The organism is Micromonospora yasonensis, from assembly GCF_026013475.1.
In the GTDB taxonomy this organism is placed as follows: domain Bacteria; phylum Actinomycetota; class Actinomycetes; order Mycobacteriales; family Micromonosporaceae; genus Micromonospora; species Micromonospora yasonensis.
This window is the reverse complement of record NZ_JAPDPH010000040.1, coordinates 1-42,906: the sequence shown is the minus strand read 5'-3', so window position 1 is coordinate 42,906 and position 42,906 is coordinate 1. Positions and strand designations below refer to the sequence as shown.

Here is a 42,906-nt window from a genome sequence, read left to right as displayed (position 1 = left end):
TGCTGCAGGGCGAGGTCGGCTCGGGCAAGACCGTGGTGGCGCTGCGGGCCATGCTCCAGGTGGTCGACGCCGGTGGGCAGGCCGCCCTGCTCGCCCCCACCGAGGTGCTCGCCGCCCAGCACCACCGGGGCATCCTCGACCTGCTCGGCCCGCTCGCCCAGGCCGGCGAGCTGGGCGCGGCCGACGACGCCACCCGGGTGGAGCTGGTCACCGGCTCGCTCGGCGCGGCGGCCCGGCGGCGGGCCCTCGCCGAGGTGGCCGAGGGGCGGGCCGGCATCGTGCTCGGCACCCACGCCCTGCTCTACGAGGGGGTCGACTTCCGCGACCTGGGCCTGGTGGTCGTCGACGAGCAGCACCGCTTCGGCGTCGAGCAGCGGGACGCGCTGCGCGCCAAGGCCGACCAGCCGCCGCACGTGCTGGTGATGACCGCCACCCCGATCCCGCGCACGGTCGCCATGACCGTCTACGGCGACCTGGAGACCTCCACCCTCTCCCAGCTCCCGCAGGGCCGGTCGCCGATCGCCTCGCACGTGGTGCCGGCCGCCGAGAAGCCGGCCTTCCTCGACCGGGCCTGGCGCCGGCTGCGCGAGGAGGTCGCCAACGGCCATCAGGCGTACGTGGTGTGCCCGCGCATCGGTGAAGGGCCGGTCTCCGAGGAGGAGCCGCCGCGCGAGGACGACAACGGCCGGCGGCCGCCGCTCGCGGTGACCGAGGTGGCCCCGCTGCTCGTTGAGGGGCCGCTGCACGGGCTGCGGATCGGCGTGCTGCACGGGCGTCTGCCGGCCGACGAGAAGGACGCGGTGATGCGCTCCTTCGCCGCCGGTGACCTGGACGTGCTGGTGGCCACCACCGTGGTCGAGGTGGGCGTCAACGTGCCCAACGCCACCGTGATGATCGTGCTGGACGCCGACCGGTTCGGCGTCTCCCAGCTGCACCAGCTGCGCGGCCGGGTGGGCCGGGGCTCGGCCGCCGGCCTCTGCCTGCTGGTCACCGAGGCGGTGGAGGGCTCGTCCGCCCGGGAGCGACTCGACGCGGTGGCGTCCACCACGGACGGTTTCAAGCTCGCCGAACTCGACCTGGAGCAGCGCCGGGAGGGCGACGTGCTGGGCGCCACCCAGTCCGGGCGCCGCTCCCACCTGCGGCTGCTGTCGCTGCTGCGGGACACCGATCTGATCCGGGACGCCCGGGCCGAGGCGATCAGCCTGGTCGAGGAGGACCCGGAGCTGGCCCGGCACCCGGCCCTGGCCGCGTCGGTGGCCGCCCTGGTCGACGAGGAGCGCGCCGAGTACCTGGAGAAGGGCTGACGGGCTGATCCACTCGGGATGCCGTGTTCCGCGCGTCCCGCCGTGTCGACACCCCGATCTGCGGCAAGTGGAGTCGATCAGCGCCGGATGCGCCGAGGGCGCGCCGACCGGGTGGTCAGCGCGCCCTCGGGTCAGGCTGATGGCCCTCAGACGGTGAACCGCAGCTTGCGCCGGCGGGCCACCACGAACAGGACCGCGCCCGCGGCCAGCAGCGCGATCGCGCCGGCCACGATGCCGCCGGTCGCGGCGCCGGTCAGCGGGAGCGTCGGGCCGTCCTCCTTGCCGCCACCGGTGCCGGGGGTGCAGTCGGCCGGCTTCTCCCAGGCGATCGGCTCGGAGTCGTCCAGGCCCTCGGCGGTCGGGGTGACCGTCAGGCCCTCGAACGCCTTGAACTTCACGGTCTTGGTCTCGCCCGGCTGGACGACCAGCTTCTGCGCCTCGCCCTTGTTCGGCGTGAAGGTTACCTCGACGGTCTTGCCGTCCTTCGGGTTCTCGATCTGGAAGATCAGCTCATCGCAGGTGGACATGTAGCTGCCCGACGGCTCGCCCGGCTCCACGCAGTCCTTGGCCTCGGCGGGCTTGTCGTCGAAGAGCGGCTGCTCCAGACCGGCCTCGGTCACCTTGATGTGGGCGGCGTTCTTGGCCGGAACGCGGATCGAGGTGCTCTTGCCCGGTGCGACGTCGGCGGTCTTGGTGAACCCGTCGGTCCCGGTGATGGTGAAGGAGGCGTCCTTGGTGGCCTCGGCGCCGTTCTCCAGCTTCACGGCCACGTCGCCCGTGCAGTCGGAGGTCACCGTGGCCGTGGGGTTGGCCTTGGCCGGGGGCGGAGTGACCACCTTGTCGCAGCTCTCGCTGAACTTGATGGACGCGCTCTTGTCGTCGTTCTCCTGGTACGTGTTGTCCCACTGCGCGCGGACGGTCAGCGACGCCTCGGTGACATCGCCGGCCAGGCGGGCGGTGCCGACCAGCGACTGCGAGACCTCGTGCGGGTACGAGGCGCCCTCGGTGACCTGGATGCCGTCGATGGTGAAGGGGGTGCTGGTCGCGCCGGTCTTGCTGACGGCCTCGACCTTGGTGAGCTTGTACCTGTTCACGCCCTGCGGCGCGTAGGTCCGCACCGTCCAAGTGGTGACCCACTCGCCCTTGGCGGTGTCGCACTCGGCAGTGACCTTGACTTCGCTGTGGTGGGCGCTGGCGGGGGCGGCCACCACAGCGACGCCCGCGAGGCCGATCAGCGCGCCGGCGATGACCGCCACGGAGCGCCGGAGGTTGAGACGGTTCACGTCTACTCCTGATGAGGGGAAAATCGGAGAGTGCGGCGGACGGACCGGAGCCTCACGCCCGCACGACAACCGGGCAGACCATAGCGAGATCGACGCCAAAGGCGTTACATCGATTGGTGCCCGGGAGGGGCTATGTTATGAATCTGAGATCATTGATGAACTGTAAGTGATCAATCGATCCGGATCGCGGTACACGCCGTGTCGTCGGGGCGGCTCGGTCGTCGCGTAGCGTCAGCGGTATGCGCAGGAGCAGACGGTGACCCGGATCGTGGCCGGGACGTTCGGCGGGCGGCGGATCGCCGCGCCGCCCGGCGCCGGCACCCGGCCCACCTCCGACCGGGTCCGGGAGGCGCTGTTCAGCGCGGTGCAGGCCGAACTGGACCTGGACGGGGCGCGCTTCGCCGACCTCTACGCCGGCTCCGGGGCGATCGGGCTGGAGGCGCTGTCCCGGGGTGCCGAGCACGTGCTGCTCGTCGAGTCCGACGCCCGGGCGGCCCGGGTGATCCGGGAGAACATCGCCGCGCTGCGGGCCGCCCCGGCCGCCCGCCTGGTCACCGGCAAGGTGGCCACCGTGCTCGCGGCCGGCCCCGACGGTGACCCGTACGACGTGGTCTTCGCCGACCCGCCGTACGCCGTACCCGACGAGGAGATCACCGCGGTGCTGGCCGCGCTGGTCGACGGTGGGTGGCTGGCCCCGGACGCCCTGGTGATCGTGGAGCGGTCCAGCCGTACCGGCCAGGTCGACTGGGTGGAAGGCATCACGGCCGAGCGCAGTCGCCGCTACGGAGAGACCACCCTTTGGTACGGTCGCCGATCATGAGACGTGCGGTCTGTCCGGGCTCCTTCGACCCGGTCACCAACGGACACCTCGACATCATCGGCCGGGCCAGCCGCCTGTTCGACGAGGTGATCGTCGGCGTGCTGGTCAACCAGTCGAAGCAGGGGCTGTTCACCGTCGAGGAGCGGATCAAGATGCTCCGCGAGGTGACCGCCTCGTACGACAACGTCCGGGTCGAGTCGTTCCGCGGGTTGCTGGTGGACTTCTGCCGGGCCCAGCAGGCGAGCGTGCTGATCAAGGGCCTGCGGGCGGTCAGCGACTTCGACTACGAGCTGCAGATGGCCCAGATGAACATCGGGCTGGCCGGCGTCGAGACGCTCTTCATGCCGACCAACCCGCTCTACTCCTTCCTCTCCTCCAGCCTGGTCAAGGACGTGGCCAAGTGGGGCGGGGACATCTCCGCGCACGTCCCCGACGTGGTCCGCGAGCAGTTGGCGGCCCGCCTCCACCCCGACACCCGCCCCTGACCCTTCCCCACCCCGCCCGTCCCCGGGGCGATCTTGCACTTGCGGTTGGGGATTTGTCCCGGGGCGGGTGGAATGCCGCCACCACAAGTGCAAGATCGGCGGGCTGGGGTGGGCGGGGGGCGGGCGACGCGCCGGGAGGGGTGGATCGGTGCGCGGTGGAGGGGGCGCGACATGATGTGTGCAGCGCCGAAGCCGGGCGCAGGCCGCATCATGAAGGTCGGCCGACGAGGACAGGAGTGAGGTACCGGTGGACCCGCTCGATCGCATCGACGAACTGATCGCCATGGTGGAGCAGGCCCGCTCCGTGCCGATGTCGCGCAACAACTGCATGGTCGACCGGGGCGAGATGATCGCCGCCCTCGACGAGCTGCGCGCGGACCTCCCGGCCGACCTGCGCCGGGCCGCCGCGCTGCTGGAGGAGCGGGACAAGATCATGGAGGCCGGCAAGCGTGAGGCCGACCGGATCATCAGCGAGGGTGAGGCGGAACACGCCCGCCTGGTCTCGGTAAACGAGATCACCGTCTCCGCCGAGCACGAGGGCGCCCGGATCATCGCCGAGGCCCGCGCCGAGGCGCAGCGCCTGCGCGACGAGGTGGACGACTACGTCGACACCGCGCTGGCCAACTTCGAGCAGTTCCTGACCCGGGCGCTGGCCTCGATAGAGCGCGGCCGGGACAAGATGCACGCGCTGCGCGAGATCGGCACGTTCGCTGGGGACGAGGCGGACCGCCCGCTACCCTTCTGAGCGGCACGCGGGCCGGCGGCCGACAGCCGGCAGCCGCCGGGCCAGGGGCGACGCCCCCGGTTCGACGGTCCGCCGGTCATCCAGGTAACCTTTTTTGTCGGCCTCTCACCGGCCGGAGTCTAACTATGCCCAAGCACTCGCCAAGCCCACTCGACCCCAGGTCGCCGCTGGTCCTCGACACGAGGGACCTGCCGCGTCGGCCTGGTGCGTTGCGTACGGTCAAGCGGGTCGTGCCGGCACCGGCGGACCTCGGCGTGGAGTTGATCGGCGTGCCGGAGGGCGCGGACCTCGACCTCGACCTGAGGTTGGAGTCGGTGTCCGAGGGCGTGCTCGTCTCCGGGACCGTCAGCGGTCCCGTCAAGGGCGAGTGCGGCCGCTGCCTGCGCGAGATCGACGACTCGGTGGCCGTGCGGATCCAGGAGCTGTACGCGTACGAGAACAGCACCACGGACGACACGACCGACGAGGACGAGGTGGGCCGGATGCAGGGCGATCTGATCGACCTGGAGCCGGCGCTGCGGGACGCGGTGGTGCTCGCACTGCCGACCAACCCGCTCTGCCGGGAGGACTGCCCAGGCTTGTGCCCCGACTGCGGGGTGCACTGGGACGATCTGCCGGCCGACCACAGCCATCAGCAGATCGACCCGCGTTGGGCGGGCCTGTCGCAACTGACCCGTACAGAGGAGTAAGAACCGTGGCCGTCCCCAAGCGCAAGATGTCGCGCAGCAACACCCGCGCCCGCCGGGCGAACTGGAAGGCGGCCGTGGTGGCGACCGTGGCCTGCCCGCAGTGCAAGTCGGCGAAGCTGCCGCACGCCGCCTGCTCGGTCTGCGGCACCTACAACGGCCGTCAGGTCCTCGAGGTCTGACCTGGACGCCGAGTGACGCCCCCGACCACCGGTCGGGTGGCACGCGCACCATGGCTCTCGCCCGGTGTCCCGGCTCCCTCCGCCGCCGGCCGGCCTTCGGCCGGTGTACCGGTGGAGCCGGGCACCGCGCGGATCGCCGTCGACCTCCTCGGCGGGGACAATGCTCCCGCCGTCGTGGTTGACGGCGCTCTGCGAGCGGTGCGCGCCGACCCTGACCTGCACCTGCTGCTCGTCGGACCGACCGAGGTCGCCGACGGGCTGATCGGTGCGCTCGCCCCGGAGCAGCGTGCCCGGGTCACGGTCCGCCCGGTGCGGACCGTCGTCGGCATGGCCGACCATCCCACCGCCGCACGCGCGGAGAGCACCGTCCGCGCGGCGGTCACCGCCGTCCGCGACGGGCTCGCCGACGCGCTGGTCTCCGCCGGTTCGACCGGCGCGACCGTCACCGCCGCCGCGCTCGGCCTCGGCCGCTGGACCGGGGTACGCCGCCCGGCCCTGGTGGCGACTTTGCCCGCCGTCGCCGGCCCGGTCGTGCTGCTGGATGTCGGCGGCACCCTGGAACCCGGCCCGGCCACGCTCGCCCGGCACGCCGTGCTCGGCGCCGCCTACGCCGCCGTGGCCCACGCCGTCGTCGCGCCCCGGGTCGGGCTGCTCTCCGTCGGCACCGAGACGGGCAAGGGCGACCGGCTGCGCCGCTCCGCCGATCCCGCGCTCGCCGCCGTGCCGCTGCCCTGCAACGCCCGCTACGTCGGCATGGTCGAGGGGTACGACGTCTCCCTCGGCACCCGCGTCGACGTGGTGGTCACCGACGGGTTCACCGGTAACGTGCTGCTCAAGGCGATCGAGGGCGCGTACGCGATGGCCGGCGGGCCCCCGGCGAGCGGCGGCGCCCCCCGCGCGGCGGCCCTGCTCGGGGTGGCCGGGACGGTGGTCGTCTGCCACGGGGCGGCCCAGCCCGACGACGTCGCCTCCGGCATCGCCCTCGCCGCCCACCTGTGGCGGCGCGGTGCCACCGACACCGTCTCGACCCTGCTCGACGCGCACGATCCCGCACCTGACCGTAACGACACCGAGGTAGCACCATGACCAACGACAAGCGGCGGCGTGCTCCCGTAGGCCACCTGGAGGCGGCCTTCGGGGTGTCGCTCGACCCGGAGCTGCTGGAGCGCGCGCTGACCCACCGGTCCTACGCGTACGAGAACGGCGGCCTGCCCACCAACGAGCGGCTGGAGTTCCTGGGTGACTCGGTCCTCGGCGTGGTGATCACCACCGCGCTCTTCCACAACCACCCGGACCTGCCCGAGGGGCAGCTCGCCAAGCTGCGGGCCAGCGTGGTGAACATGCGCGCGCTGGCCGACGTGGCGCGCGGCCTCGGCCCGGCGGGGCTGGGCGCGTACCTGCTGCTGGGCAAGGGCGAGGAGGCCACCGGCGGCCGGGACAAGGCCAGCATCCTGGCCGACACCCTGGAGGCGCTGCTCGGCGCGATCTACCTCCAGTACGGCCTGGACACCGCCGCCATCGTGATCCACCGGCTCTTCGACCCGCTGATGGCCGAGTCGGCCGGCCGGGGTGCCGCCCTGGACTGGAAGACCAGCCTCCAGGAGCTGACCGCCGCGCTCGGGTTGGGCGTGCCGGAGTACCGGATCGAGGGCACCGGCCCGGACCACCTGAAGACCTTCACCGCCTGGGTGGTGGTGGCCGGCAACCGGTACGGCGGCGCCGAGGGGCGCAGCAAGAAGGAGGCCGAGCAGCGGGCCGCCGAGTCGGCCTGGCGGACGCTGACCGAGCAGGCCGAGGCCGAGGCCGCCGCGCAGGCCGCGGCCGAGGGCGCCGAGGCACCGGCCGACGTCGAGGGCACCGGGCCGGCCGCGGACGCCGCCGAAGCGGGCGCCGGCCGTGCCTGAGCTGCCCGAGGTCGAGACGGTCCGGCAGGGCCTGGCCCAGTGGGTCATCGGCCGGACGATCAGCTCGGTGCAGGTGCGCCACCCCCGGGCGATCCGCCGGCACGAGCCCGGCGCGGCGCACTTCGCCGACGTGCTGACCGGCCGGACGATCATCGACGTCCGACGCCGGGGCAAGTACCTGTGGCTGCCGCTGGACAGCGGGGACGCCCTGATCGGGCACCTGGGCATGTCCGGCCAGCTGCTGCTCCAGCCGGTCGGGGCGGCCGACGAGCTGCACCTGCGGGTCCGGCTCCGGTTCGCCGACGACGGTCCGGAGCTGCGCTTCGTCGACCAGCGGACGTTCGGCGGGCTGTCGGTGTCCGAGGGCGGGGCGGAGCTGCCGGCCGAGATCGCCCACATCGCCCGGGACCCGATGGACCCGCAGTTCTCCGACGCCGACTTCCTGGCCGCGCTGCGCCGGAAGCGGACGGAGGTCAAGCGGGCGCTGCTCGACCAGACCCTGATCTCCGGGGTCGGCAACATCTACGCCGACGAGGCGCTGTGGCGGGCCAAGCTGCACGGCGCCCGGCCGACCGACGCGCTCACCGGCCCGGCGGCCGGCCGGCTGCTCGGGCACGTGCGGGACGTGCTCGGCGAGGCGATCAAGCAGGGCGGCACCAGCTTCGACGAGCTGTACGTCAACGTCAACGGCGAGAGCGGCTACTTCGACCGGTCGCTGAACGCGTACGGCCGGGAGGGGGAGCCCTGCCCGCGCTGCGGCGCGCCGATCCGTCGCGAGGCGTTCATGAACCGGTCGTCCTACAGTTGCCCGCGCTGCCAGCCCCGCCCCCGAGGGGCGCTGCGGGGATAACCCCGAGCCGGCTCGGGGTTGCGCCGGTGTGCCTCGCCGGGCGGTTCCGGGCGCGTCCCCCCGTCGTACCCTGAAAATCCCGTTCTGTCCGGTTGGCTGCGCCGGATCGACCCGGCCGGCCCGGTTCGGGCGGATCGGGGACGAGCCGGGGCCGTTCCCCGATGTCCGGGCGTCGCCCGCTGCCTAGCGTCAGACCGTCGGCAGGGGGTCGACGTGTGGAGGGGGAACCCAGGTATGGGCAGGCGACCGGTGACCGTGCGACTGGCACGGTGGAGTGCGGAGCACCCGTGGCGGGCCATCGCGCTGTGGGTCGTGTTCGTGGCGGTGTGCTTCGTCGGCGGCAACGCCGCGGGCCTGAACGAGGCGACCGACGAGGACCAGGCGATCGGCGAGTTCGGACGGGCCCAGCAGATCGTCGACAGTGGCGGCTTCCATGAGCCGGCGCGGGAGAACGTGCTGATCACGCCCCGCAGCGGGGCGCTTGACCCGGCCGCGGCGAAGGCCGCCGCCGACGACGCCGCGGCGCGGCTGCGGCAGGTCGACGGGGTCGCTTCGGTCGGTACGCCGCTGCCGTCCCGGGACGGCAACGCGCTGCTGCTGCCGATCACCATGTCCGGTGACCCGGATACCGCCAAGGACCGGGTGCAGCCGCTGCGGGACACCACCGCGAAGGTGCAGGAGGCGCACCCGGCGCTGCGGGTCGAGGAGGTCGGCGGCCCGTCGATCAGCAAGGCGCTGAACGACACCCTGGGCAAGGACTTCAAGCGGGCCGAACTGCTCAGCCTGCCGGTGACCCTGGCCATCCTGATCATCGCGTTCGGCGCGCTGATCGCGGCCGGCGTGCCGGTGCTGCTCGCGCTCTCCTCGGTGGCGGCGGCGATGGGGCTCTCCACGCTCGCCTCGCACCTGGTGCCGGCGACCGACAGCACGGCCAGCGTGATCCTGCTGATCGGCATGGCGGTCGGCGTCGACTACTCGCTGTTCTACGTGCGGCGGGAACGCGAGGAGCGGGCCAAGGGCCGCGCCGGCCTGGACGCGGTGGAGATCGCGGCGGAGACGTCCGGGCACGCCGTGGTGGTCTCCGGCACCGCCGTGATCATCTCGATGGCCGGGCTGCTGCTCGCCAACGACGCCCTCTTCTCGTCGTTCGCCGTCGGCTCGATCCTGGTGGTCGCGGTCGCGGTGCTCGGCTCGCTGACCGTGCTCCCGGCGCTGCTCGCCAAGCTCGGCCGCTGGGTCGACCGGCCCCGGGTGCCGGTGCTGTGGCGGCTCACCGCGCCGCGTACCGGGCGGCACGGCCAGCCGGCCCAGCCCCGGTTCTGGCCGGCCGTGCTGAAGCCCGCGCTGCGGGCGCCGCTGGCCACCCTGGTCGTCTCGGTCGGGCTGCTGCTCGCCCTGGCCGCCCCGGCGCTGGGCATGAAGCTGAAGTTCCCCGGCATGGAGGACGTGCCCCGCACCACGCCGGTCATGCAGGCGTACGACCGGCTCACCGCCGCCTTCCCGAGCAACGGCACCAGCCACACCGTGGCGGTGCGGGCGCCGATCGAGCAGGCCGACCGGGTCCACGTCGCGCTGACCGACCTGGCCGGGAAGGCCGCCGCCGACCCGCTCTTCGCGCCGGCCGAGGGGGACGGCCCGAAGATCCAGGTGTCGGCCGACCGCCGGGTGTCGGTGCTGGAGGTGGCCACCCCGTACGCCAGCCGGACCGACGAGGCGGCCCGCTCGCTGCACGAACTGCGTCAGGATCTGGTCCCGGCCGCGCTGCGCGGCATCCCCGGCGTCGAGTACGCGGTCGGCGGCGGCGTCGCCGCCAGCGAGGACTACGCCCAGCACATCCGGGACAAGCTGCCGCTCGTGGTGGCCTTCGTGCTGGCGCTGACCTTCCTGGTGATGGCGTGGACCTTCCGCTCGGTGGTGGTCGCGCTCACCTCGATCGTGCTCAACCTGCTCTCCGCGGGGGCCGCGTACGGCCTGCTGGTCCTGGTCTTCCAGGGCGACTGGGCGGCGGGACCGCTCGGCTTCACCTCGATCGACGCGATCGTCACCTGGCTGCCGCTGTTCCTCTTCGTGGTGCTCTTCGGGCTCTCCATGGACTACCACGTCTTCGTGGTCAGCCGGATCCGGGAGGGGATCCGCTCCGGACTGTCCAACCGGGAGGCCGTAGCGTACGGAATCACCTCGTCGGCGGGCGTGGTGAGCAGCGCGGCGATCGTCATGGTGGGCGTCTTCTCGATCTTCGCGACGCTGAGCACCATCGACATGAAGCAGCTCGGCATCGGCCTGGCCGCGGCGATCCTGCTGGACGCCACGATCATCCGGGCGGTGGTGCTGCCGTCGCTGATGACCCTGCTCGGCGACGCGAACTGGTGGGCGCCGCGCTTCCTGCGCGGTCGCGCCGCCACGCCGCCGGCCGAGCCGCCGGCCCCCGCCCCGGAGCTGGTCGGCGTCCGCTGACCCAGCCGACCCCACCGCAGGGCCGGACCGCCACGCGCGGTCCGGCCCTGCGCATTCACGGACGGTCTGCCGCCCAGGGGCGTCACGGACGGTGACGTCGGGTTCAGGGGCGGGGGCAGGTTTCGCGCCAGGCGTCGAGGGTGCGGTCCTTGAGCATCGAGGCGAAGCCGTAGCCGACCGTGGTGACGCAGAAGGCGGCCGGATCGCCGGTGTACTCCACGTGGAAGACCGGCTTGTGCGCGTCGGCGAAGGGCAGCAGCTTGGCGCACTCCCGGCGGCGGACGCACTCCTGGTTGACCGCGAAGTCGAAGTCGGGCGCCAGCGCGGCCACCTGTGGCACGTCGTCGACCAGCCCGGGGGAGAGGTCCAGGGACCGGGCGAGCTTCGCCGCCCGCCGGTTGAACAGCAGTTGGTCGTCGAAGCCCAGCGGGAAACCGGAGTGGTGCAGGTAGGCGTCGGCGTCGTCGAGCGCCACTCCGCCGAAGCCCTTGCCACGGCAGAGCCGGAACCTATCGGCGAGCACCGGCGCGATCGCGTCCCACCGGCGTACGTCGAGCCAGTTGCGGCCCGACCCGACGGTCACCGGTGCGCCCCGCACGTCCGTCGGGAACCGGTCGACGTCCGGGTCGGTGGCCGCGTACGACCCGATGCGCACCTGGCAGATCAGTCGGCGGTCCCGGGACCGCAGCGCGGCGGCCTCGGTGGAGGTGGTGCGGACCGGGTCGAGCAGGAAGACGTCCGCGTCGGCGGTGACGTCCAGCGGGCCGGTCAGCTGCCACTGCCACTGCCACTGCCGGGCCAACGCGGTCGGCCACGGGGTCGGTGCCCCGGGCGGGACGAGCTGCTCCCGGCAACCGGGCAGCGGGCCGAGCAGGAGCACGCTCAGCAGAACCGCCAGGCCCCGGCCCGCCCCACGTCGGCGGGCGTGGGCCGGCCGGGGGAGCGGCACGGCCCACGCCCGCCGGATCCGCATCGGCAACTCCCGGGTCGCGGGCGGCTCCCTGCCGCCCCCTGACCGGTACGCCGAGCGGCCCGGCACGCCGGCCCCGGGCCGGCACCCGCCGGGCGGAGCGGGCGTACCTCACCCGGTGAAACGAGCGCGGGTCCGGTCACGACGCGGGAACTCAGCGCGGGGTGCCGAAGTCCTGGGTCCAGTACGGCCCGTTGCTCCGCGCCACGCCGACGCCGATCTCGGTGAACGAGCAGTTCAGGATGTTCGCCCGGTGGCCCGGGCTGTTCATCCAGGCGTCCATGACGGCGGCCGGTGTCTGCTGGTTCCAGGCCACGTTCTCGCCGTACGCCCGCCAGGCGTAGCCGACCCGGTCGAGGCGGTCGCCGACGTCGCTGCCGTCGCTGCCGTCGTGCGACATGGTCTTGTGGTCGGCCTGGTCCTGGCTGTGCCGCTGGGCGGCCAGCATCAGCTTGTCGTCGACGGTCAGCGCCTTGCAGCCGGCCTTGGCCCGCTCCTTGTTGACCAGGTCGACGACCTGCTGGAGTTCGGCGGTGATCCCGGTCGTCGTGGCGGTCCGGGTGGCGGTGCTGCTCGGCGCGGAGCTGCGCTGCAGTTGCCGGGACGGGGCGGTGGTCCGGCTCGGCTTCGGGGTGGCGGTCCGGGTGGGGCTCGGCCGGAGGCTGCTCGGCGCGGTGCTGGGGGAGGGCGCGGCGAGGGCGTCACCGGGGGCGGCATCGATGCCGCCGGGCACGGCCGGGGCTGCGGCGATCGCGCCGTCGGCCGGGGTCGGCTCGGTCTGCTCGTCGCTGCGGGGCAGCATCAAGGTACCCACTCCGAGACTCACCACGAGGGTCGCCGCGGCGGCGGCCCCACCGATCACCAGGGGACGCCGGAGGCGCCGCTTCTGCCGGTGCCGGCCGGCCGGCTCGGCCGGTCCGTCGGCGGCCGGACGCCAGGCGGCGGGCGGCGACTCCCCGATGCCCCGCTCGTACGGGTCGAACGGCGGGTACGCGGCGGTGTGGTCGATGGCTGGGACGTACCCGGTCCGGTCGTCCATCGGAGTGAGGTACGCGCTCCGGTCGCCCGGCGGGGCGTCGGCCCGCCAGACGCCGGTCGGGGCGTCGGCCCAGTCCGGTCCCGGCTGCTCCGGTTCGTCGCCGAACAGGTAGGACGACCGCGGCTCGGGCCGGTCGGTGAGCCAGGCCGGTCCCTCGTCGGCCGGCGGCCCGGGAGATCGGGGGACGCCATCCGGTTCGCTCGGGTCGGTCCAGCGGTACACGCCTGTCCCCTCCACGGGTCGGTTACGGGCCGGGCTGACGCTACGGGTGCGCCCTGAACTGCGGCAACCCGGCTAAGAGAGAGTTAAGGGGAACCCGACACCGAGGGTGAGGCGTTCACGCATTTCCGGGCGTACAGTTAAGTTGTCCGGACAGAGCGTGTCCGCGCCTCACGGCAGCCCCCCCGGCAAGTGGACAGGCCGACGCAGAGATGATCTACGGCCTGTGTGAACTTGACGAAGGAGGGGGGTTCGGCTCAATATATAGGTGTCGCCAGTCGCGCCCAGTCATGCCCGGATTTCGCCGGGTGGACAGCCGCGAACCAATGGGCGCGCGTTGGCCGGCCTTTCCGGCAGCGCATATCAAGGAGTCAGCATGGCGAAGGCCCTCTACGGCCACGTAGGTGCAGCGCCCGACCGGCGTCTGCTCGACGAGGTCACCCGACTGCGTGCCAGGGTCCAGGCACTGGAGTTCGAGATCACGCGTCTGCGCGCCGACAATGATCGGCTGGCTGCGGCAGCGGCGGAGGCTGACGACCTCCTCCGACTGGCCGAGCCCGCGCTGACCTGATCTCCGGTCCTCGGGAAAACTGAATAGCACCACACGAAAAAGCGCGCCGACACCGCAGTGCCGGCGCGCAGCTTTGTGCGCAGCCATTTTGTTTCGGGTCGCTCTTGCGATCTTGGTGACCGTGGCGGAATTGCACGCCGGCAATTATGATCTTGCGCTTTCCGGCCCGGCGACCGTGCCGGCGGGAAAACCGGACACTCCCGGCGCGGGGTGGGTCGCGTACCAGGGTGTTCCCGACCACGGGTTAGTCTGCGAGTTCACCAGGTCCCCGGAGCCGGCGACGGTACGGCGGCCACCGGACGAGGATCGAGAAGGTGCATCTCAAGAGCCTGACGGTAAAGGGCTTCAAGTCCTTCGCCTCCGCGACGACGCTGAAGCTGGAGCCCGGGATCACCTGCGTGGTCGGCCCGAACGGCTCCGGCAAGTCCAACGTCGTCGACGCCATCGCCTGGGTGCTCGGCGAGCAGGGCGCCAAGGCCCTGCGCGGCGGCAAGATGGAGGACGTCATCTTCGCCGGCACCGCGGGGCGGGCACCGCTCGGCCGGGCCGAGGTCACCCTCACCATCGACAACACCGACGGCGCGCTGCCGATCGAGTACACCGAGGTCTCCATCACCCGCCGGATGTTCCGCTCCGGCGAGAGCGAGTACGAGATCAACGGCGACTCCTGCCGCCTGCTCGACATCCAGGAGCTGCTCTCGGACTCCGGCATCGGGCGGGAGATGCACATCATCGTCGGGCAGGGCCGGCTCGACGGGATGCTGCACGCCAAGCCGGAGGACCGGCGGGCGTTCATCGAGGAGGCCGCCGGCGTCCTCAAGCACCGCAAGCGCAAGGAGAAGGCGCTGCGGAAGCTCGACGCGATGCAGACCAACCTCAACCGGCTCACCGACCTCACCGCCGAGCTGCGCCGCCAGCTCAAGCCGCTGGGCCGGCAGGCCGAGGTGGCCCGGCGCGCCGCCGCCATCCAGGCCAACCTGCGCGACGCCCGGCTACGGCTGCTCGCCGACGACCTGCACACCCTGCGTACCACCCTGGACAGGGAGATCGCCGACGAGACCGCGGTGCGCGAGCGGCGCGAGCAGATCGAGGCGGAACACACCGAGGTGCAGGCCCGCCTCGGCGAGCTGGAAGCGGCCCTCGCCGAGGACGCCCCGCTGCTCGCCGCCGCACAGGACACCTGGTACAAGCTCTCCGCGCTCCAGGAGCGGTTCCGCTCCATCGAGCAGCTCGCCCGGGAGCGGCTGCGCCACCTCAGCGCCACCCCCGACGACGAGCGCCCCGGCCGCGACCCCGACCAGCTCGAGGCGGAATCGCAGCGGGTCCGCGAGCAGGAGGAGGAACTGCGCGCGGCGCTCACCGAGGACCAGATCCGGCTCGCCGAGGCGGTGGAGCACCGGCAGGAGCTGGAACGGCAGCTCGCCGCCGCCGAGCGGGAACTGGTCGCCGCCGCCAAGGCCATCGCCGACCGGCGCGAGGGGCTGGCCCGGCTCACCGGCCAGGTCAACTCCGCCCGGGCCCGGACCACCAGCGCCGGCGAGGAGATCGAACGGCTCGCCGCCGCGCATGCCGACGCGCTCGCCCGCGCCGAGAAGGCCCAGGCGGACCTCGACGCGGTCGCCGAGCAGTCCACCGAGGCGGACCGGGACAACGCCGACCTGGACGCGCGGCACGCCGAGGCCGTCGCCGTCCAGGAGCAGGCACAGGCGGCCGTGCGCAGCCTCTCCGACGCCGAACGCGCCACCGAGAAGGACGCCGCCACCTGGAAGGCCCGCGAGGAGGCGCTCGCCCTCGGTCTGCGCCGCAAGGACGGCGCCGGGGCGCTGCTGGCCCGGGCCGACCAGGTGCCCGGCCTGCTCGGCAGCCTCTCCGGGCTGCTCACCGTCGCGCCCGGCAACGAGGCGGCGCTCGCGGCCGCGCTCGGCGGGCTCGCCGACGCGGTCGCGGTCAGCGGCGTGGACGAGGCCGTCGAGGCGATGCGGTTGCTGAAGATCTCCGACGCGGGCCGAGCCGGCCTGCTCGTCGGCAGCCCCGCCGGGCCCGGCATGGACGGTCCGGCCGACGCGCTGCGCCCGAAGCTGCCCGACGGCGCCCGCTGGGCGCCCGACCTGGTGGAGTGCTCCACCGAGATCCGCCCGGCCGTCTACCGGGCACTGCGCGACGTGGTCCTGGTGGACGATCTCGGGGCCGCGGCCGAGCTGGTCGCCGGCAACCCGGAGCTGCGCGCGGTCACCCCGGACGGCGACGTGGTCGGGGCGTACGCGGCGGCCGGCGGCTCGGCCAAGGCGCCCAGCTTCATCGAGGTGCAGGCGGCCGTCGAGGAGGCCCGGGTCAACCGGACCGCCGCCGAGCGGACCAGCGCGGAACTGCGCGAGCAACTGGTCGAGGCGCGGGCCGAGGTGGCCGCCGCGAAGGAGGCCGTACAGCACGCCGCCGCCGCCAAGCGGGAGGCGGAGAGCCACCGCAACGCCGCCGCCCGGCGGCTGGCCGAGCTGGGCGCGGCCGCCCGCTCGGCCAAGGCGGAGACCGACCGGCTCGGCGAGTCCCGGGCCCGCGCCGAGGCGGCCCGGGAACGTGACCTGCAGGCCCTCGCCGAGCTGGAGGAGCGGCTGCGGCTGGCCGAGGCCACCCCGCTCGACGCCGAACCGTCCACCGAGGAACGCGACCAGCTCGCCGCGATGGTCCCGCCGGCCCGGCAGAACGAGATGGAGGTCCGGCTTGCGGTGCGTACCGCCGAGGAGCGGGTCTCCTCGATCGCCGGCCGGGCCGACTCCCTCGCCCGCCAGGCCAACGCCGAGCGGGCCGCGCGGGAGCGCGCCGCCGCCCGGCGCGCGGCCCGGACCCGTGGCGCGGAGATCGCCCGGGCCGTGGTCGGCGGTGCCCGCGAGGCACTGACCCGGCTCGGCGTCTCGATCGCGCGGGCCGAGGAGCACCGCGACGAGGTCGCCCGCGAGCGCGCCGCCCGCGAGGCCGAGCTGTCCGAGGTACGCGGCGCGGCCAAGCGGCTCGGGGCCGAGCTGGAGCGGTTGACCAGCCAGGTGCACCGGGACGAGGTGGCCCGCGCCGAGCAGCGGCTGCGCATCGAGCAGCTGGAGGCCAAGGCCGCCGAGGACTTCGGCCTGGACGTCGAGACGCTGGTCGCCGAGTACGGCCCGGACCAGCTCGTCCCGCCCACCCAGGCGGACGTCGCGGCCGCCGAGAAGGACGGCCTGCCGGTGCCCGAGCCGGTCCGCTACGAGCGCCCGGTGCAGGAGAAGCGGGCCGCCAAGGCGGAACGGGAACTGGCCCTGCTCGGCAAGGTCAACCCGCTGGCCCTGGAGGAGTTCGCCGCGCTGGAGGAGCGCTACAAGTTCCTCTCCGAGCAGCTGGAGGACCTCAAGGCCACCCGCCGGGACCTGCTCACCGTGGTCAAGGACGTGGACGACCGGATCCTGGAGGTCTTCGCCAGCGCCTTCGAGGACACCGCCCGGGAGTTCGAGCAGGTCTTCACCGTGCTCTTCCCCGGCGGCGAGGGCCGCCTGGTGCTCACCGATCCGGAGGACCTGCTGACCACCGGCGTCGAGGTGGAGGCCCGGCCGCCGGGCAAGAAGATCAAGCGGCTCTCCCTGCTCTCCGGCGGCGAGCGGTCGCTGACCGCGGTGGCCATGCTGGTGGCGATCTTCCGCGCGCGACCCAGCCCGTTCTACATCATGGACGAGGTGGAGGCGGCTCTCGACGACGTCAACCTGGGTCGCCTGATCACGCTGCTGGCGCAGCTCCGGGAGAAGAGCCAGCTCATCGTGATCACCCACCAGAAGCGGACCATGGAGATCGCCGACGCGCTCTACGGCGTGACGATGCGCAGCGGGGTGACCCAGGTGATCAGCCAGCGGCTCAACCGGGCCGACGACGACGGGCAGGAGAAGAACGAGTGAGTCGGGAACGCGCCACGGCGCTCCTGGTGGACTTCGACGGCGTGCTGCGCCGCTGGGACCCGGCGGTGGCCGCCGGCGTGGAGCGGGAGTACGGGCTCACCGAGGGGGTGCTCGGTGAGATCGCCATGTCCTGGGGGCTGCTCCAGCCGGTGCTCACCGGCCAGGTCAGCCACGCCCAGTGGATGACCAGCGTGGCCGACGCGCTCACCCCGTCGGTCGGCGACCCGGCCCGGGCCCGCGCCGCCGTGGACGAGTGGCAGCGCTACCGGGGCGAGGTCGACCCGGACGTGCTCGGGTTCATCCGTGAGGTACGGGCGGCCGGCGTCCGGGTCGGCCTGGGCACCAACGCCACCGACCTGCTCGACGCCGACCTGGCCGCGCTGGGCCTCACCGACGAGCTGGACGTGGTGGTCAACTCCTCGGTCGTCGGGCTGAACAAGCCGGCGAAGGAATACTTCCAGGCGGCCTGCGAGGCGCTGGAGACCCCGCCGGCGCGGGTGCTCTTCGTCGACGACGAGGACCGGGCCGTGGCCGGCGCCCGGGTGGCCGGGCTCTCCGCGCACCGCTGGACCGGCCCGGACGACCTGCGCTACCTGCGCGCCGCGCTGGCGTACTGACGGGGTCAGTCCCCGGTGACGCCGTCGATCCGCTCGCGGATCAGGTCGGCGTGGCCGTTGTGCCGGGCGTACTCCTCGATCATGTGGACGTAGATCCAGCGCAGGCTGATCACCCGCTCGCCGCCGTCGGCCCGGCGCAGGGTGACGGTCTCGGCCAGGGAGCGTCCCACCGTCGCGGCCCGCGCCGCCTCGACCTCGGCCCGGAAGGTGGCGAACGCCTCCTCCGGGTCGGCGTCGGCCAGGCCGTGGAATTCGGCGTCCCGGTCGGTGTCGTAGTCGAACAGGTCGTCCAGGGGCTGGCCGGCGAAGCGCTGGCGGAACCAGGACCGCTCCACGTCGGACATGTGCCGGACCAGGCCGAGCAGGGTCAGCCCGGACGGCTCGACGCTGGCGATCCTCAACTGCTCGGCGGTCAGGCCGGCGCACTTGTGCAGCAGGGTGTCGCGGTGGTAGTCGAGCCAGCCTTCGAGCATGGTGCGCTCGTCGGCGACATAGGGCTCGTGTCGGCGGTCGATCTCGGGTGCTTTCCAGGTCATCCCGAGATGTTAGGAGGGGCCCCCGGTACAACGCGAGGCGTTAACAGGGGGCCCCTCCTTGCATTTCAGGGCACCACGACGACCGGCCAGCGGCCGGTGCGGACCAGCCGGGTGGCGACCGAGCCGACCAGCTTGTGGCCGGCCTGCTCGGACGAGCCCACCACGACCAGGTCCGCGCGGTGCTCGTCGGCCGCCTTGCACAGCTCGGCGTACGCGTCGCCGCGGCGGCACAGGAAGGTCACCGGCAGGCCCAGCTCCTCGGCCCCGCGCCGGCACTCCTGGCGCAGCTCGGCGGCCAGCTCGTCATGGGTCTGCTGGACCGCCCCGGCCACCACGCCGGACATGATCCCCGCGTACGGGGCGGGGGAGCTGACGAAGACCACCACCAGCCCGGAGCCCTGCCGGCGGGCCAGCCCCGCCGCGTACGCGGCGGCCCGCAGCGAGGTACGGCTGCCGTCCACGCCGACCAGCACCACCCGGGGCCCGTCCGTGCCGCGTTCGAACGGCAGCGGACGGTGCTCCGGCCCGTACTTCTCACGCTCGACCGATGCGCTCATCGCTTCAGTCCCGAACTCCGGTCCGTACCACCGAGGCGCCGCCGCCCGCGGCGACGGTCGACTCCCGGTCGACCTCGGCGGCGATCGCGTCGCCGGTGTGCCGGCGCAGCGGCACCTCCTTGATGAAGACCACCGCCAGCAGGGCGATCAGCCCGAACGGGGCGGCGGCCAGGAAGATGTCCCCGGCTCCGTGCCCGTACGCGGACTCGACGACCGCCCGGATCGGGGCGGGCAGGGTGTGCACGTCGGGCAGGGTGCCGTCGCTGCCGGAGCTGGACGCCTTGATGCCCAGCCCGGCCAGCCCCTCGGCGAGGTAGTCCTTGACCTTGTGGCCGAGTACCGCGCCGAGGGCGCTGACGCCGATCGCGCCGCCGAGGCTGCGGAAGAAGGCGACCACCGAGCTGGCCGCGCCGAGCTCGTGGGTGCCGACGCTGTTCTGCACGGCGAGGACCAGGTTCTGCATGGTCATGCCGAGGCCGAGGCCGATCAGCGCCATGAAGATCGCGATCCGCCAGTACGGGGTGTCCGCGCGCAGCGTGCCCATCGTGGCGAAGCCGACGGTGAGCAGGACCGAGCCGGCGACCAGGTACCGCTTCCACCGGCCGGTGTTGGTGATGATCCGGCCGATGACGGTCGAGGCCACCAGCAGGCCGCCGATCATCGGCAGCGTCATCAGGCCGGACATGGTCGGGCTCTCGCCCCGGCTGATCTGGAAGTACTGGCCGAGGAAGACCGAGGCGCCGAACATGCCGACGCCGACCGCGATGCTGGCCACCACGGCGAGGGTGATGGTGCGGCTGCGGAACAGGCGCGGCGGGATCATCGGCTCGCCGGCCCGCTGCTCCACCCGGATGGCGAGCGCGCCGATCACCAGCGCCCCGGCCACCATGACGGCGCTCTGCCAGGAGACCCAGTCGTACTTGTCGCCGGCCAGGGTGATCCAGATCAGCAGCAGCGAGACGGCCGCAGTGATCAGGGTGGCCCCCCACCAGTCGATCTTCACCTGGCGCTTGACCACCGGCAGGTGCAGCGTCTTCTGGAGCACGACCAGGGCGAGGGCGGCGAACGGCACGCCGACGTAGAAGCACCAGCGCCAGCCGAGCCAGTCGGTGTCGACGATGACGCCACCGATCAGCGGACCGCCGATGGTGCCGAGGGCCATCACCGCGCCGAGGTAGCCGCTGTAGCGACCGCGCTCGCGCGGGGCGATCATCGTCGCCATGATCACCTGGGCCAGGGCGGTCAGGCCGCCGGCGCCCACGCCCTGGATCACCCGGCAGGCGATGAGCTGGCCGGTGGACTGGGAGAGCCCGGCCAGCACGGAGCCCAGCACGAAGACCCCGAGGGCGAGCTGGACCAGGACCTTCTTGCTGGTCAGGTCGGCGAGCTTGCCCCAGATCGGGGTGGTCGCGGTGGTCGCCAGCAGCGTCGAGGTGACCACCCAGGTGTACGCGGACTGGCCGCCGTGCAGCTCGGTGATGATTCGCGGCAGCGCGTTCGAGACGACCGTGGAGGAGAGGATCGCGACGAACATGCCCAGCAGCAGGCCGGAGAGCGCCTCCAGGATCTGCCGGTGGGTCATGCCGACGGCGGTCGCCCGGGTGGGCGCTGTCGCCTGGGTCATCGTGGTGTGCCTCCGGAGACGTGTCGGGGGAAGGATTGCCTCGGGCAACCGTATGGCTTGGTTGCCTCAAGCAACAACCGCACGTGGTGCAGGTCTTATTCCTCGGCGAACCGGACGTCAGAAGGTCTCGTTGAACTTGTGCATCAGCCGGGCGAAGTCTTCTACGTCCTGTTTCGGCCAGCTTTCTAGCGTACGCCGGATCTGCCCGAGCCGGGCCGCCCGGGCGGTGTCGAACCGCCGGGTGCCCTCCTCGGTGAGGCTGAGCTGGGCGGCCCGCCGGTCGGTCGGGTCCGGATCCCGCCGCACCAGGCCCAGCGACTCCAGGCCGTTGATCTGCCGGCTCAGCGTGCCCTTGCCGATGCCGAGCTTGACGGCCAGGTCGGTCAGCCGGATCGACCCGGAGCGGCGCAGCCAGAGCAGCAGCCCGTACGCGTTCGGTTCGAGGTTGGGATGCACCTCCCGGGCGATCTCCCAGGACAGCGCGCGCCCCCGGCGCAGCAGCGCGGTCAGCTCGTGTTCCACGGCGCGCAGCGTCTCCGGCAGGTGATCGTCCACGGAGGAAAGCGTACTCAGGATTCCTCGCTGAGCCGCTGCCGCGCCACGGTGCGCAGGTGGCCGTCGCCCGTGGTGCCCTCGATCACCACCTCCGCCGCCCGGCCCCGGTGGGTCAGCGTGCCGACCGCGTTGCCGAAGTACGGCCCGGCCAGTTTCCGCCACCGCACGAACGGCCGGCGTACCCCGGCGGAGCGGGCCAGGGCCCGGGTGGCCGCGGCCGGCCCCGGGTTCCAGCCGAGCGTCATCAGCGGACGCATCGCGGCCGGCACCTGGTTGTGGATCGGCGAGCAGGTGAGCTGGTGTACCGGGGTACGGACGCTGCGGTCGGCGAACCGGGCCCGGGCCACGTACGAGTGGTGCACGTCCCCGGAGAGCACGCTGATCGACGCCGGCGCCGGGTACGCCGGTCCCGCGCCCACCCGTGCCCCCGCCTCGGCGGCGCGGCCGCTGCCCAGCCGTGCGAAGAGTTCGCCGAGCGCGTCGAACGAGCGCCGGAACGAGGCCCAGTGCTCCAGGTCCAGCGCGCGGCGCAGCCGCTCGGAGACCTTCGCCACCCAGGGCCGGCGGGAGTCGGCCAGCTTCTCGTTCCACGCCTCCACGTGGTGGATGCCGGGCGGCAGCAGCCAGGGCAGCGAGGCGCCCACCACGAGATGGTCGTAGACGCCGTGCGCCCGGTCCAGGAACCAGGACCACTCGCCCGGCGGCAGCATCGCCCGGTTGCCCGACTCCAGCACCCGGCTCGACCGGTTGTCCAGCATCACCAGGCGGGTCCGGCCCAGGTCGAGGGCGTAGCTCCACTGGTAACTGCGGGCCCGCGCGGGCGCGTGCGAGGAGTGAGCGGAGTGAGCCCCGCAGTCGCGCGCCGAAGACTGGCTCGGCTCGGTGTCGTGCGACGGCTCCAGGTCGCAGCGCGGCGTCAGACGCGCCGAGCTGGAGTCGTCGTAGAGGTCGGCCTCCTTGTCGACCCGCTCGCCGAACTCGTGCAGCACACCGGTGGCGTCCTCGGCGGCCATCACCTTGGCGTACACCGGGTCGGCGGCGATCTCCTCCGGGGCGAGGTTGCCCAGGTGCTGGTAGACCCAGTAGGAGGCGAGGCCGCTGCGGATCCGCTCCGCCCACCACGGCTGCGCGCGCATGTCCGCCCGCCAGGACGCCGAGGTGTTCCAGTCGTCGATGACCTCGTGGTCGTCGAAGATCATCACGCTCGGCACGGTGGAGAGCAGCCAGCGGATCTCCGGGTCCCGCCAGGACTCCAGGTAGAGCTTCGTGTACTCGTCGAAGCTGACCACCTGGGTCGCCGGGGCGCCCCTGGGCCGCAGCCGGCGCCGCCTGAGCAGCTTGCGCACCGTCGGCGAGGTCACGTCGGCATAGACCTGGTCGCCGAGGAGCACCAGCAGGTCGGGCCAGGCGGCCGGGTCCGGATCGGCCATCAGCCGCCGGGCGTACGCGTCGAGCGCGTCCGGGGGCAGCTTGCGGGCGGTCGCGTGCTGGGTGGTCTCCCGGCAGGAGCCGAAGATCAGTCGGACGGGCTGGTCCCGGGCGTCGGCCGCCCGGGTCCGGATCAGGCTGGCCGGGAAGCCGCTCTCCGGCACCGGCCAGGCGACCTCGTCGTCGATCAGCACCTCGTACGCGGTGCTGCTGTCCGGGGCCAGCCCCGTCACCACCACGATCGCGTAGTGGTGGTCGTACGCCGAGAAGGTCGGCGCGCTGCCCTGGGCGCCGTCGGCCGTGCGGATGGTGACCACGGCGGGGCCGCTGGTCTCCACCCAGACGGTCGCCCGCGTGCCGACGACCCGCCGCAGCAGCGGGCCGATGAGCAGGCGGGAACTGGGCACGGGGCACCTCCGAGGCGAATGGGGTTCACCTTGTCTACCCAGCCGGCGGGTTCGGCACGCCTGGCTGCGGCGAGCGTACCGGCAGCTCGCTCGCGTCCGGCGGCGGTGAGTGGGACGTCGTCGCCGGCATCTGACAGGATTTCGGGCATGAAGGAATACCTCCTCGTCGTACTCGCCCTGCTCGGCGTGCTGATCATCGGCGGCCTCAGCCTCGTGGTGCCCCGGCTGCGCCGGCGCCCCGAGCCGCCGCTGCCGAAGACGGAGGTCGAGACCCGGGCCGAGGAGGAGTTGGCCGGCCCGCCGGTCGCGGCCCCGGAGGCGGAACTCTCCACCGGCATCCTGGTCGAGCCGCCGGTGGTCGAGGCGCCGCCGCTGCCCACCATCGAGGTCCCCGAGCCCACCGCCGGCCGGCTGGTCCGGCTGCGCTCCCGGCTGTCCCGCTCGCAGAACGTCTTCGGCAAGGGCCTGCTCGGCCTGCTCAGCCGGGAACACCTGGACGAGGACGCCTGGGAGGAGATCGAGGACAGCCTGATCACCGCCGACGTCGGCATCGACGCCACCCGGGAGATCGTCGACCGGCTCCGCGAGCGGACCCGGGTGCTTGGCACCCGCACCGCCGGGGAGCTGCGCGAGCTGCTCGCCGCGGAGCTGGTCAACGCCCTCGACCCGGCCCTGGACCGGTCGCTGAAGACCGCGCCGAAGGTGGACGTGCCGGCCGTGCTGCTGGTCGTCGGGGTCAACGGCGCCGGCAAGACCACCACCTGCGGCAAGATCGCCCGGGTGCTGATCGCCGACGGGCGGACCGTGCTGCTCGGCGCGGCCGACACCTTCCGGGCCGCCGCCGCCGACCAGCTGGAGACCTGGGGCAGCCGGGTCGGCGCGGAGACCGTCCGCGGGCCGGAGGCCGCCGACCCGGCCAGCGTCGCCTTCGACGCGGTCAAGCGGGGCATCGACACCAGGGTCGACACCGTGCTGGTCGACACCGCCGGCCGGCTGCAGAACAAGGTCGGCCTGATGGACGAGCTGGGCAAGGTCAAGCGGGTGGTGGAGAAGCACGGCCCGATCGACGAGACCCTGCTGGTGCTGGACGCCACCACCGGCCAGAACGGCCTGGAGCAGGCCCGCGTCTTCACCGAGGTGGTCAACGTGACCGGCGTGGTGCTGACCAAGCTCGACGGCACCGCCAAGGGCGGCATCGTGATCGCCGTGCAGCGCAAGCTCGGCATTCCGGTCAAGCTGGTCGGCCTCGGCGAGGGCCCGGACGACCTGGCCCCGTTCGACCCGGCGCAGTTCGTCGACGCGCTGCTCGGCACCGAGCCGCTCGCCCGGGACGCGTAGCCTCGACGTGACGACTGACGATCGCGCCTACACGGGGTGGCGCGACCCCAGCCACCACCTGGCGCCGCGCCTCGGGAGGCCGTACGTGACCTCACAGGAGATCCCGCTGCACGGCGGGAACGTCAGCACTGTGGTCCGGGTCGGGGACACGGTCCGGCGCAACGCCGGCCCGTGGACTCCCTCGGTGCACGCGCTGCTGCGCCACCTGGAGTACGTCGGTTTCACCGGCGCCCCCCGCGCCCTCGGCATGGACGAGCGGAACCGGGAGGTGCTGTCGTACCTGGAGGGGGAGTGCGGGGAGTACCCGCTGGCCCCGCACTGGGTCACCGACGAGGCGCTGGTCACCGTGGCGACCATGCTGCGCATGTTCCACGACGCCCAGTACGGCTTCACCCCGCCGCCCGGCGCGGTGTGGCGCTCGTTCGGCCCGCCCCCGCCGGACACCGAGGTGATCTGCCACCACGACGCCGCCCCGCACAACGTGATCTGGCGGCCCGACGGCACCCTCGGCCTGATCGACTTCGACCTGGCCTCGCCCGGCGCCCGGATCTACGACGTGGCGTACGCGGCCTGGACCTGGGTGCCGATCTTCTCCGACCGGGACTCCATCACCCTCGGCTGGAAGCACCCGGACCGGCCGCGCCGGCTGCGGCTGTTCGCCGACGCGTACGGGCTGATCCCGCGCGACCGGCACCGGCTGATCCGGACCATCCGTAAGCGGATCGTCGACCACGTGGAGGGCATCCGGCGGATGGCCGCGGCCGGTGAGCCGGCGTTCGTCCGGATCGTGCACAAGGGCCACCTCCGGCGCCCGATGCGCGACCTCCGGCTGCTCGACTACGAACGGCACGCGCTGGAGTACGCGCTCCACTGACCGCGCCTGCGGAAAGAGTGGCCGGTTCCTCCTCGGAACGGCCACTCTTTTCCGTTTCCGCGACCATGATCGGCGTACTTCACATGCCGGAAACAACCCGTCACGCGTCGGAAATCGAGCGGTGTCGGTGAAGGAAACAGCCGCCGAGCAAGCTTCCGCGCAACCGGCTGACGGGCGATGCTGCCAGGTCTCAGTCGGAGGGAGGAATTCGACACCGAGAGGAGGCAGCGTGGAGATCGATACCGGGAACACCGCCTGGCTGCTTGTTTCGACTGCGCTCGTGCTGCTCATGACGCCCGGTCTCGCGCTGTTCTACGGCGGCCTGAACCGGTCCAAGGGCGTGCTGAACATGATGATGATGAGCTTCTCGTCCATCGGGCTCGTCAGCATCCTGTGGCTTTTCTACGGCTTCACCGTCGCCTTCGGCGAGGGCGGCAAGTTCTGGGGTGACCTGGGGCAGTACCTCGGCACCAAGACGTTCGTCGGCGAAAGCGACCTGTGGGGCGAGACCGGTATCCCGCTCTACGTCTTCATCGCCTTCCAGATGATGTTCGCCGTCATCACCGTGGCCCTGATCAGCGGCGCCCTGTCCGACCGGACGAAGTTCGCCGGCTGGCTGGTGTTCGCCTTCGGCTGGGCCACCCTGGTCTACTTCCCGGTCGCGCACATGGTCTGGGGCGGTGGCCTGATCGGCAAGAACATCGGCGCGCTGGACTTCGCCGGTGGTACCGCGGTGCACATCAACGCCGGTGCCGCGGCCCTCGCGCTGGTGCTGGTGCTCGGCAAGCGGGTCGGCTGGCCCCGGGAGAGCGCCAAGCCGCACAACGTCCCGCTGGTCGCGCTCGGCGCCGGCCTGCTCTGGTTCGGCTGGTTCGGCTTCAACGCCGGCTCCGAGCTGACCGCCGACGGGGTCACCGCGCTGGCCTTCGTCAACACCCAGGTCGCCACGGCCGCCGCGCTGCTCGGCTGGATCGTGGTGGAGTGGGTGCGCGACGGCAAGCCCACGCTGGTCGGCGCCTCCTCCGGCGCGGTCGCCGGCCTGGTCGCGATCACCCCGGCCTGCGCGTTCATCACCCCGGCCGCGTCGGTGCTGCTGGGTCTCGTCGCCGGCGCGGTCTGCGCACTGGCTGTGGGCCTGAAGTACCGTTTCGGCTACGACGACTCGCTGGACGTGGTCGGCGTGCACTTCGTCGGCGGGTGGATCGGCTGCCTCTGGATCGGCCTGTTCGGCACCGCCTCGGTGAGCTCGCTGGTGACCAGCGACGGCCTGCTGGTCGGCGGCAACGCCGCGCTGCTCGGCAAGCAGGCGCTGGGCGCGCTGATCGTGACCGTCTACTCCTTCGCGATCGCCTACGCCCTCGGCTTCGTGATCGACAAGACGATCGGGTTCCGGGTCTCCGCCGAGGCGGAGATCGAGGGCATCGACGTCGCCGAGCACGCGGAGAGCGCGTACGACCTGTCGCCCACCACGGGCAGCAGCGGCGGGGCGTTCGCGATGGCCGGGATCGGCGCCGCCAGGCCGGCCCCGGAGCCCACCGGAGCGGCATCGGAACCCGCCGAGCCGGTCAGCGAGAAGGTCGCCGGTTAACGTTCCAGAGATGGAGGGGTTGGACATGAAGCTGGTGACCGCGGTCATCAAGCCGTACCAGCTGGACGCGGTGAAGGAGGCCCTGCACGCCCTCGGCGTGGCCGGCCTGACCGTCAGCGAGGTCCAGGGCTACGGCCGGCAGAAGGGGCACACCGAGGTGTACCGGGGCGCCGAGTACACGGTCGAGTTCCTGCCCAAGATCCGGGTCGAGGTGCTCACCGACGAGATGGACGTCGACAAGATCGTCGACGCCATCGTGGGTGCCGCCCGGACCGGCAAGATCGGCGACGGCAAGGTCTGGGTGACCGGCGTCGAGGAGGTCGTCCGGGTCCGTACCGGCGAGCGCGGCCTGGACGCCCTGTAAGGCGTACGTGTCGATGACCTCGTTGACCACGACCGACGCGTCGGGACACCCCGGAGACGGCGACGCGGAACCCCTGGTCAACGAGGTCGTCGGCGTTCCCGCCGGAATCGGCGCCGAGGCCCGGGCCCGCCGGGCCGACGCGCTCGACGGCTGGCTCCGGTCGATCTTCCCGGCCCGGGACGGGATCGCCCTGATCGCCGTCGGCGGGCTCGGCCGGCGGCAGTGCGCGCCGTACGGGGACCTCGACCTGGTGCTGCTGCACGCCGGCGTGCCCGGCACCGACGAGCTGGCCGCCTCGCTCTGGTATCCCATCTGGGACGCCGGGCTGCGGCTGGACCACTCGGTCCGCACCGTCGCCGAGGCGCTCTCCGTCGCCCAGGACGACGTCAAGGTCGCCCTCGGCCTGCTCGACGCCCGCCACGTGGCCGGCGACGAGGCCCTGGCCGACCAGCTCATCCACACCGCCACCGACCACTGGCGGCGGACCGCCGTCCGGCAGCTGCCGAAGCTGCGGGAGATCACCGTCGCCCGCTGGGAGACCCACGGCGAACTGGCCTTCCTGCTCGAAGGCGACCTGAAGGAGGCCGCCGGCGGGCTGCGCGACGTCGGCGTGCTGCGGGCCATCGCCTCCGCCGGGGTCACCGACGCGCTGCGCCCGGCCGTGCACGCCGCCCACCGACGCCTGCTGGACACCCGGGACGCCCTGCACCAGCAGGTCGGCCGCCGGGTCGACCGGCTTGTCGCCCAGGAACGCGACGGCGTCGCCAGTCTTCTCCTCCTGGAGGATGGGGACGCGCTGCTGCGGCGGGTCGCCGGGGACGCCCGGACGGTCAGCCACGCCCTCGACGACGCCTGGCGGGCCGCCGACCGGCTCCGCTCCGGCCGCCGCCGGGGCGCCGACGGTCGGCCGGTGCGCCGGCCGGTCGCCCGGGACGTCGTCGAACACGACGGCGAGCTGGTGCTCGCCCGCACCGCCATCGGCGCCCGCCCCGACCCGAGCCTGTCGCTGCGGGTGGCCGCCGCGGCGGCCGCCACCCGGCTGCCCATCGCCCGGGCCACCTGCGAATGGCTGGCCGCGCACTGCCCGCCGTTGCCCGCGCCCTGGCCGCCGGCCGCCCGGGCCGCGCTGATCACCCTGCTCGGTGCCGGTCCCGGCCTGGTGCCCGCCTGGGAGACCTGCGACCGGTACGGCCTGATCGACGGCTGGCTGCCCGAGTGGACCCGGCTGCGCAGCCTGCCCCAGCACAACCCGGTGCACCGGTTCACCCTCGACCGGCACCTGGTGCAGACCGCGTACGAGGCCAGCCGGCACACCCGCGAGGTGGAGCGGCCGGATCTGCTGCTGCTCGGCGCGTTCCTGCACGACATCGGCAAGGGGCTCCCCGGCGAAGGTGCCGCCGGGCGGGCCGGCAGGCATGAGCCCGCCGGCACCTTCGCCGACCACAGCCGGGTGGGGGCGACGCTGGCCGAGGCGGTGGCCGCCCGGGTCGGGCTGCCCGCGGCCGAGGCGGCGCTGATCGGCACCCTGGTCCGGCTGCACCTGCTGCTGCCCGACGTGGCCACCCGACGCGACCTGTCCGACCCGAAGACCGTCGCCGGGGTGGCCGGGCAGGTCGGCGACACCACCACCCTGGAACTGCTGCACGCCCTGGTCCGGGCCGACGCCGCCGCCACCGGGCCGGCCGCCTGGTCGCAGTGGAAGGGACGGCTGATCGCCGAACTGGTGGCCCGGGTGCGTACCGCCCTGGACACCGGGGAGGTGCCCGCCCCGCCGGACCCCGACCCGGCGCTGGTCGCCGGGCCGCTGCCGGTCGTACACCTTCGGGAGGACCGGGTGTCCGTGGCCGCTGCCGACCGGCGCGGCCTGCTCGCGACGGTGGCCGGCTGCCTGGCCCTGCACCGGCTGGAAGTGATCTCCGCAGACGCCGCCACGGTCGACGGCCGGGCCCTGGTCGAGTGCCGGGTACAGCCCCGCTACGGGCTGGCGCCCGACCCGATCGCGCTCACCGCCGACCTGCGCCGCGCGGTCGCCGGCGACGTGTCGGTCACCCAGCGGCTGCGCGGCCGGGCGCTCGCCGCCCGCAGCCAGGGCGCCGCGCCCCGGGTGGTCTGGCACCGGGAGGCGGCCACCGACGCGGTGCTGCTGGAGCTGCGCGCGGCCGACGCGGCCGGGCTGCTGTACCGGGTCTCCTGCGCGCTCGACGAGGCCGGTGCGCAGGTCCGGGCGGCCCGGATCTCCACCCTCGGCGCCGACGTGGTGGACGCCTTCTACCTGGTCGGCAGCTGGCCCTCGGATGCGGACCGCAACCGCATCGAGGCCGCCGTGCTGGCCGCCGTGTAATACGTCGGGGGACGTAGCCGCAGAGCCGCCGCCGGGGCGACGTGCCGGGGACCGCGCGGCGGCACTCTCGGGGCATGAACCTGCCAGTGCAGACCGAAGGGCTCACCAAACGGTACGGCGGCCTGACCGCCGTGCAGGACCTCAACCTGACGGTCCGAGCCGGGGAGGTGTACGGCTTCCTCGGCCCCAACGGCGCCGGGAAGACCACCACCCTGCGCATGCTGCTCGGGCTCGTCCGACCCACCGCCGGCACGGTACGGCTGCTCGGCCGACCGCCCGGCGCCGGCCGGCTCACCGGCGTCGGCGCGTTGATCGAGGGGCCGGCCTTCTACCCGTACCTCTCCGGGCGGGACAACCTGCGGGTGCTGGCCCGCTACGCCGGAGTCGGCGCCGACCGGGTGGCGCTCGTGCTCGACCTGGTCGACCTCACCGACCGGGCCGGCGACCGGTACGCCGGCTACTCGTTGGGCATGAAGCAGCGGCTCGGCGTGGCCGGCGCCCTGCTGAAGGACCCGCGCCTGCTGATCCTGGACGAACCGACCAACGGCCTCGACCCGGCCGGCATGGCGGACATGCGCACGCTGATCCGCCGGCTCGGCGCGGCCGGGTGCACGGTGCTGGTCTCCAGCCACCTGCTCGGCGAGGTCGAGCAGATCTGCGACCGGGTCGGCGTGATCTCCGGCGGGCGGCTGATCGCCGAGGGGACGGTCGCCGAGCTGCGCGGCACGGCCGGGCTGCGGGTGCTCGCCGACCCGCTGGACGAGGCCGTCGCCCGGACCCGGGCGCTGGTTGGCGCGGAGCGGGTCCGCGTGGTTGACGGCGGGCTGGAGCTCGCGCTGGCGCCCGACCGGGCCGCCTGGCTCAACACCGAGCTGGTCGGCGCCGGGCTCGCCGTCCGCGAGCTGCGGCCCCGGGAACGGGACCTGGAACAGGTCTTCTTCGACCTTATCGAGAAGGGAACGGCCGATGTCGCGTAGCTTGCACGCCGAACTCGTCAAGCTGGTCCGGCGACCGGCCAGCTGGCTGCTGCTGGCCATCACGCTGGCCCTCGCGCTGATCTTCACCTACCTGTTCCCGTACGCCAGCATCGCCGGCGGCACCGACGGCCCGAACACCGACCGGACGCTGCCCATGCTCCTCCCCGACCACCTGGTCGGGAACTCGCTCGGCGGGCTGCCGGTCTTCCTCGGGGCGATCGTGCTGATCCTCGGCGTGCTCACCGTCGGTGGCGAGTACGGCTGGGCCACCTGGAAGACCGTGCTCACCCAGGGGCCGTCGCGCCTGGAGGTGTACGCCGGCAAGCTGCTCGCCCTGGCCGCCGCCGCGCTGGCCGTGGTGCTCGCCGTGTTCGCGGTCGGGGCGGTGGCCAGCGTGCTGATCGCGGTCGCCGAGTCCCAGCCGGTGCACTGGCCCGGGCTGGGTGACCTGCTGACCGGTATCGGGGCGGGGTGGCTCATCGCCACGATGTGGGCGATGCTCGGAGCCGTGCTCGCCGTCGCCCTGCGCGCGGTGGCCCTGCCCGTCGGGCTGGGCCTGGTGTGGATGCTCGCGGTGCAGAACCTGCTCGCCGCGATCGCCGCACCGCTGCTCGACTGGGTGGCGCAGGCGCAGAAGGGACTGCCCGGCCCGAACGCCGGGTCGCTGGCCGCCGCGCTCGGCGCGCCCGGGGACACCCCCGGGGTCGCGGCGACCGTCGGCGGCGGGCAGGCGGCGGTCATCGTGGCGGCGTACCTGGTCGCGTTCGCAGCGGTCGGCGGGGTGCTGCTGCGGCGGCGGGACATCGGCTGAGGCCGGCGGGGAGGGACGGGTGAACCGGAACCGAAGCGGCTGGGGCGACGGGCTCTTCGACGCGCTCGTCGCCCTGGCCCTGCTCGCGATCGGGCTGCTCGGCACCGGGCCGGCCGGCCTCAACCAGGGGATGCCCACCGGCCGGGCCACCTACCCCCTGGTCGCGGTGGCCGCGCTCGTCCTCGCCGTACGCCGGCGATGGCCACTGGTCACCCTGGCGGTGGTCACCGTGGTGACCACGGCGTACCTGGTGCTCGGCTACCCGTACGGGCCGATCCTGCTCTCGTTCCTCGTCGCGGTCTACACGGTGGCCGCGTACCGGCCGCTGCGGACCGCCGCCGTCGCCGGCGGCCTCGCCCTGGCCGTGCTGCTCGTCCACGTCTTCGTGGGCACCCGGTCGCCCGGCCTGCTCGGCCTGATGCCCGCCGCCGCGTGGGTGGTGGTGCCGTTCGCGGTGGGGACCACGGTGCGGCTGGTCCGGGAGAGCAGCGCCCGCGACCGGGTGGACGAGGCCCGCCGGCTGGCCGACGCCGAGCGGTTGCGGGTGGCCCAGGAGGTGCACGACGTGGTTGGGCACGGCCTCGCCGCCATCCACATGCAGGCGGAGATCGCGCTGCACCTGCTCGGCAAGCGGCCGGAGCAGGCCGAGGCGGCGTTGACCGCGATCAGCCGTACCAGCAAGGAGGCGCTGGACGAGCTGCGGGTCACCCTCACCGTCGTCCGGCGGGACGGGGCGGTCGACGAGCGGGCGCCGGCCCCGGGGCTGGGCCAGCTGCCGCAGCTGCGCGAGCGGCTCGCCGGGGCGGGGGTGCCGGTGACCGTCGAGGTCGACGGGGAACCCCGCACGTTGCCGGTCGCGGTGGACCTGGCCGCGTACCGGGTGGTGCAGGAGTCGCTGACCAACGTGTTGCGTCACGCCGGCCCGGCCACCGCCACCGTCCGGGTCCGCTACGCGCCCGCCGAGATCGCCGTTGAGGTCACCGACACCGGTCGCGGGGCCGCCGCCGCACCCGCCCGGACCGGCGGCTTCGGCCTCGCCGGCATGCGGGAGCGGGTCACCGCGCTGGGCGGGACGTTCGCCGCCGGCCCCGCCCCGGGCGGCGGTTTCCGGGTGTACGCCACACTGCCGGTGGAGGAGGTCTGATGATCAGGGTGCTGCTCGCGGACGACCAGGACCTGGTCCGGATCGGGCTGCGTGCCCTGGTGGAGAGCGAGGACGACCTCGCGGTGGTGGGCGAGGCGGCCGACGGGCTGCGCGCCGTCGAGCTGGCCCGCCGGGAGCGCCCCGACGTGGTGCTGATGGACGTCCGGATGCCCGGCGTGGACGGCATCGAGGCGACCCGGCGGATCGTCGCCGACCCGGAGCTCGGCGCCACTCGGGTGGTCGTGCTGACCACCTTCGAACTGGACGAGTACGTCTTCGACGCGCTGCGGCACGGCGCCAGCGGGTTCCTGACCAAGGACACCCGCCCCGCCGAACTGCTCCGGGCGATCCGGCTGGTCGCCGAGGGGGAGGCGCTGCTGTCGCCGTCGGTGACCCGGCGGGTGGTCCGGGAGTTCGCCACCCGGCCGGCCCGGGTGCCCCGGCCGCATCCCCGGCTCGGCACCCTCACCGATCGGGAGCGGGAGGTGGTCGGGCTGGTCGGCGAGGGGCTGAGCAACGCCGAGATCGCCGAGCGGCTGGTGGTGAGCCCGGCCACCGCGCGTACCCACGTGAGCCGGGCCATGGTCAAGCTCGGCGCCCGCGACCGCGCGCAACTCGTCGTCTTCGCGTACCAGTCGGGGCTGGTGGTCTCCTGAGGCGCGGCCCGGCACCCCTCGGCGCGGGGCGCGGGGCGCGGCCGGCCGGGAGCGCGGGTGTCGGCGGCGGGCTACCCTAGCCATGGCTGGACAACATGCCCGGCCGCCCTGTGCCCGCCGAAAACGACAAACGGGATGTTCGTGTGTTTGACACCTTGAGTGACCGCCTCTCCGGGATCTTCACCAAGCTCCGCGGCAAGGGCCGGCTCACCGACGCCGACATCGACGCCACCGCGCGCGAGATCCGCATGGCGCTGCTGGAGGCCGACGTCGCCCTGCCGGTGGTCAAGGGCTTCATCGCGAGCGTCAAGGAGCGGGCCCGGAGCGCCGAGGTCTCCCAGGCGCTGAACCCGGCCCAGCAGATCGTCAAGATCGTCAACGAGGAGCTGATCAACATCCTCGGTGGCGAGGGGCGGCGGCTCCAGTTCGCCAAGCACCCGCCCACCGTGATCATGCTGGCCGGTCTCCAGGGTTCCGGTAAGACCACCCTCGCCGGCAAGCTGGCCCGCTGGCTCAAGGCCCAGGGGCACCAGCCGCTGCTGGTCGCCGCCGACCTGCAGCGCCCCAACGCCGTCGGGCAGCTCCAGGTGCTCGGTGGCCGGGCCGGCGTCGAGGTGTACGCCCCGGCCCCCGGCAACGGCGTCGGCGACCCGGTGCAGGTGGCTCGCGACTCGATCGAGCACGCCCGGCGGGCCGCCCGCGACATCGTCATCGTCGACACCGCCGGCCGCCTCGGTATCGACGCCGAGATGATGCAGCAGGCCGCGGACATCCGCGACGCGGTCCAGCCCGACGAGGTCATCTTCGTCATCGACGCGATGGTCGGTCAGGACGCGGTCCGCACCGCCGAGGCGTTCCGCGACGGCGTGGGCATCACCGGCGTGGTCCTCTCCAAGCTCGACGGCGACGCCCGCGGTGGCGCCGCGCTGTCGGTCCGCGAGGTCACCGGGCAGCCGATCCTCTTCGCCTCCACCGGCGAGAAGCTGGAGGACTTCGACGTCTTCCACCCCGACCGGATGGCCAGCCGGATTCTCGGCATGGGCGACGTCCTCACGCTGATCGAGCAGGCCGAGGCGGCCTTCGACGCCGATCAGAAGGAGAAGATGACCGCCAAGCTGATGGGCGGCGAGACCTTCACCCTGGAGGACTTCCTCGATCAGCTCATCGCGGTCCGGCGGATGGGTCCGATCGCCAACGTACTGGCCATGATGCCCGGCATGGGGCAGATGAAGGACCAGCTCGCCGAGCTGGACGACAAGCACTTCGACCGGGTCACCGCGATCATCCGGTCGATGACCCCGACCGAGCGCACCAACCCGAAGATCATCAACGGGTCCCGGCGGGCCCGCATCGCCAACGGCTCCGGCGTCACCGTCATGGACGTCAACCAGCTGCTCAACCGCTTTGCCGACGCGCAGAAGATGATGAAGCAGATGGGCGGCATGATGGGCCTGCCGGGGGCGGGCCGGCGCAAGGCGACCAAGTCGCCGAAGAACAAGCGCAAGGGCACCAAGGGCGGCGGCCGGCCGCGTACCGGCGCCGGTGTGCCGGGCGGCTTCCCGGGCGGCATGCCGCAGCTCCCGCCGGGTCTGGACCCGGGCGACCTGGCCGGCGGCCAGGGTCTGCCGCCGGGCTTCAAGCTCCCGAAGATCGACTTCAACAAGCTCGGCAAGGGTGGGGACAAGGGTCCGCGCTGACCACGTCCGGCCGGTTCCGTGCCCGCGCCGGCGATCCGGTAGGACTGTGCACATGGCTCTGCATGTGCGCGGTGTGCTCCTGCCGGACGACGAGGTCCGGGACATCTGGCTGGTCGACGACCGGGTCACCTTCGAACCGGTGCCCGGGGCGGAGACGGTGGCCGACGGCGGCTTCGTGCTGCCCGGCCTGACCGACGCCCACTGTCACATCGGCATCGCCCGGGGCGGGGACCCGATCACCTCGCTCGACCAGGCCCGGGAGCTGGCCCGTACTGACCGGGACGCCGGGGTGCTCGCCATCCGGGACGCCGGCTCGCCGTACCCGTACCCGGAGCTCGACGACGACCCGGAGCTGCCGCGACTGGCCCGAGCCGGCCGGCACGTCGCCCCGCCCAAGCGCTACCTGCGGGACATCGGGGTGGAGGTCGGCGCGGCGGAGGTGGCCGCCACGGTGGCCGCGCAGGCCGCCGCCGGCAACGGCTGGGTCAAGCTGGTCGGCGACTGGATCGACCGGGGCGTGGGCGACCTGGCGCCGGCCTGGGACGCCGAGACCATGACGGCCGCCGTCGCCGCCGCGCACGCCGCCGGGGTACGCGCCGCCGTGCACACCTTCAGCGAGTCCGCGGTGGAGATCATGGTGCGGGCCGGGGTGGACTCGGTCGAGCACGGCACCGGGCTCAGTCTCGACCTGATCGACCTGATGGCCCGGCAGGGCACCGCCCTGGTGCCCACGATGATCAACATCCAGACCTTCGGCGGCATCGCCGACCAGGCCCGCGCCAAGTTCCCCGGGTACGCCGACCACATGCTGGCCCTCCGCGACCGCTTCCCCGAGGTGGTCCGGGCCGCGCACGAGGCCGGGGTGCCGATCTACGTCGGCACCGACGCGGGCGGGGGGATCGACCACGGGCTCGCCGCCGAGGAGATGCTGCTGCTGCACGAGCGGGCCGGCATGTCCGCCGAGGACGTGCTCGCCGCCGCCTCCTGGCGGGCCCGGGAGTGGCTGGGCTTCCCCGGCCTGGTCGAGGGCGGCCTCGCCGATCTCGTGGTCTACCCCGAGGACCCGCGCCGCGACCTGCGCGTGGTCCGTACCCCGTCCCGCATCGTCCTGCGCGGTCGCGTCCTGCGCTGACTCGCGCGGCTCGACACGACCCGGGGTAGCCGCCCGAGCGCAGCGGGGGCCCGGGCGGCGCATAGGATGTGCGGTCATGGCACGCGTGCTCACTCCCCGTGCGGAGGACTTTCCCCGCTGGTACCAGGACCTGATCGCCAAGGCCAAGCTGGCCGACAACGGCCCGGTGCGGGGCACCATGGTCATCCGACCGGCCGGCTACGCCATCTGGGAGCGGATGCAGGCCGAGATGGACGCCCGGATCAAGGCGGCCGGCGCGGAGAACGCGTACTTCCCGCTGTTCATCCCGGAGAGCTACCTCAAGCGTGAGGCCCAGCACGTCGAGGGCTTCTCGCCGGAGCTGGCGGTGGTCACCCACGGTGGCGGCAAGCAGCTCGCCGAGCCGGTGGTGGTGCGCCCCACCAGCGAGACGGTGATCGGCGAGTTCATGGCCAAGTGGGTCGACTCGTACCGGGATCTGCCGCTGCTGCTCAACCAGTGGGCGAACGTGGTCCGCTGGGAGCTGCGCCCCCGGATCTTCCTGCGGACCAGCGAGTTCCTCTGGCAGGAGGGGCACACCGCGCACGCCACTCGGGAGGACGCCCGCGCCTACGCCCGGCGGATCCTGCACGAGGCGTACGAGGACCTGATGGTCAACGTGCTCGGCATCCCGGTGGTGGTCGGCCTGAAGACCGCCCGGGAGCGCTTCGCCGGGGCCACCGCCACGTACACCTGCGAAGGCATGATGGGTGACGGCAAGGCGCTGCAGATGGGCACCAGCCACGAGCTGGGCCAGAACTTCGCCAAGGCGTTCGACATCAGCTTCTCCTCGGCGGAGGGCGGCCGGGAGCACGCCTGGACCACCTCCTGGGGCACCTCGACCCGGATGCTCGGCGGGCTGATCATGTGTCACGGCGACGACAACGGGCTGCGGGTGCCGCCGAAGCTGGCGCCGGTCCAGGCGTACGTGATGATCGTCAAGGACGGCGAGGGGGTCGGCGAGGCGGCGGCCAAGCTGCGCGACGCGCTGCGCGACGCCGGCGTCCGGGTGGCGTTGGACGACCGGACCGACACCGCGTTCGGCCGCCGCGCCGTCGACGCCGAGCTGCGCGGCTACCCGGTCCGCGTCGAGGTCGGCCCCCGTGACCTGGCTGCCGGCAACGCGGTCGTGGTCCGGCGTACGGACGGCTCGAAGGCCGTCACCCCGGTGGCCGACGTGGTGGGCGCGGTGCTCGCCGCGCTAGAGGCGGACCAGCAGGCGCTGCACGACCAGGCCCTCGCGTTCCGGCAGTCCCGCACGGTCGAGGTCGGCACGCTGGCCGAGGCCATCGAGGCGGCCGCCACCGGCTGGGCCAAGGTGCCGTGGTCGGCGGTCGGCGTGCCCGGCGAGGCCGAGGCGAACGCCCAGGGCGTCACCGTCCGGTGCCTGCTCCGGGCCGACGGCTCGGTGCCGGACGCCGAGGACGAGCCGGACCTGGTCGCCATCCTCGCCCGCGCCTACTGAAGTGCAAGGAAGGGCCCCTTCTTAACGCCTGCGGTAGAGGAGGGGCCCCCTGTTAACAGCCTGGGGGTGACGTGCGGTTCGAGCCAGGCCGGCTGATCATGCACCGCAACGTGCGGCACGGCCGGATCGGTTGGGTCCGGTCGGCCCGCGTGGTACGCGACGACGACCGGGGGCTGCTGCTCTGGGTCGCCCGGGGCGCGCCGGTGGCGAACGAGGTGACCGAGGCGGGGCTGGGCATGCGGGCCATGCCGTTCACCGAGTGGATCACCTCGTCGTACCGGCTGGCCCAGGGCCGCTGGCACGGGCCGCCGGTGCTGAAGTTCCTGCCCACCGGCGCCGCCCACTCGGTCTGGTGGTTCCGGGACGACCGGGGCCGGTTCAAGAACTGGTACGTCAACCTGGAGGAGCCCGGCGTCCGCTGGGACGACGGCGCGGCCGCCGGGGTCGACGTGGTGGACCAGGACCTAGACGTGCTGGTGCACCCGGACCTGAGCTGGGAGTGGAAGGACGAGGAGGAGTTCGCCGAGCGCCTCGCCTTTCCGGACCACTACTGGGTGCCCGACGAGAAGGCGGTCCGCGCCGAGGGGGAGCGGGTGATCCGGATCGCCGAGGCCGGCCGGTTCCCCTTCGACGGCACCTGGTGCGACTTCACCCCGCCGGCCGACTGGGGCGTACCGGACGAACTGCCGCCCGGCTGGGATCGACCGCCAGCCCGCTGACGCGTGTGGTACGTCACGTCGGGCCCGACCCGGGTGAGCTGTCCGGGTCCGGTGCGAGAGATCCGGGCCGGATCTGGCAGAATGGGTCGCTGGTATCCGGCGCGCGTCCGGCGCCCTCTAACCCGGGCACGTCGCCAGTCCACCGAGCAGTCTCCGGCCCAACCCCACTGTGCCGGTCGGCGCTCACCCGCACACCGCCCGTACCGGGCCGGTGAGATCGCAACAGGAGCGAAACAACTGTGGCCGTAAAGATCCGGCTCCTGCGGATGGGCAAGATCCGCAACCCGCAGTACCGCATCGTCGTCGCCGACTCGCGCACCAAGCGTGACGGTCGCGCGATCGAGTTCGTCGGTGTGTACCAGCCGAAGGAGGACCCTTCGGTGATCGAGGTCAAGTCGGAGCGGGTGCAGTACTGGCTGTCCGTCGGCGCCCAGCCGAGCGAGGCCGTGCAGCGTCTGCTGGAGCTGACCGGTGACTGGCAGAAGTTCAAGGGCCTGCCGGCCCCGGCCCCGCTGAAGGTCGCCCCGGAGCGGGCCGACCGCAAGGCGGCGTACGAGGCCGAGGCGAAGGCCGCCGCTGGCCTGGCGGAGACCCCGGCTCCGGCCAAGAAGGCCGCCAAGGCCCAGGCCCCGGCCGCCGAGGCGCCGAAGGCCGAGGAGCAGACCGGTGCCGAGTCCGGCGAGCAGGCCTGACATGGCGCTGCGTCCCGCCCTGGAGCACCTGGTCAAGGGGATCGTCGACCACCCGGACGACGTCCGGGTGCGGATGGTCGACTCCCGCCGGGGCAAGCGGCTCGAGGTCCGCGTGCACCCGGAGGATCTCGGCACGGTGATCGGGCGGTCCGGCCGGACCGCCAAGGCGCTGCGCCAGGTGATCGGCTCCATCGGTGGGCGCGGGGTGCGCGTCGACATCGTCGACTCGTACTGATGCTTCTCATCGTCGGCCGGATCGGTAAGCCGCACGGTATCCGCGGTGAGGTCACCGTGGAGGTGCGGACCGATGAGCCCGAAGCACGTTTCGCACCCGGTTCGGTGCTGCGCACCGAACCGGGTGCGGTCGCGCCCGCGGAGCCCGGCGCCTACCGCGTGCCGGAGGAGCTGACCGTCGAGTCGGCGCGCTTCCACCAGGGGCGACTGCTGGTCGCCTTCGAGGGCGTGCTGGACCGCGACGTCGCCGAGGCGCTGCGCGGCACCCTGATCGGCGTGGACAGCGCCGACGTCGCGGCCCCGGAGGACCCGGAGGAGTTCCACGACCACCAGTTGGTCGGGCTCGCCGTGGTCACCCCGGCCGGCGAGCGGCTCGGCGAGGTGGCCCGGATCGACCACGCGCCCGCGTCCGACCTGCTGGTGCTGCGGCGCCCCGAGGGGCGTACCGCGCTGATCCCGTTCGTCAAGGCGATCGTGCCCGAGGTGGATCTCGCCGGCGGCCGGGTCGTCGTCGACCCGCCCGGCGGCCTGCTCGACCTGTAGCTGGAGCCACCGGTATGCGCGTCGACATCGTGTCGATCTTCCCCGAGTACTTCGCCCCGCTGGACCTGTCGCTGATCGGCAGGGCCCGCGCCAACGGCACGCTGCGGCTGGCCGTACACGATCTGCGGGCCTGGACCCACGACGTGCACCGCACGGTCGACGACACGCCCTACGGCGGCGGACCCGGCATGGTGATGCGGCCGGAGCCGTGGGGCGAGGCCCTGGACGCCCTGGCGCCGGCGGAGGCGCCCCCGCCCCGACTGCTGGTGCCCTCCCCGGTCGGCGCCCGGTTCACCCAGGCCATGGCGCACGAACTGGCCGCCGAGTCGCACCTGCTCTTCGCCTGCGGCCGGTACGAGGGCATCGACCAGCGCGTGTTCGACGACGCGGCGACCCGAATGCGGGTGACCGAGGTCTCCCTCGGCGACTACGTGCTCTTCGGCGGCGAGGTGGCGGTGCTGGTGATCCTCGAGGCGGTCACCCGGCTGCTGCCCGGGGTGCTCGGCAACGCCGGCTCGCTGGACGAGGAGTCGCACGCCCACGGGCTGCTGGAAGCGCCCATGTACACCAAGCCGGCGAACTGGCGCGGGCACGAGGTGCCGGAGGTGCTCCGCTCCGGCGACCACGGGAAGATCGCCCGCTGGCGGCGCGACGAGTCGCTGCTGCGTACGGCGGCCCGCCGCCCCGACATGATCGCCGCGCTGCCGCCGGAGAACCTGGACAAGAAGGACCGGGCAGCGCTGGAGCGGGGTGGATTTCAATTGCCGGTGGGGGATGTGGCAAAGTAGAGGGGTTGCCGCATCCGTCCACGCCGTGGGCGGCTGCGAGGGCCCTCGACCGGGGTCGGCAGCGCGGATCCCTGACCGGGGGTCGGCGTCGGCCGGCCACCACCCGGGGGTCAGAATCACCCATTCGCGCATCGACTGACGATGCGCCGTGAGCCTCACGAGGACGCAGCGATGAACATCCTGGACGCCCTTGACGCCCAGTCGAAGCGCGTTGACCTCCCCGACTTCCGTGCCGGCGACACCGTCAAGGTGCACGCGCGGGTGGTCGAGGGCAACCGGTCCCGGGTCCAGATCTTCCAGGGCGTCGTCATCCGCCGCCAGGGTGACGGCCTGCGCGAGACCTTCTCGGTTCGCAAGGTCAGCTTCGGCGTGGGCGTGGAGCGGACCTACCCGCTCAACAGCCCGGCGATCGACCGGATCGAGGTCGTGACCCGCGGTGACGTGCGCCGCGCCAAGCTCTACTACCTGCGCGAGCTGCGCGGCAAGAAGGCCAAGATCAAGGAGCTGCGCGAGAAGCAGCCGGCGAGCTGAATTCAGCTTCGCCACGCCGCCCGAACTGCGCGGATGTCGTATCGACCAGATCCCATTACCCTGGTCGTACGGGCGCAGCAGGACGGCGCGCCGCAGTCGCTCGATGCGGTGGCACAGCGGTCCACTGCCGCCCGTGGGGCCTCACCTCGAGGCTCCCGGGCGGTAGTGTCGTTTCCGCGGACCGGAGAGTGGCATGGTGCAGATGCTTGACGAGGACGGCACCGTCGATCCGTGGCGCCGGCGGGCCCGGCGTACCCGCCGGCAGATGCCCCTCTGGCAGGAGTTGCCGCTGCTCCTGATCGTCGCCTTCTGCCTGGCGGTGCTCATCCGCACCTTCCTGCTCCAGGCCTTCTTCATCCCGTCCGGGTCGATGGAGAACACCCTCCTCATCGGCGACCGGGTGCTGGTCAACAAGGTCGTCTACGACGTCCGTGACCCGGTGCGCGGCGAGGTGGTGGTCTTCCGGGGCACCGACAAGTGGGTGGCCCAGGAGGCCCCGGCGCCACCGACCAACATCGCCGGCAAGATCGGGCGCACCCTGGGCGACCTGGTCGGGGTCAGCCGGCCCGGCGAGAAGGACTTCATCAAGCGGGTCATCGGCGTCCCCGGCGATCACGTGTGGTGCTGCGACAACGGCCGGGTCGTGGTCAACGGCGTGCCGCTGGACGAGTCGGCGTACGTGTCGGAGGACTCACCCGACACGCTGCCGCCGAACCCGAAGGAGTGCCGCTCCCGGCAGTTCACCGAGGTGGTCGTACCCGCGGGGCAGATCTTCGTGATGGGCGACCACCGGCTGGTCTCGCAGGACGCCCGCTGCCAGGGGCCGGTGCCGATCGACAACGTGATCGGCCGGGCCTTCATGATCGTGTGGCCGCAGCAGCGGTGGACCACCCTGCCCGTGCCGGCGACCTTCACGAACCTGCCGCGGTCCGACGCGGCGCCGGCCAGCCCGGTGCCGGTCGATCCGGACCCGGCGGGCGGTGTCGTGCTGATCCTCCCGGTCACGGCCGCGGCTTCCGTTCTCGCGCGTTCGGGGCGACTGCGTCGCGCCCGGGGACGTAGGCTCCTCCCGTGATCGACGAGCAGACCGAAAAGCCGCGCAGCTCCTTCTGGAAGGAGCTGCCCATTCTCCTGGGCGTGGCGATCCTGGTCGCAGTGCTGGTACGTGCCTTCGTGCTGCAGACCTTCTTCATCCCGTCCCCGTCCATGGAGAACACCCTCAAGATCGACGATCGGGTGCTGGTCAACAAACTGGTCTACGACTTCCGCTCGCCGCACCGCGGCGAGGTGATCGTCTTCAAGGCGCCCACCACGTGGAGCGGGAACCCGGAGGGTGAGGACTTCATCAAGCGGGTGATCGGCGTCGAGGGCGACCACGTCGTCTGCTGCGACCGCAGCGGCCCGCAGGAGCGGCTGATCATCAACGGCAAGCCGATCGACGAGCCGTTCATCTTCCCCGGCAACAAGCCGGCGGACCAGGACTTCGACATCACCGTGCCGAAGGGTCGGCTCTGGGTGATGGGTGACCACCGGGAGGCCTCCGGCGACTCGCTGGAGCACTGGCAGCAGTCCGGCGAGGACATCAACGAGGCCACCATCCCCGAGGACCAGGTGGTCGGCCGGGCCTTCACGATCTTCTGGCCGGTCAACCGGGCGACCTGGCTCACCGTCCCCAAGCAGTTCGACGGCATCCCGAATCCCTGACCGGGGAGGGCGTGGGCGTTGTCGGACGCGTCTGGCAGGCTAGGGCGGTGACCGTCTACACCCCTCGTCGCGCGGCCCGGGTGCTGCTCGTTGACGCGTCCGACCGGGTGCTGCTGTTCGCCGGCACCGATCCGGCCCGC

41 protein-coding genes are annotated in these 42,906 nt (G+C 73.0%); 33 read left to right on the top strand and 8 right to left on the bottom strand.

Annotation, left to right across the window (positions count from 1 at the left end; genetic code table 11):
• Positions 1-1,304: ATP-dependent DNA helicase RecG (locus tag ONA70_RS11575; RefSeq protein ID WP_265006385.1), on the top strand; the 1,304-nt coding region annotated here is incomplete at its 5' end.
• Positions 1,305-1,450: 146 nt separating this feature from the next.
• On the opposite strand, the gene ONA70_RS11570 is transcribed toward ONA70_RS11575, so the two are convergent.
• Positions 1,451-2,587 carry an LPXTG cell wall anchor domain-containing protein gene (locus ONA70_RS11570; RefSeq protein WP_265006384.1) on the bottom strand — a complete coding sequence of 379 codons (1,137 nt, stop codon included), beginning with the start codon at positions 2,585-2,587 and terminating at the stop codon, positions 1,451-1,453.
• 256 nt (positions 2,588-2,843) lie between these two features.
• On the opposite strand from ONA70_RS11570, the gene rsmD reads away from it, so the two are divergent.
• The 9 genes from rsmD (at position 2,844) to ONA70_RS11525 (ending at position 10,713) form a co-directional block, all read left to right on the top strand.
• A complete protein-coding gene (gene rsmD / locus ONA70_RS11565; protein WP_265006383.1) occupies positions 2,844-3,407 on the top strand; it encodes a 16S rRNA (guanine(966)-N(2))-methyltransferase RsmD in 564 nt (187 codons plus the stop codon).
• A complete protein-coding gene (gene coaD / locus ONA70_RS11560) occupies positions 3,404-3,892 on the top strand; it encodes a pantetheine-phosphate adenylyltransferase (protein ID WP_265006382.1) in 489 nt (162 codons plus the stop codon). The genes rsmD and coaD overlap by 4 nt, the downstream gene beginning before the upstream one ends.
• Positions 3,893-4,139: 247 nt before the next feature.
• On the top strand, positions 4,140-4,637 hold the full coding sequence (locus ONA70_RS11555; RefSeq protein ID WP_265006381.1) for an SPFH domain-containing protein: 498 nt from the start codon (positions 4,140-4,142) through the stop codon (positions 4,635-4,637).
• Between the two features lie 125 nt (positions 4,638-4,762).
• On the top strand, positions 4,763-5,326 hold the full coding sequence (locus ONA70_RS11550) for a YceD family protein (protein WP_265006380.1): 564 nt from the start codon (positions 4,763-4,765) through the stop codon (positions 5,324-5,326).
• A 5-nt stretch (positions 5,327-5,331) separates the two neighbouring features.
• Positions 5,332-5,505, top strand: a complete 174-nt coding sequence (gene rpmF / locus ONA70_RS11545; RefSeq protein WP_091096818.1) for a 50S ribosomal protein L32 — start codon at positions 5,332-5,334, stop codon at positions 5,503-5,505.
• A gap of 111 nt (positions 5,506-5,616) precedes the next feature.
• Positions 5,617-6,591 (top strand): phosphate acyltransferase PlsX, encoded by a 975-nt coding sequence (locus ONA70_RS11540; RefSeq protein ID WP_265006379.1) that lies wholly within the window; start codon positions 5,617-5,619, stop codon positions 6,589-6,591.
• A complete protein-coding gene (gene rnc / locus ONA70_RS11535) occupies positions 6,588-7,409 on the top strand; it encodes a ribonuclease III (protein WP_265006378.1) in 822 nt (273 codons plus the stop codon). The genes ONA70_RS11540 and rnc overlap by 4 nt, the downstream gene beginning before the upstream one ends.
• Positions 7,402-8,259 (top strand): bifunctional DNA-formamidopyrimidine glycosylase/DNA-(apurinic or apyrimidinic site) lyase, encoded by an 858-nt coding sequence (mutM, locus tag ONA70_RS11530; protein ID WP_265006377.1) that lies wholly within the window; start codon positions 7,402-7,404, stop codon positions 8,257-8,259. Before rnc ends, mutM begins: the two co-directional genes overlap by 8 nt.
• Before the next feature lie 234 nt (positions 8,260-8,493).
• Positions 8,494-10,713 (top strand): MMPL family transporter, encoded by a 2,220-nt coding sequence (locus ONA70_RS11525; protein ID WP_265006376.1) that lies wholly within the window; start codon positions 8,494-8,496, stop codon positions 10,711-10,713.
• 103 nt (positions 10,714-10,816) lie between these two features.
• Here ONA70_RS11525 and ONA70_RS11520 read toward each other — a convergent pair whose 3' ends face one another.
• Together ONA70_RS11520 and ONA70_RS11515 are read right to left on the bottom strand one after the other, a co-directional pair.
• Positions 10,817-11,686, bottom strand: a complete 870-nt coding sequence (locus tag ONA70_RS11520; protein WP_265006375.1) for an endo alpha-1,4 polygalactosaminidase — start codon at positions 11,684-11,686, stop codon at positions 10,817-10,819.
• 151 nt (positions 11,687-11,837) lie between these two features.
• Positions 11,838-12,944 carry a CAP domain-containing protein gene (locus ONA70_RS11515; RefSeq protein ID WP_265006374.1) on the bottom strand — a complete coding sequence of 369 codons (1,107 nt, stop codon included), beginning with the start codon at positions 12,942-12,944 and terminating at the stop codon, positions 11,838-11,840.
• A 373-nt stretch (positions 12,945-13,317) separates the two neighbouring features.
• On the opposite strand from ONA70_RS11515, the gene ONA70_RS11510 reads away from it, so the two are divergent.
• The 3 genes from ONA70_RS11510 (at position 13,318) to ONA70_RS11500 (ending at position 18,043) form a co-directional block, all read left to right on the top strand.
• Positions 13,318-13,512 carry a hypothetical protein gene (locus ONA70_RS11510; RefSeq protein WP_007456482.1) on the top strand — a complete coding sequence of 65 codons (195 nt, stop codon included), beginning with the start codon at positions 13,318-13,320 and terminating at the stop codon, positions 13,510-13,512.
• A gap of 314 nt (positions 13,513-13,826) precedes the next feature.
• The gene (gene smc / locus ONA70_RS11505; RefSeq protein ID WP_265006373.1) at positions 13,827-17,426 is read left to right on the top strand and encodes a chromosome segregation protein SMC; all 3,600 of its coding nucleotides are present in this window, start codon (positions 13,827-13,829) and stop codon (positions 17,424-17,426) included.
• On the top strand, positions 17,423-18,043 hold the full coding sequence (locus ONA70_RS11500; protein ID WP_265006372.1) for an HAD family hydrolase: 621 nt from the start codon (positions 17,423-17,425) through the stop codon (positions 18,041-18,043). Before smc ends, ONA70_RS11500 begins: the two co-directional genes overlap by 4 nt.
• Positions 18,044-18,048: 5 nt before the next feature.
• Here the strand turns inward: ONA70_RS11500 and ONA70_RS11495 are convergent, their stop codons facing one another.
• The 5 genes from ONA70_RS11495 to ONA70_RS11475 form a co-directional block, all read right to left on the bottom strand.
• Positions 18,049-18,579: a DinB family protein gene (locus ONA70_RS11495; protein ID WP_265006371.1), complete on the bottom strand. Its 531-nt coding sequence runs from the start codon at positions 18,577-18,579 to the stop codon at positions 18,049-18,051.
• A gap of 65 nt (positions 18,580-18,644) precedes the next feature.
• Positions 18,645-19,136: a universal stress protein gene (locus ONA70_RS11490; RefSeq protein ID WP_265006370.1), complete on the bottom strand. Its 492-nt coding sequence runs from the start codon at positions 19,134-19,136 to the stop codon at positions 18,645-18,647.
• Positions 19,137-19,140: 4 nt separating this feature from the next.
• Positions 19,141-20,760, bottom strand: coding sequence for an MDR family MFS transporter (locus ONA70_RS11485; protein ID WP_265006369.1), 1,620 nt, complete (start codon positions 20,758-20,760; stop codon positions 19,141-19,143).
• Positions 20,761-20,877: 117 nt separating this feature from the next.
• Complete coding sequence (locus ONA70_RS11480) at positions 20,878-21,315, bottom strand: MarR family winged helix-turn-helix transcriptional regulator (RefSeq protein WP_265006368.1); 438 nt, start codon at positions 21,313-21,315, stop codon at positions 20,878-20,880.
• A 14-nt stretch (positions 21,316-21,329) separates the two neighbouring features.
• Entirely contained in the window at positions 21,330-23,150 is a 1,821-nt protein-coding gene (locus ONA70_RS11475; RefSeq protein ID WP_265006367.1) for an alkaline phosphatase D family protein, read from the bottom strand.
• 147 nt (positions 23,151-23,297) lie between these two features.
• Between ONA70_RS11475 and ftsY the strand changes: the two genes are divergently transcribed.
• From ftsY to lepB (ONA70_RS11375), 20 genes are all read left to right on the top strand, one after another.
• Positions 23,298-24,488 (top strand): signal recognition particle-docking protein FtsY, encoded by a 1,191-nt coding sequence (gene ftsY, locus ONA70_RS11470; RefSeq protein WP_265006366.1) that lies wholly within the window; start codon positions 23,298-23,300, stop codon positions 24,486-24,488.
• A gap of 7 nt (positions 24,489-24,495) precedes the next feature.
• Entirely contained in the window at positions 24,496-25,362 is an 867-nt protein-coding gene (locus ONA70_RS11465) for a phosphotransferase (protein WP_265006365.1), read from the top strand.
• 229 nt (positions 25,363-25,591) lie between these two features.
• A complete protein-coding gene (locus tag ONA70_RS11460; protein WP_265006364.1) occupies positions 25,592-26,950 on the top strand; it encodes an ammonium transporter in 1,359 nt (452 codons plus the stop codon).
• Positions 26,951-26,975: 25 nt separating this feature from the next.
• Complete coding sequence (locus tag ONA70_RS11455; protein ID WP_013284578.1) at positions 26,976-27,314, top strand: P-II family nitrogen regulator; 339 nt, start codon at positions 26,976-26,978, stop codon at positions 27,312-27,314.
• Positions 27,315-27,327: 13 nt separating this feature from the next.
• Positions 27,328-29,655, top strand: coding sequence for a [protein-PII] uridylyltransferase (locus ONA70_RS11450; RefSeq protein WP_265006363.1), 2,328 nt, complete (start codon positions 27,328-27,330; stop codon positions 29,653-29,655).
• A gap of 74 nt (positions 29,656-29,729) precedes the next feature.
• The gene (locus ONA70_RS11445; protein ID WP_265006362.1) at positions 29,730-30,632 is read left to right on the top strand and encodes an ABC transporter ATP-binding protein; all 903 of its coding nucleotides are present in this window, start codon (positions 29,730-29,732) and stop codon (positions 30,630-30,632) included.
• Positions 30,622-31,443: an ABC transporter permease gene (locus ONA70_RS11440; RefSeq protein ID WP_265006361.1), complete on the top strand. Its 822-nt coding sequence runs from the start codon at positions 30,622-30,624 to the stop codon at positions 31,441-31,443. Before ONA70_RS11445 ends, ONA70_RS11440 begins: the two co-directional genes overlap by 11 nt.
• Before the next feature lie 19 nt (positions 31,444-31,462).
• Positions 31,463-32,587 carry a sensor histidine kinase gene (locus ONA70_RS11435; protein ID WP_265006360.1) on the top strand — a complete coding sequence of 375 codons (1,125 nt, stop codon included), beginning with the start codon at positions 31,463-31,465 and terminating at the stop codon, positions 32,585-32,587.
• A complete protein-coding gene (locus tag ONA70_RS11430) occupies positions 32,587-33,243 on the top strand; it encodes a response regulator transcription factor (protein ID WP_265006359.1) in 657 nt (218 codons plus the stop codon). Before ONA70_RS11435 ends, ONA70_RS11430 begins: the two co-directional genes overlap by 1 nt.
• Positions 33,244-33,386: 143 nt before the next feature.
• Positions 33,387-34,940 (top strand): signal recognition particle protein, encoded by a 1,554-nt coding sequence (gene ffh / locus ONA70_RS11425; protein WP_265006358.1) that lies wholly within the window; start codon positions 33,387-33,389, stop codon positions 34,938-34,940.
• A 52-nt stretch (positions 34,941-34,992) separates the two neighbouring features.
• Positions 34,993-36,072 carry an amidohydrolase family protein gene (locus ONA70_RS11420; RefSeq protein WP_265006357.1) on the top strand — a complete coding sequence of 360 codons (1,080 nt, stop codon included), beginning with the start codon at positions 34,993-34,995 and terminating at the stop codon, positions 36,070-36,072.
• A gap of 76 nt (positions 36,073-36,148) precedes the next feature.
• Positions 36,149-37,555 (top strand): proline--tRNA ligase, encoded by a 1,407-nt coding sequence (gene proS / locus ONA70_RS11415; RefSeq protein WP_265006356.1) that lies wholly within the window; start codon positions 36,149-36,151, stop codon positions 37,553-37,555.
• 71 nt (positions 37,556-37,626) lie between these two features.
• The gene (locus tag ONA70_RS11410; RefSeq protein WP_265006355.1) at positions 37,627-38,274 is read left to right on the top strand and encodes a DUF402 domain-containing protein; all 648 of its coding nucleotides are present in this window, start codon (positions 37,627-37,629) and stop codon (positions 38,272-38,274) included.
• Positions 38,275-38,513: 239 nt separating this feature from the next.
• Positions 38,514-38,966 (top strand): 30S ribosomal protein S16, encoded by a 453-nt coding sequence (rpsP, locus tag ONA70_RS11405; protein WP_265006354.1) that lies wholly within the window; start codon positions 38,514-38,516, stop codon positions 38,964-38,966.
• The gene (locus tag ONA70_RS11400) at positions 38,941-39,201 is read left to right on the top strand and encodes an RNA-binding protein (protein ID WP_030500803.1); all 261 of its coding nucleotides are present in this window, start codon (positions 38,941-38,943) and stop codon (positions 39,199-39,201) included. The genes rpsP and ONA70_RS11400 overlap by 26 nt, the downstream gene beginning before the upstream one ends.
• The gene (gene rimM, locus ONA70_RS11395) at positions 39,201-39,743 is read left to right on the top strand and encodes a ribosome maturation factor RimM (protein ID WP_265006353.1); all 543 of its coding nucleotides are present in this window, start codon (positions 39,201-39,203) and stop codon (positions 39,741-39,743) included. Before ONA70_RS11400 ends, rimM begins: the two co-directional genes overlap by 1 nt.
• Positions 39,744-39,757: 14 nt before the next feature.
• Positions 39,758-40,531: a tRNA (guanosine(37)-N1)-methyltransferase TrmD gene (gene trmD, locus ONA70_RS11390; RefSeq protein WP_265006352.1), complete on the top strand. Its 774-nt coding sequence runs from the start codon at positions 39,758-39,760 to the stop codon at positions 40,529-40,531.
• Between the two features lie 171 nt (positions 40,532-40,702).
• Positions 40,703-41,062, top strand: coding sequence for a 50S ribosomal protein L19 (rplS, locus tag ONA70_RS11385; protein ID WP_132265126.1), 360 nt, complete (start codon positions 40,703-40,705; stop codon positions 41,060-41,062).
• Between the two features lie 193 nt (positions 41,063-41,255).
• Entirely contained in the window at positions 41,256-42,137 is an 882-nt protein-coding gene (gene lepB, locus ONA70_RS11380; RefSeq protein ID WP_265006351.1) for a signal peptidase I, read from the top strand.
• A complete protein-coding gene (gene lepB, locus ONA70_RS11375) occupies positions 42,134-42,766 on the top strand; it encodes a signal peptidase I (RefSeq protein ID WP_265006350.1) in 633 nt (210 codons plus the stop codon). Before lepB (ONA70_RS11380) ends, lepB (ONA70_RS11375) begins: the two co-directional genes overlap by 4 nt.
• Positions 42,767-42,906 lie beyond the last annotated feature (140 nt).

Bases quoted from the DNA above. Each gene is read 5' to 3' on its own strand.
- coaD (WP_265006382.1), top strand. From the start codon at position 3,404: ATGAGACGTGCGGTCTGTCCGGGCTCCTTCGACCCGGTCACCAACGGA.
- ONA70_RS11550 (WP_265006380.1), top strand. From the start codon at position 4,763: ATGCCCAAGCACTCGCCAAGCCCACTCGACCCCAGGTCGCCGCTGGTC.
- rnc (WP_265006378.1), top strand. From the start codon at position 6,588: ATGACCAACGACAAGCGGCGGCGTGCTCCCGTAGGCCACCTGGAGGCG.
- ONA70_RS11525 (WP_265006376.1), top strand. From the start codon at position 8,494: ATGGGCAGGCGACCGGTGACCGTGCGACTGGCACGGTGGAGTGCGGAG.
- ONA70_RS11520 (WP_265006375.1), bottom strand. From the start codon at position 11,686: ATGCGGATCCGGCGGGCGTGGGCCGTGCCGCTCCCCCGGCCGGCCCAC.
- ONA70_RS11510 (WP_007456482.1), top strand. From the start codon at position 13,318: ATGGCGAAGGCCCTCTACGGCCACGTAGGTGCAGCGCCCGACCGGCGT.
- ONA70_RS11495 (WP_265006371.1), bottom strand. From the start codon at position 18,579: ATGACCTGGAAAGCACCCGAGATCGACCGCCGACACGAGCCCTATGTC.
- ONA70_RS11490 (WP_265006370.1), bottom strand. From the start codon at position 19,136: ATGAGCGCATCGGTCGAGCGTGAGAAGTACGGGCCGGAGCACCGTCCG.
- ONA70_RS11485 (WP_265006369.1), bottom strand. From the start codon at position 20,760: ATGACCCAGGCGACAGCGCCCACCCGGGCGACCGCCGTCGGCATGACC.
- ftsY (WP_265006366.1), top strand. From the start codon at position 23,298: ATGAAGGAATACCTCCTCGTCGTACTCGCCCTGCTCGGCGTGCTGATC.
- ONA70_RS11455 (WP_013284578.1), top strand. From the start codon at position 26,976: ATGAAGCTGGTGACCGCGGTCATCAAGCCGTACCAGCTGGACGCGGTG.
- ONA70_RS11450 (WP_265006363.1), top strand. From the start codon at position 27,328: ATGACCTCGTTGACCACGACCGACGCGTCGGGACACCCCGGAGACGGC.
- ONA70_RS11445 (WP_265006362.1), top strand. From the start codon at position 29,730: ATGAACCTGCCAGTGCAGACCGAAGGGCTCACCAAACGGTACGGCGGC.
- ONA70_RS11440 (WP_265006361.1), top strand. From the start codon at position 30,622: ATGTCGCGTAGCTTGCACGCCGAACTCGTCAAGCTGGTCCGGCGACCG.
- ONA70_RS11430 (WP_265006359.1), top strand. From the start codon at position 32,587: ATGATCAGGGTGCTGCTCGCGGACGACCAGGACCTGGTCCGGATCGGG.
- ONA70_RS11420 (WP_265006357.1), top strand. From the start codon at position 34,993: ATGGCTCTGCATGTGCGCGGTGTGCTCCTGCCGGACGACGAGGTCCGG.
- proS (WP_265006356.1), top strand. From the start codon at position 36,149: ATGGCACGCGTGCTCACTCCCCGTGCGGAGGACTTTCCCCGCTGGTAC.
- rimM (WP_265006353.1), top strand. From the start codon at position 39,201: ATGCTTCTCATCGTCGGCCGGATCGGTAAGCCGCACGGTATCCGCGGT.
- trmD (WP_265006352.1), top strand. From the start codon at position 39,758: ATGCGCGTCGACATCGTGTCGATCTTCCCCGAGTACTTCGCCCCGCTG.
- rplS (WP_132265126.1), top strand. From the start codon at position 40,703: ATGAACATCCTGGACGCCCTTGACGCCCAGTCGAAGCGCGTTGACCTC.
- lepB (WP_265006351.1), top strand. From the start codon at position 41,256: ATGGTGCAGATGCTTGACGAGGACGGCACCGTCGATCCGTGGCGCCGG.